The organism is Natronorubrum sulfidifaciens JCM 14089, from assembly GCF_000337735.1.
Taxonomy (GTDB): Archaea; Halobacteriota; Halobacteria; order Halobacteriales; family Natrialbaceae; genus Natronorubrum; species Natronorubrum sulfidifaciens.
Genome location: NZ_AOHX01000037.1, coordinates 1 through 54,979, shown reverse-complemented (window position 1 = coordinate 54,979; position 54,979 = coordinate 1). Strand labels below are relative to the sequence as shown.

Annotated in this window: 61 protein-coding genes, 2 tRNA genes and 1 pseudogene (1 of these 64 cut by a window edge); 41 read left to right on the top strand and 23 right to left on the bottom strand. The window is 63.1% G+C overall.

Annotated elements, in window-relative coordinates:
• From C495_RS08615 to C495_RS08600, 5 genes are all read right to left on the bottom strand, one after another.
• Nucleotides 1-622, bottom strand: the beginning of a protein-coding gene (locus C495_RS08615) for a ribosome biogenesis/translation initiation ATPase RLI (protein ID WP_008161986.1). The gene continues 1,193 nt to the left of window position 1, outside the view; 622 of the gene's 1,815 nt are visible here — the first part of the coding sequence; its start codon is at nt 620-622; its stop codon lies beyond the left edge, outside the window.
• A 1-nt stretch (nt 623) separates the two neighbouring features.
• Entirely contained in the window at nt 624-947 is a 324-nt protein-coding gene (locus tag C495_RS08610) for an EMC6-like membrane protein (RefSeq protein ID WP_008161985.1), read from the bottom strand.
• Nucleotides 948-1,082: 135 nt separating this feature from the next.
• Complete coding sequence (locus C495_RS17660) at nt 1,083-1,643, bottom strand: hypothetical protein (protein WP_152418892.1); 561 nt, start codon at nt 1,641-1,643, stop codon at nt 1,083-1,085.
• 2 nt (nt 1,644-1,645) lie between these two features.
• A complete protein-coding gene (locus C495_RS08605; protein WP_008161983.1) occupies nt 1,646-2,188 on the bottom strand; it encodes a DUF7344 domain-containing protein in 543 nt (180 codons plus the stop codon).
• A gap of 129 nt (nt 2,189-2,317) precedes the next feature.
• Complete coding sequence (locus C495_RS08600) at nt 2,318-3,151, bottom strand: bactofilin family protein (RefSeq protein WP_008161981.1); 834 nt, start codon at nt 3,149-3,151, stop codon at nt 2,318-2,320.
• A gap of 470 nt (nt 3,152-3,621) precedes the next feature.
• Between C495_RS08600 and C495_RS08595 the strand changes: the two genes are divergently transcribed.
• The 6 genes from C495_RS08595 (at nt 3,622) to C495_RS08570 (ending at nt 9,100) form a co-directional block, all read left to right on the top strand.
• Nucleotides 3,622-4,230 carry a hypothetical protein gene (locus C495_RS08595; RefSeq protein ID WP_008161979.1) on the top strand — a complete coding sequence of 203 codons (609 nt, stop codon included), beginning with the start codon at nt 3,622-3,624 and terminating at the stop codon, nt 4,228-4,230.
• Between the two features lie 62 nt (nt 4,231-4,292).
• Complete coding sequence (locus C495_RS08590) at nt 4,293-5,435, top strand: CARDB domain-containing protein (RefSeq protein WP_008161978.1); 1,143 nt, start codon at nt 4,293-4,295, stop codon at nt 5,433-5,435.
• A 106-nt stretch (nt 5,436-5,541) separates the two neighbouring features.
• Nucleotides 5,542-6,711: a signal peptidase I gene (locus C495_RS08585; RefSeq protein ID WP_008161976.1), complete on the top strand. Its 1,170-nt coding sequence runs from the start codon at nt 5,542-5,544 to the stop codon at nt 6,709-6,711.
• 153 nt (nt 6,712-6,864) lie between these two features.
• Nucleotides 6,865-8,043, top strand: coding sequence for a DUF5305 domain-containing protein (locus tag C495_RS08580; RefSeq protein ID WP_049890228.1), 1,179 nt, complete (start codon nt 6,865-6,867; stop codon nt 8,041-8,043).
• A gap of 301 nt (nt 8,044-8,344) precedes the next feature.
• Entirely contained in the window at nt 8,345-8,638 is a 294-nt protein-coding gene (locus tag C495_RS08575) for a MarR family transcriptional regulator (RefSeq protein ID WP_008161972.1), read from the top strand.
• 48 nt (nt 8,639-8,686) lie between these two features.
• Nucleotides 8,687-9,100 carry a hypothetical protein gene (locus tag C495_RS08570; RefSeq protein ID WP_049890227.1) on the top strand — a complete coding sequence of 138 codons (414 nt, stop codon included), beginning with the start codon at nt 8,687-8,689 and terminating at the stop codon, nt 9,098-9,100.
• A gap of 139 nt (nt 9,101-9,239) precedes the next feature.
• Here C495_RS08570 and C495_RS08565 read toward each other — a convergent pair whose 3' ends face one another.
• Complete coding sequence (locus tag C495_RS08565) at nt 9,240-10,154, bottom strand: NAD+ synthase (protein ID WP_008161969.1); 915 nt, start codon at nt 10,152-10,154, stop codon at nt 9,240-9,242.
• A gap of 267 nt (nt 10,155-10,421) precedes the next feature.
• Complete coding sequence (locus C495_RS08560) at nt 10,422-11,030, bottom strand: hypothetical protein (RefSeq protein WP_008161967.1); 609 nt, start codon at nt 11,028-11,030, stop codon at nt 10,422-10,424.
• A 166-nt stretch (nt 11,031-11,196) separates the two neighbouring features.
• Between C495_RS08560 and C495_RS08555 the strand changes: the two genes are divergently transcribed.
• The 4 genes from C495_RS08555 (at nt 11,197) to C495_RS08540 (ending at nt 14,964) form a co-directional block, all read left to right on the top strand.
• The gene (locus tag C495_RS08555) at nt 11,197-11,922 is read left to right on the top strand and encodes a bacteriorhodopsin (protein WP_083902468.1); all 726 of its coding nucleotides are present in this window, start codon (nt 11,197-11,199) and stop codon (nt 11,920-11,922) included.
• A 165-nt stretch (nt 11,923-12,087) separates the two neighbouring features.
• On the top strand, nt 12,088-12,963 hold the full coding sequence (locus C495_RS08550; RefSeq protein ID WP_008161963.1) for a bacteriorhodopsin: 876 nt from the start codon (nt 12,088-12,090) through the stop codon (nt 12,961-12,963).
• A gap of 167 nt (nt 12,964-13,130) precedes the next feature.
• A complete protein-coding gene (locus C495_RS08545; RefSeq protein ID WP_008161961.1) occupies nt 13,131-13,913 on the top strand; it encodes a lycopene cyclase domain-containing protein in 783 nt (260 codons plus the stop codon).
• On the top strand, nt 13,903-14,964 hold the full coding sequence (locus C495_RS08540) for a Brp/Blh family beta-carotene 15,15'-dioxygenase (protein ID WP_008161959.1): 1,062 nt from the start codon (nt 13,903-13,905) through the stop codon (nt 14,962-14,964). Before C495_RS08545 ends, C495_RS08540 begins: the two co-directional genes overlap by 11 nt.
• A gap of 180 nt (nt 14,965-15,144) precedes the next feature.
• Here C495_RS08540 and C495_RS08535 read toward each other — a convergent pair whose 3' ends face one another.
• Entirely contained in the window at nt 15,145-17,025 is a 1,881-nt protein-coding gene (locus C495_RS08535; RefSeq protein ID WP_008161957.1) for a PINc/VapC family ATPase, read from the bottom strand.
• 144 nt (nt 17,026-17,169) lie between these two features.
• On the opposite strand from C495_RS08535, the gene C495_RS08530 reads away from it, so the two are divergent.
• Both C495_RS08530 and C495_RS08525 read left to right on the top strand, forming a co-directional pair.
• A complete protein-coding gene (locus tag C495_RS08530; protein ID WP_008161956.1) occupies nt 17,170-18,804 on the top strand; it encodes a globin-coupled sensor protein in 1,635 nt (544 codons plus the stop codon).
• Nucleotides 18,805-18,865: 61 nt separating this feature from the next.
• Nucleotides 18,866-19,966, top strand: a complete 1,101-nt coding sequence (locus C495_RS08525) for a M20 family metallopeptidase (RefSeq protein WP_008161954.1) — start codon at nt 18,866-18,868, stop codon at nt 19,964-19,966.
• A gap of 28 nt (nt 19,967-19,994) precedes the next feature.
• Here the strand turns inward: C495_RS08525 and C495_RS08520 are convergent, their stop codons facing one another.
• Nucleotides 19,995-20,351, bottom strand: coding sequence for a hypothetical protein (locus C495_RS08520; protein ID WP_008161949.1), 357 nt, complete (start codon nt 20,349-20,351; stop codon nt 19,995-19,997).
• A 213-nt stretch (nt 20,352-20,564) separates the two neighbouring features.
• On the opposite strand from C495_RS08520, the gene C495_RS08515 reads away from it, so the two are divergent.
• Nucleotides 20,565-22,094: a carboxypeptidase M32 gene (locus tag C495_RS08515; RefSeq protein WP_008161948.1), complete on the top strand. Its 1,530-nt coding sequence runs from the start codon at nt 20,565-20,567 to the stop codon at nt 22,092-22,094.
• A 22-nt stretch (nt 22,095-22,116) separates the two neighbouring features.
• On the opposite strand, the gene C495_RS08510 is transcribed toward C495_RS08515, so the two are convergent.
• Nucleotides 22,117-22,305 (bottom strand): hypothetical protein, encoded by a 189-nt coding sequence (locus C495_RS08510; protein WP_008161946.1) that lies wholly within the window; start codon nt 22,303-22,305, stop codon nt 22,117-22,119.
• Nucleotides 22,306-22,451: 146 nt separating this feature from the next.
• Here C495_RS08510 and C495_RS08505 point away from each other — a divergent pair.
• Both C495_RS08505 and C495_RS08500 read left to right on the top strand, forming a co-directional pair.
• Nucleotides 22,452-23,329, top strand: a pseudogene (locus C495_RS08505) (SDR family oxidoreductase).
• A 78-nt stretch (nt 23,330-23,407) separates the two neighbouring features.
• Entirely contained in the window at nt 23,408-23,917 is a 510-nt protein-coding gene (locus C495_RS08500) for a hypothetical protein (protein ID WP_008161945.1), read from the top strand.
• 97 nt (nt 23,918-24,014) lie between these two features.
• Here the strand turns inward: C495_RS08500 and C495_RS08495 are convergent, their stop codons facing one another.
• Complete coding sequence (locus tag C495_RS08495; RefSeq protein ID WP_083902467.1) at nt 24,015-24,317, bottom strand: thioredoxin family protein; 303 nt, start codon at nt 24,315-24,317, stop codon at nt 24,015-24,017.
• A 212-nt stretch (nt 24,318-24,529) separates the two neighbouring features.
• Here C495_RS08495 and C495_RS08490 point away from each other — a divergent pair, with 212 nt between their 5' ends.
• From C495_RS08490 to hisE, 4 genes are all read left to right on the top strand, one after another.
• On the top strand, nt 24,530-24,691 hold the full coding sequence (locus C495_RS08490; RefSeq protein ID WP_008161938.1) for a preprotein translocase subunit Sec61beta: 162 nt from the start codon (nt 24,530-24,532) through the stop codon (nt 24,689-24,691).
• Between the two features lie 161 nt (nt 24,692-24,852).
• A complete protein-coding gene (gene pdxT / locus C495_RS08485) occupies nt 24,853-25,467 on the top strand; it encodes a pyridoxal 5'-phosphate synthase glutaminase subunit PdxT (RefSeq protein ID WP_008161936.1) in 615 nt (204 codons plus the stop codon).
• 110 nt (nt 25,468-25,577) lie between these two features.
• Entirely contained in the window at nt 25,578-26,045 is a 468-nt protein-coding gene (locus C495_RS08480) for a bifunctional nuclease family protein (RefSeq protein ID WP_008161935.1), read from the top strand.
• A complete protein-coding gene (gene hisE / locus C495_RS08475) occupies nt 26,046-26,330 on the top strand; it encodes a phosphoribosyl-ATP diphosphatase (protein ID WP_008161931.1) in 285 nt (94 codons plus the stop codon).
• A gap of 35 nt (nt 26,331-26,365) precedes the next feature.
• Here the strand turns inward: hisE and C495_RS08470 are convergent, their stop codons facing one another.
• A complete protein-coding gene (locus C495_RS08470; protein ID WP_008161930.1) occupies nt 26,366-26,770 on the bottom strand; it encodes a DUF5518 domain-containing protein in 405 nt (134 codons plus the stop codon).
• Between the two features lie 81 nt (nt 26,771-26,851).
• Here C495_RS08470 and C495_RS08465 point away from each other — a divergent pair, with 81 nt between their 5' ends.
• A complete protein-coding gene (locus C495_RS08465; protein WP_008161928.1) occupies nt 26,852-27,847 on the top strand; it encodes an NOG1 family protein in 996 nt (331 codons plus the stop codon).
• 52 nt (nt 27,848-27,899) lie between these two features.
• Nucleotides 27,900-28,208, top strand: coding sequence for a hypothetical protein (locus tag C495_RS08460; RefSeq protein ID WP_008161925.1), 309 nt, complete (start codon nt 27,900-27,902; stop codon nt 28,206-28,208).
• Between the two features lie 133 nt (nt 28,209-28,341).
• On the opposite strand, the gene C495_RS08455 is transcribed toward C495_RS08460, so the two are convergent.
• The gene (locus C495_RS08455; RefSeq protein ID WP_008161923.1) at nt 28,342-29,634 is read right to left on the bottom strand and encodes a TIGR00341 family protein; all 1,293 of its coding nucleotides are present in this window, start codon (nt 29,632-29,634) and stop codon (nt 28,342-28,344) included.
• Nucleotides 29,635-29,766: 132 nt separating this feature from the next.
• On the opposite strand from C495_RS08455, the gene C495_RS08450 reads away from it, so the two are divergent.
• Entirely contained in the window at nt 29,767-30,237 is a 471-nt protein-coding gene (locus tag C495_RS08450; protein WP_008161921.1) for a hypothetical protein, read from the top strand.
• A gap of 444 nt (nt 30,238-30,681) precedes the next feature.
• Nucleotides 30,682-31,299, top strand: coding sequence for a GTP-binding protein EngB (gene engB, locus C495_RS08445; RefSeq protein ID WP_008161919.1), 618 nt, complete (start codon nt 30,682-30,684; stop codon nt 31,297-31,299).
• A gap of 13 nt (nt 31,300-31,312) precedes the next feature.
• Here engB and C495_RS08440 read toward each other — a convergent pair whose 3' ends face one another.
• The 3 genes from C495_RS08440 to C495_RS08430 all read right to left on the bottom strand — a co-directional run bounded on the left by C495_RS08440 (nt 31,313) and on the right by C495_RS08430 (nt 34,419).
• Complete coding sequence (locus C495_RS08440; protein ID WP_008161917.1) at nt 31,313-31,894, bottom strand: pyridoxamine 5'-phosphate oxidase family protein; 582 nt, start codon at nt 31,892-31,894, stop codon at nt 31,313-31,315.
• A 63-nt stretch (nt 31,895-31,957) separates the two neighbouring features.
• Nucleotides 31,958-32,887 (bottom strand): D-2-hydroxyacid dehydrogenase, encoded by a 930-nt coding sequence (gene ddh / locus C495_RS08435; protein WP_008161915.1) that lies wholly within the window; start codon nt 32,885-32,887, stop codon nt 31,958-31,960.
• A 212-nt stretch (nt 32,888-33,099) separates the two neighbouring features.
• A complete protein-coding gene (locus C495_RS08430) occupies nt 33,100-34,419 on the bottom strand; it encodes an NUDIX domain-containing protein (protein WP_008161913.1) in 1,320 nt (439 codons plus the stop codon).
• A 217-nt stretch (nt 34,420-34,636) separates the two neighbouring features.
• On the opposite strand from C495_RS08430, the gene C495_RS08425 reads away from it, so the two are divergent.
• The 8 genes from C495_RS08425 to C495_RS08390 all read left to right on the top strand — a co-directional run bounded on the left by C495_RS08425 (nt 34,637) and on the right by C495_RS08390 (nt 43,682).
• Nucleotides 34,637-35,326, top strand: a complete 690-nt coding sequence (locus C495_RS08425; protein ID WP_008161911.1) for a cupredoxin domain-containing protein — start codon at nt 34,637-34,639, stop codon at nt 35,324-35,326.
• Nucleotides 35,327-35,410: 84 nt separating this feature from the next.
• Entirely contained in the window at nt 35,411-35,968 is a 558-nt protein-coding gene (locus tag C495_RS08420) for a ribbon-helix-helix protein, CopG family (RefSeq protein WP_008161909.1), read from the top strand.
• A gap of 140 nt (nt 35,969-36,108) precedes the next feature.
• On the top strand, nt 36,109-37,314 hold the full coding sequence (locus C495_RS08415; protein WP_008161907.1) for an Nramp family divalent metal transporter: 1,206 nt from the start codon (nt 36,109-36,111) through the stop codon (nt 37,312-37,314).
• Nucleotides 37,315-37,318: 4 nt separating this feature from the next.
• Entirely contained in the window at nt 37,319-39,397 is a 2,079-nt protein-coding gene (locus C495_RS08410) for a hydantoinase/oxoprolinase family protein (protein ID WP_008161905.1), read from the top strand.
• Nucleotides 39,397-41,049 (top strand): hydantoinase B/oxoprolinase family protein, encoded by a 1,653-nt coding sequence (locus C495_RS08405; RefSeq protein WP_008161903.1) that lies wholly within the window; start codon nt 39,397-39,399, stop codon nt 41,047-41,049. The genes C495_RS08410 and C495_RS08405 overlap by 1 nt, the downstream gene beginning before the upstream one ends.
• A gap of 5 nt (nt 41,050-41,054) precedes the next feature.
• Entirely contained in the window at nt 41,055-41,789 is a 735-nt protein-coding gene (locus C495_RS08400; RefSeq protein WP_049890225.1) for a maleate cis-trans isomerase family protein, read from the top strand.
• An 82-nt stretch (nt 41,790-41,871) separates the two neighbouring features.
• Nucleotides 41,872-42,642: a coenzyme F420-0:L-glutamate ligase gene (locus tag C495_RS08395; RefSeq protein WP_008161899.1), complete on the top strand. Its 771-nt coding sequence runs from the start codon at nt 41,872-41,874 to the stop codon at nt 42,640-42,642.
• 20 nt (nt 42,643-42,662) lie between these two features.
• Entirely contained in the window at nt 42,663-43,682 is a 1,020-nt protein-coding gene (locus tag C495_RS08390; protein ID WP_049890249.1) for a 5,10-methylenetetrahydromethanopterin reductase, read from the top strand.
• Nucleotides 43,683-43,702: 20 nt separating this feature from the next.
• Here C495_RS08390 and C495_RS08385 read toward each other — a convergent pair whose 3' ends face one another.
• The gene (locus C495_RS08385; RefSeq protein WP_049890224.1) at nt 43,703-43,903 is read right to left on the bottom strand and encodes a hypothetical protein; all 201 of its coding nucleotides are present in this window, start codon (nt 43,901-43,903) and stop codon (nt 43,703-43,705) included.
• Between the two features lie 202 nt (nt 43,904-44,105).
• Here C495_RS08385 and C495_RS08380 point away from each other — a divergent pair, with 202 nt between their 5' ends.
• From C495_RS08380 to yciH, 6 genes are all read left to right on the top strand, one after another.
• Nucleotides 44,106-44,336: a DUF7573 domain-containing protein gene (locus C495_RS08380; protein ID WP_008161894.1), complete on the top strand. Its 231-nt coding sequence runs from the start codon at nt 44,106-44,108 to the stop codon at nt 44,334-44,336.
• 88 nt (nt 44,337-44,424) lie between these two features.
• Nucleotides 44,425-44,619, top strand: a complete 195-nt coding sequence (locus tag C495_RS08375; protein WP_006065986.1) for a cold-shock protein — start codon at nt 44,425-44,427, stop codon at nt 44,617-44,619.
• A 147-nt stretch (nt 44,620-44,766) separates the two neighbouring features.
• Entirely contained in the window at nt 44,767-45,738 is a 972-nt protein-coding gene (locus C495_RS08370; protein ID WP_008161891.1) for an AAA family ATPase, read from the top strand.
• A gap of 2 nt (nt 45,739-45,740) precedes the next feature.
• Entirely contained in the window at nt 45,741-46,832 is a 1,092-nt protein-coding gene (locus C495_RS08365) for a DUF58 domain-containing protein (protein WP_008161889.1), read from the top strand.
• Complete coding sequence (locus C495_RS08360; RefSeq protein WP_008161887.1) at nt 46,829-49,114, top strand: transglutaminase TgpA family protein; 2,286 nt, start codon at nt 46,829-46,831, stop codon at nt 49,112-49,114. Before C495_RS08365 ends, C495_RS08360 begins: the two co-directional genes overlap by 4 nt.
• 82 nt (nt 49,115-49,196) lie before the next feature.
• On the top strand, nt 49,197-49,490 hold the full coding sequence (yciH, locus tag C495_RS08355) for a stress response translation initiation inhibitor YciH (RefSeq protein WP_006065982.1): 294 nt from the start codon (nt 49,197-49,199) through the stop codon (nt 49,488-49,490).
• A gap of 106 nt (nt 49,491-49,596) precedes the next feature.
• Here the strand turns inward: yciH and C495_RS08350 are convergent, their stop codons facing one another.
• Nucleotides 49,597-49,962 carry a rhodanese-like domain-containing protein gene (locus C495_RS08350; RefSeq protein WP_008161885.1) on the bottom strand — a complete coding sequence of 122 codons (366 nt, stop codon included), beginning with the start codon at nt 49,960-49,962 and terminating at the stop codon, nt 49,597-49,599.
• Between the two features lie 450 nt (nt 49,963-50,412).
• Between C495_RS08350 and C495_RS08345 the strand changes: the two genes are divergently transcribed.
• On the top strand, nt 50,413-50,658 hold the full coding sequence (locus tag C495_RS08345; protein WP_049890248.1) for a hypothetical protein: 246 nt from the start codon (nt 50,413-50,415) through the stop codon (nt 50,656-50,658).
• On the opposite strand, the gene C495_RS08340 is transcribed toward C495_RS08345, so the two are convergent.
• The 4 genes from C495_RS08340 to rimI all read right to left on the bottom strand — a co-directional run bounded on the left by C495_RS08340 (nt 50,659) and on the right by rimI (nt 52,733).
• The gene (locus tag C495_RS08340; protein WP_008161882.1) at nt 50,659-51,237 is read right to left on the bottom strand and encodes an NUDIX hydrolase; all 579 of its coding nucleotides are present in this window, start codon (nt 51,235-51,237) and stop codon (nt 50,659-50,661) included. It lies immediately after the preceding gene.
• A gap of 66 nt (nt 51,238-51,303) precedes the next feature.
• Nucleotides 51,304-51,714, bottom strand: coding sequence for a DUF5809 family protein (locus C495_RS08335; protein ID WP_008161880.1), 411 nt, complete (start codon nt 51,712-51,714; stop codon nt 51,304-51,306).
• 45 nt (nt 51,715-51,759) lie between these two features.
• The gene (locus C495_RS08330) at nt 51,760-52,170 is read right to left on the bottom strand and encodes a DUF5810 domain-containing protein (protein ID WP_049890247.1); all 411 of its coding nucleotides are present in this window, start codon (nt 52,168-52,170) and stop codon (nt 51,760-51,762) included.
• 77 nt (nt 52,171-52,247) lie between these two features.
• Entirely contained in the window at nt 52,248-52,733 is a 486-nt protein-coding gene (gene rimI, locus C495_RS08325; RefSeq protein ID WP_049890245.1) for a ribosomal protein S18-alanine N-acetyltransferase, read from the bottom strand.
• 521 nt (nt 52,734-53,254) lie between these two features.
• Here rimI and C495_RS18080 point away from each other — a divergent pair.
• The 3 genes from C495_RS18080 to C495_RS08305 all read left to right on the top strand — a co-directional run bounded on the left by C495_RS18080 (nt 53,255) and on the right by C495_RS08305 (nt 54,334).
• Nucleotides 53,255-53,401 (top strand): hypothetical protein, encoded by a 147-nt coding sequence (locus C495_RS18080; protein WP_008161874.1) that lies wholly within the window; start codon nt 53,255-53,257, stop codon nt 53,399-53,401.
• 53 nt (nt 53,402-53,454) lie between these two features.
• Nucleotides 53,455-54,147 carry a DUF7119 family protein gene (locus tag C495_RS08310; RefSeq protein ID WP_008161873.1) on the top strand — a complete coding sequence of 231 codons (693 nt, stop codon included), beginning with the start codon at nt 53,455-53,457 and terminating at the stop codon, nt 54,145-54,147.
• A 113-nt stretch (nt 54,148-54,260) separates the two neighbouring features.
• A tRNA-Lys gene (locus tag C495_RS08305) sits at nt 54,261-54,334 on the top strand.
• A 395-nt stretch (nt 54,335-54,729) separates the two neighbouring features.
• Here C495_RS08305 and C495_RS08300 read toward each other — a convergent pair.
• Nucleotides 54,730-54,805: transfer RNA gene (locus C495_RS08300), tRNA-Cys, on the bottom strand.
• Nucleotides 54,806-54,979 lie beyond the last annotated feature (174 nt).

Sequence of the window (54,979 nt, the reverse complement as noted above, 5' to 3'; positions counted from 1 at the left end):
CGACGAGGTACTCCAAAGCGTCACGCTCGTTCGTGCGCTCGAGCAACTCGCGGGTGTTGCCGTCGAAGCTGTTCGGAATCTGATCGACGTACTGTGGCTTTCGGGCGACGGTCACTTCGCCGTCCCGAACGTCCGCGATGTAGTCTTGCAGTTCCGTCCCCCGATAGGCTTCGAGCACTTCGTCCCAGCCGGGTGACTCGTCGTGGCGGCCCAGATTGGGCTCGAGTTCGCCCGCGAGAATGCGAACGGCGGTCGTCTTCCCGATCCCGTTTGGCCCGAGAATCCCCGTGACCTGCCCGTCCTGTGGCGCGGGGAGTCCGTACAGTGAGAACGCGTTCTCGCCGTAGCGGTGGGCTGGATCGTCCTGCAACTCCTTCGGGAGGTTGATGATCTCGATCGCATCGAACGGACACTTCTCGACGCAGATCCCGCAGGTCTCGCCGAGACAGATCTCCTCGGAGATGTGGATCTGCTCGGGTTGGCCCTCAGTGGTCTCCTCGCCGCGGAGCGTAATACACTCCTTGCCGGTCCGGTTCGGCGGGCAGTAGTTCTTACACTCGTAGCTACAGCGGTCGGGCTGACAGCGATCCAAGTCGACCACGGCGATACTGTCGTCTGCCATTCTATACTGTTACCCCCGTGGTGAGCAAGATTCCCCACGTCACGAACCACAGCGAGAACGTCATGAACGTGATGAACAGGTAGTGTTTGATGCCGAACTCGTCTTCACCGTAGATGCCGGTGAAGTCATAGAGGATAAACTGCGCGAGGATCGCCCCGGCCACGAGCATGAGCGCTCGTGTATCCCCTGCAGCGTCCGCCGGGCTGAGATCGCCCGTAATGGACATCGAGGCGAAGGCCGCGGCGACGCCGAGCAGCGCGGACAGCGCCGTCACGCTGATCGAGCGGATATGCTCGCGTCGGTCGCTGATCGATTCGGTCGACATGGCTCGATGTCCGCGTTCGGGCCTAAAAAGGCGTTCGCATTGATCGACAGCATTTGAGTCCAAAACAGGTTCTGTTGACAAACCACATTCGTGGTGTCATCCCTGTAGGGATGATCGCTATGTGTTTTTGAAATTTTAGCAGTTATCCGGCTTCCCACCTTGTCCCCATGGTGGGCCATCACATTCCTCCCCACTTTCGTCTTGGTTTTCGTCATCAGCACTTTGGTGACAGTCGTAACCAGAGTCGAACTTAAGAGAAGCATCTGTAATTGTTACTCCGTTAGCGTCTGCCTGTTCAACAGTGATGTGGATATTTGCCACCCCACTGGCACCATCTGGTGGCCCACCCACTGTTTCTTCACATACAACATCAACTGTCTTGTTATTTCCCGCTCCAATCTCGGTGGGGGTATTGGACTCGTCAAGTAGATTATTGTCTCCGGTGATATCAATACTGATGTCAGTGAAAGTCATATCCGACTCAAGATTATTGTGTAGAATCGCGACTGCAGTTCCATCTACGCCGTTGACACTATTATCCGTAGATTCCATTCCAAGGTACGCACTTGTTCCCTCGGCAGTACTCACTTGCACTCCTCGTTCAGATGCTATCGACGTGAATCCGTATACTGGCCCGGCGAGAAGCACGGCTCCCAAAATAATAAACACTACCGCGATTTTGCCAAGTGTATCCATGTTTACGGTGGTTTCTCCATTTCCCCCAATCGCATCCGTCGGCTCTGTGCGACGTGGACGACTGCCGAGACCGCAAACAGCGCGAACACCAGCGTTGCCCAGCCGAGTTCGGGGACCGTCCCCGTCGGCACCCACTCGAGCCACAACCCAGCCATCACGACCGAACCTAGCACAGCCAGCCCGAGATAGTACAGTCCCCACGGAATCGAGTTCGCCGGCACGACGTCGAGATAGACGTCTAACTCCGCGGCGTGGTCGGTCAGCGCAATCGTTCGATTGTCGAACTCGATCATGTCGGCGCGCTCGAGCGTCGGCAGGTGCGTCTGTTGTAACGACGTGTAGACGCGCTTGCGTTCGGCCGAGGTCAACTCGTCGATCTCTTTGTCGAGTTCCCACGCAGCGACGTGTTCGGCGAGGTCGCCGAGTTCGACGGGCTCGCCCTCACGTTTGCAGTAGTGGATCGCATAGCGACGACGGTGATTGCTCAGCAGATCGAAGATTTCCCCTTGATCAGGATCTGACCGAGTTGCTACCTGTGTCGCCATTTCAGTGTCTGTCTAGAACTAAGGGACTCACAACCAATAAGTATACTGTACTATCACGAACTCGTGGGAATCGTACTTAAGCACGGCACGGGATCGGTTCGACAGCCACCCAACATACGGATAACAGCGTCAACACTGGATGCCGGGCAGGTCAGTCTGATTCTCGAGGATCGTCCCGGTGACGACCGCGTTGTTTCCGACAGTGACGGTCCCGCAAGCCATGACGTCACCGTCGATTTCGGCGTTGTTCCGAATGTCGACGTTCCCGCCAGCGATGAGATCGCCGCTGACAGCGTTGTTCCGGATCGTGATGTCGCCTTGTGCGACGATGTTGCCGCCGATCTTCGCGTTGTTGTCGACCGTCACCGATCCGCCGCTGTTGATGCTGCCGCCGACATCGACGTTATTGTCGACCGTCACGTCGCCCCCGGCAGTGACATCGCCGTCTTCATCGACCGTGATCACGACCGGCTCCGCAGTACAGTCCACGGGTACGAGGGCGGCCGTCTCTCGAGTCGCGTCCACGCTCGAGCCGTCGCCCGACGCGACGAACTGTAACAGGACGCGGTAAGATCCCTCGAGCGACGTCGCGTCGGTACACGCGAGGTGAACATCGAACGTATTGGCTTCGCTGCCGGGCTGGACCGTCGCCGACAGCGTCGTCGACGTGACCGGGTCGCTGTTGTCGTCGGTAATTCGAACCACCGAGGCATCGACGGCAGTCGGATCAGCCCCGCCAAAGTTGTCCGTCACGGTGTAGACGACCGTCGACTCCGCGGGCGAGTCGATCGCCGCCGACGCCGAGCGATCCTCGAGGCCGAGATAGGCACTCGAGTCGTCGGCCGTCGCGACGCTCACACCACGGTCGGCGGCGATCGTGGCGAAGCCGAACGTCGGCCCGGCCATGACCACCACGCCGAGGAGGATGAACACGATCGCGAGACCCGTGAATGGACGTGTCATATTGGAATACTGTGTACTGTGACAACCCCGACACAGATGTTACGAATTGGCACAATTTCGCCGTCTCGAGCACCTGTATCCGTATGATAGCTACGGGTCGAGAATACATAAGTACACTGTACTGTCATGGAATATCATCTGTCAATTGCCCTCGAATCGCTGTGCGGTGAGATCGGCGTCGATTCGCTGTCTCGAGTGTCGGCGACTACCCCAGACACGACAGGTGTCGACAGTTTTCGGGTGTCTCGAGGTGTCGTGTCACTCGAGGTTGTGTGAACTGGCAGCAATCCAAATGCTCGAGACGGCCGATTTCGGGCGTTCAGGCCGGGCTTGAAGCGGATTGCGGTGTCGCTGCAGCAGGTATTATCAAGCCTGAACAGAGTCTCGATACTCAATACAAAGTGGGTGGGGTTCCAAGGGATGAGTAAGAGCCGCGTTCCGCCCCTCGCCGTTGGAGGCGACGTGGCTACATGGAGACTACAATCATGAGCATGAACCGACGAAATGTGTTAGTTGGACTGGGAACGATCGTCGCGGGCGGCGGAGCTGCGCTGGGGACGGGTGCGTTCAGTAGTGTGAGTGCGGATCGGACGGTGAGTATTCAAGTGTCTGACGACACTGACGCACTGCTCGCGATCGAAGTTAATGAAAACTATGCCGGCGACAACGACGTGGCAGAGATCGATCTGACGGAATTTACTGAGGCAGAGGGGCTGAACATCAACGCAACAACCACCTTCGATGGGATGGTGGCAATCACAAACCAGGGCACGAATAATGTCGGTATCACTGGTCTCTCTGATAGTGAAATTACGATCAGTGATGACGGAAACGACGTGACTCTCGATTTCACGGTGAACGACAACCACGCGGAAATTGATGAGAGCAATTTCGAAGATGGGGGGCCTGCCCATACAAACATTAGCGGCGAAGACCTCAGTGGAGATGATAACAACCTAGCTTCGGGAGCGGAAGAGTCAGTCGTGTACGATGTTACTATTACGACTGACGGCGATATCAGTGATGGAGAGAGTGTCAGTGAGGACATTACTATCGAGGCTAACGAAGTCGAAGCATAGATCGTCGGATTCTCCCGACGATAGGTCGGTATAGACGAGAATATCACGTATCAAAATATGGAATGCCATCCACCAAGATCCTGCTCACTGCCGCCGCAGCCTGCTTTCTCCTCGCGTTGGCAGTCCCAACAGTCGCGATCACGGTGGGTGAAGACACGGCAGCCGACGACGTCGTCCTCGAGCCAACCTCTTCCTACACCACAATCGAAGACGGCGAGCTCCGACTCGATCTCGAGAAACTCAACGACCGTGCGATCACACACGCAGATGAGGTCTTCACGATCGCTGTCAACGACAACGCCGTCGAAGACATCTGGATCGAAAACGAGGTCGACGGCCTCGAGTTCTACGCGGATGGCGACCGTTCAGCGACTGTCTCGGCGTCGAACCCACTCGAGCCAACGGCCGGCCAAACGACGAGCATCGGTGTGGCGGTCGATACGCATCTCGCCGAAAGCGGCACCGAGACGTTCACGGTTCACGTCCGGTACGAGGCCGACGAGGAGGATGACGACGAAGACGACGAGCCGACCGATGTCGAACTCGAGTCCGTCGAACTCGATGCGACGACCGTCGAGACGGGCGACTCGGTGACGGTGAACGCGACCTATCGGAACGATGCCGTGTTGCCGAGACAGCGGACGGCCACGCTGACCGTCGACGGCGTCGTCGTCGACACCACGCAGTTCGAAATCGGTCCCGGCGAGACGACCTCGGTGATCTTCGAACGGGAGCTCCAGTGGCCCGGCACGTACGAGATCGGCGTCGACGGACAGACCACCGCGGTCAGCGTCGAGGGGCCGCCGATCGACGTGCTCGATGTCTCGGTTGCCGACAGCGAACTCACCGCGGGCGAGACGACGACGGTCGAGGCGACGGTGTCGAACCCGACGGAGAGTCAAGTCGAGCGCACCCTCGAGCTTGCCGTCGACGGAATCGTCGTCGACACGCGAACGGTGACGATCGAGCCGAACTCAGAGCGGACGGTGACGTTCGACCACCGGTTCGATGAGCCGGGAACGTATTCGATCGCCGTCAGTGGCGTCGATTCGGGAACGGTCACCGTCTCGGAGGCGACGGCGACCTCGATTCAGGACCGCGAACTTTCGGCGGCGACGACGGCAGCGCTCGCCCCGCCGATGGCGGCCGGGTTCCTGTTCTTGGCGGCCGCGGCGAACCGCCGCTGGGCGTTCGTCTCGAGCTAAGACGGCGCAGCGACTCGAGGGCTCCACGGGGCGTTTAAGGTGTTCGATCCCGAATATCTGTCTGATTGAATAGTCTGGTGTTCATGAACGTCCGCAAGACGAGCCAATGACGTCGACGACGCTCCTCAAGCGAGCGCTCGGTGTCGTCGTCGCACTCGCGATCGTGTTGTTGTTGGTCGGCCAGCTACTGGGACAGCCGATTTTGCTGGGCTACGTCGCGACGGGCAGTATGGAGCCGACGATGGACGCCGGCGACGGCTTCGTCGCGATTCCGAGCGCCGTCACGGGGTCGGTCACAGACGGCGACGTGGTCGTCTTCGAGGCGCGAGAGCTTCATGGCGGCGGGCTGACGACCCATCGGGTTGTCGGGGAAACCAGTGAGGGGTACGTCACGAAAGGCGACGCCAACCCGTTTACCGATCAGGACGGCGGCGAGCCCCACGTCACGGACGGCCAGATCGTCGCCAAAGCGTGGCAGGTAAACGGCGAGGTCGTCACGATTCCCCACCTCGGGACGGCGATCATGGGCGTCCAAAACACTGCGGCGGCAGCCGCTGGGACGATCGGCTCGGTTCTCGGGCTGACAACGTCGCCCGACTCGGAGGGGATCGGCTCGCTGCTGGTCGCCGTCGGCGTTGCCCTGCTCGGCTTCGGCGTGCTCCTCGAGCGAATCGGCCCTGCACGACGCGAAAAGAAACGCTCGCGCTCTCGAGAGAACGTCCTCGCGTTCTGGACGACGCTCGGGCTCGTCTTGCTCGTGTTCGTGACGTTTGCGACCGCGGCGATGGTCGTCCCGTCGGGGACCACCGAGTACGAAGTCGTGAGTACCGAGACGCCCGAGGACAACCCGCAGATACTCGCCCCCGGCGAGACGGGCGAACTCACCCGGACGATCGACAACGCGGGCTATCTCCCCATCGTGGTCGTCCACGAAGCCAGAAGTAACAACGTTGAGACGGACCCGCCCTGGCAGACAGTCGGGCTTCGCTCGAGCGGGGAGACGACGGTCTCACTGACGGCTCCCGAGACGACCGGCGAGTACACCCGCCACGTCAGTGAGCACCGCTATCTCGCGGTGTTACCGCCGTCGCTTCTGGTCTGGCTGCACGGACTCCACCCGCTTGTCGCGATCGCCGCCGTCAACGGCGTTATCGTCGGGGTTGCTGTCACGATCGTCCTCGTCGTGTTCGGTCGCGGTGACTTGCGACTGCGGTCCGCTGGCAGGCACGTCCCGCTGTCGACTCGCCTCAAGCGAAAGCTCCGGAAGTGGCTGTGACTGTCGGGTCGAGTCGCGGTGGCCGACATCGTTATAGTGGTTGCAAAAAGTGAATGTACGCATGCGCGTCCGCCAGCCGATCCGTTGGGGCGGGTCGGGGAGAAAACGGTGGGGAGAGAACTGTGATATCCGGTCCTGAAGGGTGTTCAAACTGTGATCGATAATCCGCGTCTCGAGTTAGTGCTCGCCCAGTACGGTCGTCTGGTGGCGATCGCGCTGGTCGTCATCGGTGCCCTCGCACTCGTCGCGACGGGGTGGGCCGTCGCGAATCCGACCACGGAGACGACCACCCAGTACGGCGACGACCGCGTCGAGAGCGATGTCCAGACGAGTGCCGTCGTCGTTCGAGACGGTGAACTCTGGAGCGAGGGAGAGCGCCTCGAGAACAGCCGTGTCTACGCGCTCAACGCCACCCCGGAGTTGACGCTCGAGCCCGAGACGAGGCTGGTAAACGAAGAGACCAACACACCGATCGACGACGCGGCCGTGAGCCACGAACTGGTGTTCCGGTTCGAAGCGGTCAGAGACGGCGACCCGTTCTGGAACGAGACCCACACCGTGATCGACGAGTCGCCGGCCGTCGAGAACGGTATCGCGGCGTCGACGGCGACCATCGATGTCGAATCCTACCGCGACCGCCAGCGCCAGTTAGAGCGTGAACTGTCCGGCATCGGCTCCGTCGACCTCGAGGTAGAGTTCCGAGCCGAGTACGACACCAGCAGAACACAGGGCACACAGCAGGCGTCGACGGCGTTTCACGTAACCGACGACGCATACTGGCTTGCAGAGTCACTGGCAACGGCGGACGAACACACCTATCAGGTGGGGACGGCACAGACGACCGAATCGCGGAGTCTCGGGACCATCGCTGGGCTCTCCCTGCTGGGAACGCTCTCTATTGTGGGTGCCGCGTTCGTCGCTCGACGAGCGCCGGTCGATGAGGACGCTGCCCGGCGTGCCGTCCACGAAAAACGGTACGCCGAGTGGATTTCGCGTGGCTCCATTCCGATGTGGGTCGGCGACTACCACATCTCGCTCGACACCTTAGAGGACGTCGTCGACGTCGCGATCGACACGAACGAACGGGTCGTCAACGACCGCCAGCGCGGCCTGTTTGCCGTCGTCACCGACGACGTGGTCTACTACTACAGCGACCGTGGGCTCTGGGAAGAGACCGCCTGGCCGGAACTGAACCTCACAAAGCAGTCACAGCCGCCGGACGATACGCCGGCCTTTTCGCCAGACGAACTCGAGTTCGACGGTGAAGACGAGTTCGCGGACCCCGCCGAAGACGGGTTCGAAGACGACGAAGACGTCTGGAAACAGCTCTAGACGCCGGGCGCTGCGAGTCCGTCACCGCCGTTTCAAACCGCTTTGAGTCAGCGGTTCGATCGCCGCCGCCGAACACGGGCGGTGGCGTCGGTGAACCGCGGGCAGTGACTGCAACAGACCGTATACTCCATCTCGATCGATGCAGAATCTTCCAGTACCTGACTACCAAGTCAGGTTCCGATATGCCCACAGATACACGATCTCTCACCAATTTTCTATCCATATTCTCTTGGAATGTATCATGTCGACGTTCCCTCGTAAGGCTCAACTTTTATGCCGCTGGGACTGTTCGATCAGTAGTATGGCAGAGACCGACGGGGAGGACATCGAAGACTTGCCACCGAGCGCCAAACTCGTCTTCAAGGTTCTCGAGTACGATGGGCCGTTGACCCAGAAGCAGATCGTCGAAGAATCGATGCTGTCGGCTCGGACCGTCCGATACGCACTCGAGCGCCTCGAAGGGATCGGAATGGTCGACGAGGACATCTACTTTGCGGACGCTCGACAGAGTCTCTATCGACTCGAGGAACCGGTCGCGGCCGACGGTAACGGCGTCGACGAGTCCCCGAAAAAAGACGCCTGCTGCGCGGAGTAATCGAGCGCGAACGGCAGACTATTCTGGTGGGGGGAACAGTCTCTCGGCATGGACAAACAGACGTTACCGCGATGGGGATGGCTCCTAGTTGGCCTGTTCGCGATGGTTCTCGTTGCGAACGCCTTCAACATGGCCGTTCTCAGACCCGCAGGCGTTCCTGAAGAGTATCACGTGATTACCGTAATCACGTCGATGGCACCGGTGTTGATCTACATCGGCGTCTGGTACGACGAAGATCGACAGCCGTACTGGGAGCAAAGCCGGGAACATATCGTCGGCGATCTGGTGTTCGTCATCATCGGCGCAGCAGTCGGCTCGGCGATCGCACTCGTCGCGATCATCGACGTCGGGCTTCCGCAGTTCCTCCAGGACATCGCTGCGATGGCCGTCGGCTTCATGCTCTCGTGGGGACTGTTCTGGTGGCGGAATCCAACCCTGTACGGCCGTGAGGCCAGTCGCTGATCCGACACGGAGCCGCCACAACCCCGTTTTCGTCGCTCGAGGACGTGAGCGAGATGCTGTCTGCGAGGGCTATAGTAACAACTGAAACGGTTTACACACCGATCGCACAGCCATCGTGCGATCGGGTGTGCACTGACGTTCAGTGGCTACTATACCGGCCGGCGCTGTCGTCCCGGTCGCCGATTCCCGGCGTGGGCGGCATGGCCCGTTTGTGTTGGGTTTCGGCACACAACCACGCAAGCGAGTGTGCCGTCTCGCGGTCGATACCGACCGCGGCCGCAGCGTCACGGATCGAGTCACCGTCGTCGACGAGGCGCTGTAACAGCGGGTCGATCACGGCGTAGGGTGCACCGAGTTCACCGGCATCGGTCTGGTCCGCCCAGAACCCCGCCGTCGGCTCCTTGCTGACGATCCGACGTGGCACGCCGATCCGTGTTGCAAGCGCCCGTACCTCCGTCTTATAGAGGTCGCCGAGCGGATACGTGTCGGCCGCCCCATCGCCGTACTTCGTGAAGTAGCCCAGCAACCACTCCGAGCGGTTGGCCGTTCCGAGCACGAGTCGCTGCTCTCGGTTCGCCGTATAGTACGCACAGCACATACGCAGTCGGGCGATCACGTTCCCGACGGCGTAGTTGCGCTCGTGTGGTCGCTCACCGTTCTCCGCTTCGGTGTCGGCCTCGAGGGCGCTCACGACTGTCTCGTCGAACGCCTCGAGCAGCGGCCGAAGCTGGATCTCTGTGAACTCGATGCCCAACCCTTCCGCGATGGTCCGCGCCTCGCTGACGCCGGTGTGTTCGGCCTTGTGACAGGGCAGTCCCAGTCCGAGCACGCGGTCGCTACCGAGCGCTTCGACAGCCAACGCCGCCGTCACGGTGGAGTCGATCCCGCCACTCATCGCGACGACGGCCCCCTGTGCGCCTGCATTGTCGACGACCGTTCGGATATCGTCGACGATCAGCGAACGGATTCGCTCGAGGCCGTCGGGGTCCGTAATGAACGATCCCATCGTCGTTCCGGCATTCGAGTACCCGACCGTCTGTCTATCAGCGCCCATAGCGATCAAACACCATTGTATCCATACTCGATTCAAACATTCGTCTTGTATAAATGCCTGATCCTTAAACAGCTAGTAGATCCGTGTGATATTGATAAACAAACAGGCAGCAGATAGAGAGTTCGAGAAAGTAATCCAATAGTTTCCGTAAAAAGGTGCCACGAATGTTCTCTTCATTGTGTGAAAGAGCGCTATTCGTTCGGAGCGGCTGTCAGACCCCCTTACACACAGTTCAGTCGAGCAACGTCTCCCACCCAGTCCAGGTGTTTACGCCGCCGTCGACCGGAGATACCGACTGCAGAGGTAGACGACGGCGGAACTGATCGCCGCTGCCGTACCAACTGCGATCACAGGGACCGAGACGCCAGTCTGTTCGTACGGGTTTTGCGGCGCAGCGGTGATAACCGACTGAAACGTCTCTCCTCCCGCGTGGCCGAGCAAGAAGAATCCGACCGTGAGCAGAATAGCGAACCCACCGGTCGCCAATCCGAACATCGACGCGACGTCTTCAACGTTCAATAATGTGTGTGCCGCTGCCTCCGATAACTCCGGTTCACGGCTGCGACGCACAATCGATACCGCGATGAGACACGACGCAGTTCCAAGCTGGATCGCGCCGGCGCAGACGCCGACCCAGAGAACGAGCGGCGACGCCCACAGGGGCTCGCCTCCCGGGAAGGCTGCCCGGACCGAGGACGGATAGGTGGCTGCAATCGGCACGACAAGTGCGAGCACGAGCAACAGCCCGCTCTGATAGACGAGTTTCTGCGGAATTCGTCGTTTGATCAGCGCGTATCGCTCCACTCGAAGCCGCTCGTACGTCGACTCACCGAGGAGTGCGTCCGCAATCGGATCGTTTGGATCAGTTGAAGTCATCAGTTCGAGAGTGTGACTGGCCGCCGGTTCAGGTGGCCGAACACGGAGCGTCGAAATATACACTCCGATTTCAAACCCAGAGTCAAAACACCGGACATACACTCGCGGCTAGCTGTTATCTCCGTTAGGGCTTACTGGTATATTTTACGAAGTTCTATTCGCAAATATGACCACACTAGTTGGTCCAGAATCCCTGTGGCTGTGGATCGGAACGATTGGAATGACGCTCGGAACGCTCTACTTCATCGGTCGTGGACGCGGCGTTCGAGACCCGAAGATGCAGGAGTTTTACATCATCACGATCTTCATAACGGCGATCGCGGCGGTGATGTACTTCGCGATGGCGACAGGCTTTGGCGTCACCGAAGTGATGGTCGGCGACCAGGCGCTTACGATCTACTGGGCGCGGTACGCAGACTGGATCTTCACGACACCGCTGCTGTTGCTCGACCTCGCGCTGCTCGCCGGCGCGAACCGCAACACGATCGCGACGCTGATCGGTCTCGACGTCTTCATGATTGGAACCGGCACGATCGCGGCGTTCGCGGCGACCCCCGGCACTCGGATTGCGTGGTGGGGTATCAGCACCGGTGCCCTGCTCGTGTTGTTGTACGTCCTCGTCGGGACGCTTTCGAAGAGTGCCCGGAACCAGTCGCCAGAGGTGGCGTCGCTGTTCAGCACGCTACGTAACCTGCTCATCGTGCTGTGGCTGCTCTACCCCGTCGTCTGGATCCTCGGAACTGAAGGAACGTTCGGCATTCTCCCGCTCTACTGGGAGACGGCCGCATTCATGATCCTCGACCTCTCGGCGAAGGTCGGCTTCGGAGTGATCCTGCTCCGAAGCCGCTCCGTCCTCGAACGGGCCGTCACACCATCTGTCGCAGCTGCGTGACGACTCGGAGTTACCGCTCGAGTCCGACTGAGTGCGAGACCACGTCCCGCTCATCGCTCGTCTTTGCCTCGGCCCTCACCGCGCTGTGACCGTTCAACACCCGTAAATATCCGTCTCGGGGCGGACATCCGTTTATATGTCGTGGCGTTGAAGTAATCGACACGCATGCAGTCACTAACCGCGTTCGCGTTCGACGTGCGACATCACATCCTCCAGAATGGCCTGACCGACGCGGAACTGTTTGAGTACATTTTCGGTGGCGGCAACACGCTGCTCGCGCTGTCGTTCGTCGTCAACATCGTCCTCGCCGGACTCACCATTCTCGGCATCGTCTACCTGGGACGGTCCCTCACCGATCCGCGTTCGAAGGCGATCGCGATCGCGCTCATGTTGATTTCGGTCGTCTCGATCTCGAGTTACACCGGACTCACGTCGGGGCTGACGCTGAGTATCATCGAGATGCCGGCGGACCACCCCGCCGCGGGTTCGACGACGGCCGGCGAGGACGGCGTGTTGGTAATGTGGGGTCGATACCTCACGTGGACGTTCTCCACACCGTTCATTCTGATTGCGCTCGGGATGATCGCCGGGTCGAACTGGACGAAGATCCTGACGACCTGCGCGTTTACGATCGCGATGTGTGTCACCGGCCTGGCAGCGGCCCTGACGACGTCCTCACTGGCGCTGCGCTGGTGGTGGTTCGTGCTGAGCTCTACTTTCTTCCTCGTGATCGTGTACGTCATCCTCGTCGACTGGACCCGCGAGGCCGAACGAACCGGCACCGCGGACCTGTTCACGACACTGAAGATTCTTACCGTCGTCGGCTGGTTCGGCTATCCGATCCTCTGGGCGCTCGGCGTCGAAGGGTTCGCACTCTTAGATGTCGCGATTACCTCATGGGGATACAGCATCCTTGACATCATCACGAAGTACATCGTGACATTCGTTGCCATTTTCTACGTTGCTAACGAACCGGCGTCGATCACTGGCGGTGCGGACTACGGCTCCACCCTCTCCGAGTCCAGCCCAGCAGACGACTGACCGAACCGAGCTCGTCGACCCAGCGTCCACATCGGTACCGACACGCCGACTCGCGCCCTGATCGGGCCTAACCAGTTTGGATTCAGGGCCTTGCCGACGCCGGCCCTAGTCTGGCCACAGAACCGCCACCCTGTACAGGGGAGCCTGCGACAGACGCCAACATACTCATGACCGTCCCACTCACGTACTTCGGTGTTCATCTAGCGTTTATTCTCCCGCCGCTTTTGATTTTAGGCTGGCTCGCGTTCCGGCGCGATCAGGCCTGGTGGGGCGTTCGACCGCTCTCCGGACTCGGAATCATGATCTGCCTCGCCGTCGTCTACACGACGCCGTTTACGAATCATCTCATCCCCGGTGAGGTCTGGTGGTATGGCGAAGGTGCGGTCGTCGCGACCGTCTGGCACACGCCGATCGAAGAGTACCTCTTCTTCGTCCTCCAGCCGATACTGACCGCGTTCTGGTTGTTCCAGATCCCGGCGACCGCCGACCGATCGCTCGCAATCCCACACACACACCGGTTGATCGGCGTCGGAGGTGGTCTGTCGGTCGCCAGCATCGGCTGGCTCCTGACTGGCGGCACCTCAACGTACTATCTCGGCTGGTTGTTGCTTTGGACCGGCCCGATCCTCGCTATTCAATGGGGGTTCGGCCTTACGTACCTCTGGGCTGTCCGTCGACCGCTACTGGTTGCTATCGCCGTCCCGACGGTCTACCTCTGGATCGTCGATCGGGTCGCGATCGAACTCGGTATCTGGGTCATCTCGGACACGTACACGACTGGGTACACGCTGCTGGGACTCCCCATCGAGGAAGCGCTGTTTTTTCTCGTAACTAATATCTTCATCGTTCAGGGAATCGTCATGTATCTGTGGCTGCTCGATCGAATCCACGAAGTCCCGACGCTCTCTCGAGCGTTGACTCGGTTCAGTACGAGTTCCAATGAGCCGTGAGACGCCCCTTCGTTGCGTCGTCTCGGATGGCGAGAAGAGTCGACAGCGGGCGGCTCGCCTAAGTCTCGGCGTCGGCCTGCTCTCCCTCGCTGTCGCCGTCTCGGTAACGGCTCTCGTCGGCTCGCCACCGCTTTCGTATCAATACGTTCCGTTGGCGCTCAGCGTCGTTGTCCTCGGACTCCCTCACGGGGCCGTCGACCACCTCGTGTTGCCGCGGGCTCGAGGTGATCCCGTCACCCGTCGCTCGCTGTTGCTCGTCGGTCTTCTGTATCTGTTTGTCGGCACTGCCTACGCTGTTCTGTGGCTTCTCGCCCCCGTCCATGCGTTCGCCCTGTTTATTCTCGTCACGCTCGTCCACTGGGGCCAGGGCGACGTCTACGCTCTGCTCGCGCTCGTCCGCGCCGACCACCTCAAGACGCGGACCAGCCGATTGCTCGCCCTCGTCGTCCGAGGCGGGCTTCCGATGCTCGTCCCGCTGATCGCGTTCCCAGCGCAGTACGCCTTCGTCGCCGAGACGATCGTCGGGTTGTTCGACCCCGATGCGGTGGCAGCGCTCGAGCCGATGTTCTCGCCGGCTATCCGGACGGCCATCGCAATCGGTTTCGGTGGGCTGGTCGCGTTCGCGTTGCTCCGTGGCTTTTTCCGGACAGGGCCGGACGGCCGTGGTCCGTGGCTGGTCGATGCGACCGAAACACTCGGACTCGTCGTCTACTTCGCAGTCGTCCCACCGATCCTCGCGATCGGTCTCTACTTCTGTTTCTGGCACTCGCTCCGGCACATCATTCGGACGATGCTCGTCGACTCCGTCGCCAGCACAGCGCTCGATCGAGGGGCGATCGGGACCGCGTGGCGGCGGTTCGCCCGTGATGCGGCCCCACTGACCGTTGGCGGGCTGATCGTCCTCGTGGGCATCTGGCTCTCCGTCCCACAGACACCCGCGTCCGTCGCCGACGTCCTCGCGGTCTATCTAGTGACGATCGCGGTGTTGACGCTCCCGCACGTCGTCGTCGTCACGTTGCTTGATCGAGAACAGCGAATCTGGTCGCCATAGGGGTCAGCGCTCGCTCCCTTGAGATCTGACTCTTGTATACGTACGTTTTCGTCGGGTTCGCTCACAGTGCTCACTCATCGCTCCTCGAAAAATCTACGTCAAAGATACTGGAAGTGAGGGGTCTTCTGGGCCCTCGTTCATTTCGGCCACGAGGAAGACCATTCGCTCGCTGTGTGGGCTCTACGACGGGACAACCGTGATCGGCTCTTTGCGATCGATCGCCTGCTCTAGCTCGTCGGCAATCGCACTCCCTCGAGAGACCTGAATCTCGCCGCCGCGGCTGACCGTCGCGGTGAACAGATACTCGCCGCCGGCTTGCACTTCGACGGTTTCGCCGTGGTTGCCGTCGACGGGGACGACGACGTGTCTCGAGGTGATCTCGGGGGTGACCATCTGGCCCGCTGCCTGTCCGCCACCACCGCTTTGATTGGCTCCGCCACTGCCGCCAGCCCCGGCACCCGCGCCGTAGTTGGGGTTCTCGTCGTGGGTCCGGACGTCGATATCGATCCCCAGTCGGTTCTCGACGTCGGTGATCCGGCCGCCACCCTTGCCGATCACGCTCGAGATATCGTTCTCTTCGACGTAGACGACGGCTTTGTTCTGACTTTTGAGTTCGACATCGACGTAGCCGCGGGCGATCGAGCGGATCTCTCGTTCGATCTCGCTTTTGGCGATTCGGTCGACGCCGGACTCGGTCCCGGGGCCGCCCTCCTCGTCTTTGAGCGGGACGGTAACGACCTGTCGGTTGAAGGTGTAGATCTCGTACTCGGGCTCGTCCGTCTCGAAGTTCGTCACCTGGATCACGGGTCGAGCGAGGTCCTCCTCGGTCAGCCCGGCCGGGACTTTGACCTCCGTTTTGACGTCGTAGACCGTGTTGACTTCACCAGCTTCGATGTAGACGACGGTGTCGACGACCTGTGGAATCATCCCGAGTTCGACCCGGCCGACGAGGCGCTGGAGGGCGTCGATCGGTCGCGTCGCGTGGACGACACCGATCATCCCGACGCCGGCCAGTCGCATGTCCGCGAAGACCTCGAAGTCGTCGGTCTTGCGGACCTCGTCGTAGATGGTGTAGTCGGGTCGGACCATCAAGAGCGCATCCGCGGTTTTGGCCATCTCGCCGCCCAGTTCGGTGTACTGGGTAATCTCGGGGCCGACCTGCAGGTCCCGCGGTTTCTCCATCGTCTTGACGGCGTAATCGTGCTCGGAGATGTAGCGAGCGACTGCCTGTGCGAACGTCGACTTCCCGGCCCCTGGTGCCCCCGAGATGAGGACGCCACGCTGGCGCTCGAGCAGTCGGTCTTTCAGTTCGTCGGCCTTCTCGTAGTCTTCGATGTCGGTCTGGGCGATCGGGCGGACGGCCGTAATTTCGATCCCGTCGGCGAACGGCGGGCGGCCGATGGCGATTCGATAATCCCGAAACTGGACGATCTTCATGCCCGGTTCGGAGAGTTCGATGAACCCCTCTGGCGACTCCTTTGCGCCGTCGACGACCTCGCGGGCGTACTCGTCCATCGTCGCCTCATCGAGCCGGTCGTCGGCGATCTGTTCGTAGCGCATCTCACCGAGTTCGCCCCGCTTGGCCATCGGAACCGTATCCGTCTTGAGGTGCACGCTCATCGTCTGGTCGTCGAAGTAGTTCTCGACGGTCAGCGTCCCTACTGTGCGGACCTCCGGTGAGACGTGCTCGACGTCAAGGCCTTTCGCTTTCGCGACTTCGGCCTGGACGACGTCGCTCGTCAAGAACGTCGCCTCAAGGTCCTCAGCGAGGTCGCGGATCAGCGCGTCGATCTCGCCTTCGGCGGCGTGGCCCCGTTCGATGGCGTCGGGCCGCTCGCCGATATACTCGAGGTCGATCACGCCCTCGTCGGCGAGGTCGGCGAGTCGCTGGAGTTCCTCTAAGCCGTCCCAGCCACTGTCGATCCCGTCGTTTGCCTGCGCCTCGAGTTCCGCGACGACGGCCTCCGGCACCGAAATCGTCGCTCCCTCGAACTGCCCATCATCGATCGTCGCCGAAACGCGGCCATCGATGACCACGCTCGTATCCGGCACGACGTGCATACTGTAACTGGTCGACGGACCCCTATAAGGGTGTTCCACCGGCAACGACACGCGTGTCACGACACGACTGGGCACGGCACACGATGTCCTATACAGCGGGAACATTCGTTGGTTATTACACCATACATAGCAGAGGGATGGGTAATGGACCCTGAGCAAACGTTTGGAGAGGGGGGACTCAACCAGTTTCTGGCCGTTGACAACCTCGTAGACCGAATCGGACTCGATGACGACGAGATCGCGTGGCGAAAGCAGTTCGTCGGCTTCGACGAGGAAGACGAGGCCCGACTCGAGGATCTCGAGACGCTGTTGCGCGAGAACCAAGACGAGATTGCAGACGACTTCTACGACAAGATTCTACAGTACAAACAGACCAGAGCGGTCATCAACCGCTCGCCGAAGGACGTTCCGGCGCTGAAACAGACCCAGCGAGCGTATCTCGTCTCGCTGTCGACGGGCGACTACGACCAGTCGTTCTTTGCGAACCGGGCTCGAGTCGGCAAGCTCCACGAGATTCTCGACATGCCGTTGAAACACTACGTGGGTCAGTACGGCGTCTACTACACGCTGTTGCTCGATCGGCTCAACGAGCGCGCCCAGCAGCAGGTCGTCGACGCGATCGAGGAGTGGGTCGAAGAACAGGAATCCGAAGGCAGCGGTATCGGCGGCTTCGTCAGCGCGCTCGGTTTCGGTGGCGACGACGACGATGACGGCCTCGAGGAATCCTTCGAGGAAACCGTCAGAGACGCGGTCGACGACGGGATGATGGACGTGCTCTCGCTGTTGCGCATCATCAACCTCGACATGCAGATCGCGACCGACACGTACGTCGACTCCTACGCGAAGCGCCTCGAGGACTCGATCGAGCGCCGCCAGCGGTTGGCACAGGAAGTCGAAGAGGACGTGCAGGGGCCGATCGAAGAGTTGCACAACGCAAGCGAGGTGATCGCCGGTCGCGCTCAGACGATCAGCAGCCACACGAACGCACAGGCGAGAAACACGAATCAGGCCGCGACCGAACTCGGCGAGCTCAGCGCCGCGATCGAAGAGGTCGCCAGCGTCGCCGACGAGGTCCACTCGGAGAGCGAACGAGCCGAACAGCTCACCGCTGACGGCGTCGAGGCGGCCGACGACGCCTTGGACGAACTCGAGGCCATCGAGGACGCGACCGAAGACGTGACCAAATCCGCCGCCGACCTCGAGAGCAGAACGGAAGAGATCGACGCGGTCCTCGAGCGACTCGACGACGTCGCCGAGCGGACGACCGTACTGGCGAAAAACGCCAAGATCGAGGCGTCGCGCTCGGAGGGCGCGAACGCGGGGACGATGGGCGTGATCGCAAACGAAGTCGAGTCGTTCGCCGAGCAGACCAAACGCGACCTCGCGGCGATCGAAGACGCCGTCGAAGGCGTTCGCAAGGACGCGATGAAGACGGTCGAAACGACCGAGGAGACGGCCGAGCGAATCGACGACGGCACCGACCGGGTCCGTGAAACGATGGACTCGCTCGAGGAGATCCACGGCGCGGTCGACCAGACGGCGTCGAAGATGGAAGACATCGCGGCGGCGACCGACCAGCAGGCGCGCAACGTCGAGACGGCGGCGACGACCGTCGAGGACATCTCGCAGACGGCGACTCAGGTCGCCGACGCAACCGAATCGGTCGCTGCAGCCAGCGAAGAACAGACCGCCAGCCTCCAGAGCGTCGGCGAGACGGTCTCGAGGCTGACCGACGAGGACGACGAGGACGACCGGCCGGTGTACGAGCAGGTGCAGTAACTCCCTCGGCCGGACGTGCTCGCTCGATGGACACAACACCCACCGCGTTGTAGGAGTCGACATGACCGTCCGTGAGTTGACGCGCGAACTGGTGTCGATTCCGAGCCACGACGACGAGACGGCCGCTGGAGACGTCATCGAGGCGTGGCTTCGACGCGAGACCGACGCCGCCGTCACCCGCGATATGGCCGGGAACGTGATCGCACGGAAGGGAACTGGCGACCGGACGCTCGCGCTCGTCGGCCACCACGACGTCGTCGAGCCCGCGGCGTCGCAGGTTGAGACGGCGTCCGAGACGCCAACGGGGGACTTCGAGTACGTCGTCGAGCAGCGAGACGGTCGCCTCTACGGCCGTGGCGCGGCGGATATGAAAGGGGCAGTCGCCGCCGCAATGCTCGCGTTTCGCGACAGCGACCCGTCGCCAGCCGGGGAACTCGTTTTCGCGAGTTTCGTCGGCGAGGAAGTCGGTGGGGTCGGCGCACAACACGCCATCGAGCACGGCTTTTCTCCCGACTACGCCATCGTCGGCGAGGGATCGACGGGCTACTCGAGTCCCGGCGTGACGGACGTCGCCGTCGCCCACAAGGGCCGGCGCGGGAGTACGATCACCGCTCGCGGCACGGCCGCCCACGCGAGCGAAGTCGACGCCGGCGAGAACGCCATCTACCGCGCGGCCGACGCCGTCGACCTCGTTCGCACCCTCGAGACCCCGGCGATCGACGTGGCGGGCGAGACGCTGTCGGGCAGTCTCGCCGTCACCGAGATCGAAGGTGGGTCGGCGATGAACGTCATCCCCGACCGCTGTACGCTGACCGTCGACGAGCGAACGGTGCCGGGCGAACGCGCCGCCCTCGAGCGCGTCGAAACCCTCGAGGGCGTCACGTGGACCGTCGAGCAGGACCTGCCGCCGATGCGCTGCACGGACGAGGCGTTCGCCGAGGCGGTCCGCAAGGCGGCCGACGCCGCCCAATCGGGGACGCCGGCGCTCGTGACGAAACCACACGCAACCGACGCCGGATGGCTCGCACAGGCCGGCTGCGAGTGCGTGATCTACGGGCCGTCCGAGCCCGGCGAGGCCCACACTGACACCGAAAGCGTCTCGCTCGCGGTGCTCGAGCGGTGTCGGGAGACCTACCGACGGGTCGCGGCGTCGTGGCTATAGTTGCGAGAGTTGGAGCGAATAGCGACTCTCAGACGCCGGGGACGCCGACGGCACCGAAGCTGGTAACACCGAGCGCGGCGAGCGCGTACAGGACGATCAGGACGGTCACCCACGCGAGGATACCGATCATCGCCGCGGCAGTCCACTCGCCGGGATATCGGAAGTTGATCACCGCGATATACGCGAGTAGGGCCAGCAGCGGTCCAAGCAGCGGTATCCAGCCGACGAAGAAACCGACGAGGGCCCAGACCACCGCCCCGATTATCGCGGTGACGATTGCGTGGTCGAAGTTGCCAGCGCCGACGATAACGCGTGCGCCGACGTAGATACCTAGTGCACCGATCAACAGGCTCGCGATGAATACGATTATCGAAGCGACTACCATTGTACTAACAGACTGGTCAAGGAGCCCGAACAGTCACTTGCTTGCGTGTTCCACACCGATATTACAGAACCGCTATCCGCCTGGATTCACCACTCACGGCGTACATTATTCATCAGCTGACACAGTCATCGTTCCAATGAGTTCCTCGGTGAGACGGCACTCGAGGGTGCCGGAACCACGACGTTGATACCGCGTCTCCGCTAGGATACGCCCATGACGACCGATCAGCCCCAGAGCGACGGGGCTCCATCCGAGACCTACAGCGAGTTCGAAACGCGCGTCAAACGAATCGCGAACGTGTCGAACGCGGCCGGCATCCTCCAGTGGGATCAAGAAGTCGTAATGCCCGACGAAGGAACGCCCGCCCGCGCCCAGCAGCTCTCGACGCTGTCGTCGATCAGCCACGAACTGCTGACGGCCGACGAGACCGGGGCATTGCTCGAGGAGCTCGAATCAGCGACGCTCTCTGACGAGCAGGCCGCGGTCGTCCGCGAGGTCCGTCGACGCTACGACCGCGAGACCAGCGTTCCACAGGAACTCGTCGAGGAAATCTCCGAGACGACCGCCAACGCCCACCCCAAATGGAAACAGGCCAAGGAGAACGACGACTTCGAGGCGTTTGCGCCCACCCTCGAGAAACTGGTCGAACTCAAACGGGAGTACGCCACCCACATCGACCCCGACGCCGACCCCTACGAGGTGCTGTTTTCGGACTACGAGCCGTACATCGACCTCGAGACGGCCGAAGGGGTGCTCGAGCGCCTGCGCGACGAACTCGTCCCGCTGATCGACGCAATCGGAGACAGTGACGCCGCCCTCGAGACCGACGCCTTCGCGGGCACGTTCGAAGACGACGATCAGGAAGCGCTCGCGCGTGACGTCCTCGACTCGCTGGGGTACAACTGGAATCGCGGCCGACTGGACACCGCCCCGCATCCGTTCTCCTCCGGCACGCAGTTCGACGCGCGTGTGACGACCCGCTTCGAGGAAGACGATCTGCTCGGCTCGATTACCTCGACGATCCACGAGTTCGGGCACGCGAACTACACGCTCGGCCTACCCGACGAGGGCTATGGCACGCCGCTGGGTGAGGCTCGAGACCTCTCGGTTCACGAATCCCAATCGCGGCTCTGGGAGAACCACATCGGCCGCTCTCGGCCGTTTTGGGAGCAGTTCCTCCCGGTCGCCCGCGAACGGTTCCCGAGTCTCGAGGGCGTCACGCCCGAAGCCGCCTACGAAGCCGCAAATCAGGTCCACGACGACAACCTCATTCGCGTCGAGGCGGACGAACTCACCTACCACCTGCACATCGTGATCCGCTTCGAGATCGAGCGCGACCTGATTTCGGGCGACCTCGCGGTCGAGGACGTCCCCGAGGTCTGGAACGACAAGTACGAGGAGTATCTCGGCGTCCGGCCAGAAACCGACGCGGAGGGCTGTCTGCAGGACATCCACTGGTCCCACGGCTCCTTTGGCTACTTCCCGACGTACTCGCTTGGCTCCGTGCTCGCGGCCCAACTGTACGCGGCCGCCGAAGCCGACCTCGGCGACCTCGACAGCGACATCCGCGAGGGCAACCTCGACGACCTGAACGGCTGGCTTCGCGAACAGATCCACCAGCACGGCAAGCAGTACACGACACAAGCGCTGATCGAGCGCGCAACTGGCGAGGAACTGACCGCGGACCACTTCCTCGAGTACGTCGAGACGAAGTACGGCGAGTTGTACGACCTCGAGGCGTAAGCAGGGGTCACTTCGACGCTGACTACTGCCAGAACGCGGCGTTGCCCAAACAGTACAGGAAGGCCACCCAGCCGATGAACAGGCCGGCGATGATCACCAGAAAGTCGGCCAGTTTCGTTCCGACGAGGAAGTCGTAGCCGATCCCGATTGTCAACAAAACTAACGAGCTGCCGATCAGCAGGTGACACCGGCGTTCGGCCTCCGGATTCATGGGTCGACGTAGCACGATGTAACATAAATACCTATATCAAGGATCGATGATTTCCACGGGCGATGGAGTGTTCGTGGAGACGGTTACGGCCCGTCACAGGTTCCGGAAAGCGCGATTTTTAGGGCACAATGGCCGTGGATATGGCTATGACAGGCCGTCCACTCGAGGGACAGACAGCGATCGTCACGGGCGCAAGCACGGGTATCGGCGCGGCGACCTGACGGGCGCTCGCGGCCGAGGGTTCGAACGTCGTCCTCGCAGCCAGAAGCGAGGATCGACTGACTGCGTTATAGTAACAACTGAAACGGTTTACACACCGATCGCACAGCCATCGTGCGATCGGGTGTGCACTGACTTTCAGTGGCTACTATAGCAGCCGATCTCGAGTCGACTCACGGCGCCGAGACGCTGGTCGTGCCGACGGACGTTCGCGAGGAGGCCGCCGTCGACGCCCTGATCGACACCACCGTCGAGACGTTCGGCAGCCTCGACGTACTGGTGAACAACGCGGGGCTCTCGCGGGGCAGCGACGTCGAAGCGCTGTCGACCGACGAGTATGAGACGATGCAGGAAACGAACGTCGACGGCGTTTTCTACGCGACACGGGCGGCGATCCCCCACGTCCGCGAGCGTAACGGCCACCTGCTTTTCGTCGGGAGTTTTGCGGGCCAGTACCCCCGGTCGTTCAACCCCGTCTATGCCGTCGCCAGAACCGCCGGTTCTGGCGGGCTCACGAGATTTGCTCTCGTGAACGGCCTCGAAGTGGTGGGTCCGTGGGTTCGCGAAAAGCGTCGCCGCACAGGTGGGCGACGACGGCGTCGGCGTCTCGATTATCAACCCGGCCGAAGTCCGTTCCGAGTTCGAGACGACCGACGGGACGACCTTCGAAGAACACTTCGAGGAAGGCGAAGCCAGCGAACCCGAGGAGGTCGCCGAGGCAATCGTCTTCGCCGCTACGCGTGAGGGCTCGAGCGTGAGCGAGATCGACGTCAATCGGCGCAACAAGTTCGCAGACAGCTTCTGACGATCGCTGTTCTCCAGATAAAACGACCGTGAAGGTGCCGGGTGTGCACTCACCCGTAATGGGCGTTATCGCTCGTGTATGCGACTCTCCATTCCAGGCGTTCCTGGCGTCTACTACGACACCGATTCCGGGACGACGGCGATCGGCGTGGCACTGACGGCTGCGGGCCGCACGGCACCGAAACCGAACGGGTACGCACTGCAGGCACTGCCGTATCTCTGGTCGTTCGACGTCGACTTACGGGAAGTGCCGACCGACCACCCGATCCAGTATCTGCATCCCGAAGGTGCTCAGAGTCTCGGCGACGGTTCGCCCGAACGCGGGCTCCGGGGAGCCGGCACGGAACTCGAGGCCGTCCTCCGGTTCGTCTGGTCGGTCAATCGGGAAGTCGAGTCGGCGACGAACCAGCTGATCGGTCGCGAACAGACCACCGACGGGGTCGTTATCGAAATTCAAGACGGCAACATTGGGGTCGACGGGCAGGAACTCGAGACCGACGCGTTCGACATCGACGACGAATCCGCAACCGACACCTTCGGTGCCAGCGAGGAACCAGCAGCCGACGAGTTCGATCCAGACGAGCCGTGACGACAGTCGGTCGCGGTGCTCGCTGGAGTACGGGTGCTAGCGCTCACCGGCGAACGCGTCGATAAAAACGATACCGGCCCGAGTCTCCGTTCGTCGCTTACGCGCCGGCCGACTCGAGGGCGTCCTCGATGTCCTCACGCTGGGTGACACCGACGAACCGCTCGACGATGCCGTCGTCGTTCTCGATGACCAGCGTCGGCAGCGAGCGTACCTGATACTCGTTGGCGATATCCTGTTGTTCGTCGACGTTTACTTTCTCGACCTCGAATCGGCCCTCCCAGTCGTCCTCGAGCTCCTCGAGGATCGGGTCCTGGGTCTTGCAGGGGCCACACCAGTCAGCGTAGAAGTCCTTAAGTGTGACAGTCATACGGTCCAGTGCTAGTTGCCACGCAGCGCGCATAAGGGTTTCCCACTGCGGATCGACTGGCAGCGAGAGCGAGAGCGGGAGAGAGAGGCTGTACGGACGATATAACGGAGGTGGCGGTCGAAAACGCGCTTCGGGATTCGGTCGTCTGTCCGGTGTTCGTGTCTCAGCGTCGTCCGACAGCCATCACGACGTCACGTTGCGGACAGGGACGAAAGCTTTAGTTTCGCTTGGACGTAGTGGCCGGTATGGACAAAGGACAAAATTCCGGCGGCTTGATGTCAAGTGCCGGACTCGTTCGGTACTTCGATTCGGAGGACTCGAGAGCGATCCAGATCGACCCGAAAACGGTTATTGCGACCGGCGTCATGATCGGCGTTCTCGTACAGCTCCTGACGTTCGTCTCGTAGACGGCGGTTTCACCGCCACGGCGATCAGCAGCCGACCAGCAGCGCGGTTCTCGGTCGAACCAGTCCCACCGAACACGCTGTGAGTGGCCGTCGTGCGTTCGAATCCGACAGCGTCCGTCCCGGACGCGACCTTTTTGAACCCCTCTTCCCTAGCCCAGCGCATGTCTCTGACCGCTGGCGTCGTCGCCGTTCAGGGCGACGTCGAAGAGCACGCCGCCGCTATCGAACGGGCCGCACGGGCCCACGACCGCGAGGTCACCGTCCACGAGATCGGTGACTCGGGGCTCGCCCCCGACTGTGACCTGCTCGCGATGCCCGGCGGCGAGTCGACGACCATCTCCCGACTGCTCCACAACGAAGGGATCGCCGCCGAAATTCAGGCCCACGTCGCCGCCGGCAAACCGCTGCTTGCGACCTGTGCCGGGTTGATCGTCGCCTCGAGCGACGCGGCCGACGACCGGGTCGAGGAACTCGGCGTGCTCGACGTCACGGTCGAGCGAAACGCCTTCGGGCGGCAGAAAGACAGCTTCGAGGCTCCACTCGACGTCGCGGGCCTCGACGAGCCGTATCCGGCGGTGTTCATCCGCGCGCCAGCGATCGACGACGTGGGTGAGGCGACGGTGCTCGCCTCGTGGGACGACCGCCCGGTCGCGGTGAAACAGGGGCCGGTCGTCGGCACCGCGTTCCATCCCGAACTGACCCCCGACAGCCGCATCCACGGACTGGCCTTCTTCGAAAACGACGACGCGACGATACCGGCGCTCGAGGAGCCGTAACGACGGAACGGCTGCTGTTGGCCAGTTTGTGTGCTGGCGAATGCCCTCGATGCCTGGTGCATGCATTCGCGACCGGACGTGTTTTCTCCGTGGCACGCGAGGGAATGGATATGCAGGCTGCTATCGACGCGGTCCGTGTCGCGGGGACGCCACAGGGCCCAGTGCCAGTGGTCGTCCTCAGCGTCGACGACGAAGACGACGTGGTCCCGATCTTCATCGGGTTCGAGGAGGCGACGAGCATCGCTCGCGGCTTAGAGGCCGAAGACATCGGTCGGCCGCTGACACACGATCTGTTGCTCGACGTGATGGAAGAGCTAGGAGGCCGGGTCGATCGCGTCGTCGTCAGCGAAATCGAGGACCGTGACGATGGACAGGGCGGCACCTACATCGCGGATTTGCACGTCCAGACGCCGCGCGGAGAGACGGTCATCGATGCCCGACCGAGCGATTCGCTGGCGCTTGCGGCGCGGACAAACGTGCCGATCGAGATCACGGAGGCCGTCTTCGAGGACGGCCGAGACGACACCGAAAAGTTCGAGCAACTCGAAGACATTCGCACTATGGCGGGTGACCTGTGAATGGAGGAGACGCTCGAAGAACTGTTCGCTGTGATCGAAGACCGAAAGGAAACACTGCCTGAGGGTTCCTATACTGCCTCGCTGTTCACCCACGAGAAAGGCGAGAACGCAGTGTTAGAGAAACTCGGCGAAGAATCGACCGAACTCGTACTCGCGGCCAAAGACGACGACCACGACGAAATCGCCTACGAAGCCGCCGACATCGTCTACCATCTGCTCGTCTTGCTCTCGATGAAAGAGATGCGCCTCGAGGACCTCGAGGCGGAACTCGAGGCCCGGCGCTGACACGCATCGGCTGATTTTCAGACGGTCCGACAGTATCAGTACGGACCGCGCCGGCTGTAGTCCGGCCGGTCGGGGTTGAGGACACCGCCGACAGCGCCAGCGATCGCGCTCTCGAGTGCCATCACGAACGCGACGAGCACTGCCACGGCGAAGATGCCAATCCCCGCGACCCCGGTAAGCATGCCGCCTGCAGGGCCGGCCACCCAGCCGGCGAGTCCCACGAAGACGGCGATGAAGAGCCCGCCGATGATCCCGCCGAGTGCGCCCGCGAGCAGTCCGTGCCAAAAGCCACGGCCGAGGCCGCCGCCGGCGAGGTAGCCGGCGACGAAGCCGCCGATCAGACCTGCTGCGAGCTGGCCGACGCCCGGCAGGACGAGGCCGAACAGTCCGAGCACGGTCGCCACGAGAAAGCCGATGAGTACGGCACGCCAGTTCGTCATAGGATGTATAGGTGCCGGGCAGAAATAAGCCCTCGCCGCATAACGAACGACCTTTTAAGACCGCATCTCTTAGCAGTGGATATGATTTTCGAAGACCTTCCGACGACGCCCACGTCGGAAGAGCTGATCGACAAGGCGTTTTCGCGGGCAGCGCGAGCCGGCAAGGCCAAAGGCGGCCTCGAGGCCCAGCAGTCGATGCTCCAGACCGCGGCGAACATCATCTCGGACAACTTAGAGAACGTGGTCACGGCGTGGCCGGATTTCGCGTACGAAGACGACGTCCATCCGTTCTACTACGAACTCGCGGATGCGATCGTCGACGTCGATGAGCTCCGACAGAGCCTTTCAGAAGTGATGTGGGCCAGCCGGAAAGCCCGCGAGATCCACGAGGAGTACCAGCCAAAACTCCGCAAAACCGACGTCGATACGGCCCGAAAGCACCGAAAACAGGCCTTCGCACGGCTTGCGGACATCGTCGAGCAGATCGACGACGAACTGCTCTACATCAACAAATCCCGCAACGACCTGCGGGACCTGCCCGAGATCAACCCCGACGAGCCGACAATCGTCGTCGCCGGCTACCCCAACGTCGGCAAATCCTCGTTCGTCAACGACATTACCAACGCTCGCGGAGAGACGGCATCGTACCCCTTTACGACCAAAGGGATCGGTCTCGGCCACTTCGAACACGACCACATTCGGTATCAGATTGTCGACACGCCCGGACTGCTCGACCGACCGCCGGCAGAGCGCAACGAGATCGAGTCACAGGCCGTCAGCGCCATCGAGCACCTCGCCGACTGCATGCTCGTCATGGTCGACCCGAGCGCCGAATGCGGCTATCCGCTCGCGTCCCAACTCGAGCTTCGTGACTCGATCGCCGCCCAGTTCGAGGAGGTGCCGGTCCTCACGGTCGCGAACAAAGTTGACCGGAAAGACGTCTGGGACGAGTCGCTTGCAGACGAACTGAACGCCGACTACACGATGAGCGTCGAAACCGGCGAGGACGTCGAGACGGTGCTCGAGGCAGCCGTCGACGCGGTGGGCTACGAGCCGGAACTCCCGTTCGAGGGGTGACAGTGACGGCGACCGACCGAGATCGCACGCGACAGCCACGTTCGGAACGACGATGAAAGGCCCCGGAATCCTCTGGATGCTCCAGACCGCCGCCGGCATGTCGATGGCCGGGCCGATGTTCGTCGTGGGAATCGAGTTCCTTCGGACTGGTCGGCCCATCGCTGGCGTTGGCTTCCTCGCACTCGGCGCTGTCGCACTGTACTTCCCCACGTATCTGATCAACCGGATCGGCGGGCCACGAGCGTGGCTTCGCCGGCGGCTCGGCCGCGATGAGTCGACAGCCAACGGCGACACGGAGGCCACAGGCGAGGTCGACGATACCAGTGGACAGGCGACGCTTCTCGATCGGTTTCGGCGATAGACGGTCTCCTGGAGTTACTGCCCGCCGATCACCGACGCCGCTCCGTGGTCGGACCAGCAGACCGTCTCACGGACTCGAGAGACGGTGCAAGCAGTGTTGGACACGAGACGAGCGGGTCGACGCTGTCGACCGCTCAGCGCTCGACGAGTCCGACGGTTCTGATCTCGACGGTGACCGTCTCATCCGTGTGTTGATTGATTCGCTCGTGTAACTGATCGGCTAGCTCCGGTGGGATCTCTCCTTGTGGCCCGCCAATGGTGGCGGTCACCTGCTCCGGGCTGACGAACGGATAGTTATCGTCCATGACGACCTCGAACTCGAGGAGCTGGTACTCCGAAAACTCGTCCTCCGAGAGCGTCATCTCGACCTCACCGCGGGCGTTCTCCTCGAAGTTCGAGACGACGAACGAGGAGTAGGTAATGGCCCCCAGAAAGACCGCGAAGACGAGGACGATCACGGCCAGTCCAAGCACCCGTCGCCGAACGCGTTGTTGTGTTTTATCGAGCGAAAACAGGTTCTCCGGTCGGTAGCCGACGTACCACAACGTCAGGAGACCAGCGAGGTTCACCGAGAGAACGTTGACCAACACGAGCGCAGTCGACCCGATCGCGGCCGAGGGCTGACCCCATGCGATCGCGATCCCGGCGGCTGCGGCGGGTGGAATCAACGCCGCCGCGATCATGACGCCGACGAGCGCGACGGAGGTTCCGGTCGCGATGCTGATGATTCCTGCAACGCCGGCACCAAGCGCGATCGCAAGCGACAGTAAGTCGGGTGCGAGGCGTTCGGCAATCTCGTCGACGCCGGCGATATCGAGTCCGGGCGGGACGATGTTCATCGTCCTGACCGACCACGCGAAAATGGCCGCCGCCACGATGGCGAGGACGACGCCGATCACCTGATAGCTCACGCTGTGTCTGAACAGTTCCTCGTCGTCGATCACCGAGCCGACGCTCGCGCCGAGTGCCGGCCCGATCAGTGGCGCGATCACCATCGAGCCGACGACGACAGCCGGCGAGTCGAGCAACAGCCCCGCCGTTGCGACGACGGCACTGATGATCGTCATCACCGAGTAGACACTAAACGTCGGCGTGAGCGAGTCGGCTTCGGCCTGGAGCTCCTGTCTCGAGATCCGATCCGTCCCGACGTCGCCGTTCTCGTATTCCTCGCGCAACGCCTCGAAGCGCCGAGAGACGACCGTCTCCGCATCGACAACGACCGTGTAGGCGTCGTCGTCGATCCCCGTCTCCTGAATCTCGTCGAGGACCGGCTCGACTGCAGACGCCGGGAGCGGGAAGTAGACGACCGCAGTGTACTTCCGGTCGCTGTCCTCGTCAGTCACGACGTAATCGATCCCGCGCTCGTCGAGCGTCTCGAGAATCGTCTGGCGCTTACCCGTCGGAATCGTCAGCTGTACGAGCCGCACGTGTGCCGATGAGAACCCCCGGGGTCATAACTTGGGACGCTTTCGCCAGCTTCTCGGCACGTTCTCGGCGAACGGGCGCTGCCGACTGAATCTACCGGTTCAGTTTTGTACTGACATGTGGGTGGTTCAAACATGCGTCGACGATTCGAGCCGTGGTTCGGAGGCGGCTTGCTCGTGCTGACTGCGGGCTTTCTCGCCGTCTTCGGACACGACGCGTTCTCAGACCCGATAACAGCCGCGCTGCTCTCGGGCCTTGCCGCCGCGGCGACGCTGTCGATCATCGGCGGCACCGTCGACTCGATTCCGGTCGGCTCGCGGCGCCTCTCGTGGAACGTCTTTCTCGGCATCGCCGACATCATCCTCGCACTCGTGCTCGTTCTCTCGAGCGTTCACACCCTCCAAACCGGCGGTATCGACGCCCTGCTGTTTGCGACAGCGGCAACCGTTGGCGCAGGGTCGCTCGTCTGGATGGGGCTCCAGACCGCCCGCGGCAGCCGATACGTCGACCTCGAGGCCGAGCCGTCTCGAGCGCGACTCGTCGCGATCACCGCCCTCGCGATCGGCTCGATGGTCGTCGGGAGTCTCCTCGTGACCGTCATCTAAAGGGTACAGCGAGAGTTCCACGGGTCAGATGACCCGTGGGTGAATCGCGTACGCACCTCGTCACAGCCCACTGTTTTATTATATATTATCCCGTTGAATCAGGTAGGAACTCACCGTTAACAACCTCTCAAAATCCACGCACTGAAACATGGTAAGACGTGGTGAGACTGGTGGTGTCGAGCCCACGTAAAGGGGCTGACCTTCACGGATGCAAACGGCGTGTTCGGGTGTTACTGGTTCCACGCGAGCCATCAGGCGAGCGCGAAGGGGATTACAGTTCGATGCCGCCTTCACCACCGTTTCTGGTGGTGTTGGCCAGAGACGAACGCCACGGGTCACCCGACCCGTGGTACTTTACCGCCGTCCTTTCGAGACGACCGCTTGAGGTCCGCCAAGCCGTCCCCATTCACCGAGTATAAACCCGAGACGCGCCTATGACGGCGTATGTTCGAAACACGCCCGGGCCGCGAGGCCGAAGTCGCCCTCGTCGGTCGCTCGAACGTCGGCAAATCGACGCTGATGCGCGAGTTGACCGGCCACAGCTTCGACACCGGCGGCAGTCCCGGTGTCACCCGCGAACCGAATCACTACGACTGGGCCCCCGAGGACTTCGTCATCACCGACCTACCCGGCTTCGGCTTTATGAGCGGCGTCCACGAGGACCACCGCGAACAGATCAAGACGAACATCGTTCACTACCTCGAGGAGTACGCCGACAACATCCTCGTCGCGGTGCTCGTCGTCGACGGCAAGAGCGTCATCGACATCATCGACCGCCACTCGGGGCCGGACGAGATCCCCTACGACGTCGAGATGTTCCACTTCCTGCGGGAACTCGACATCCCCACAGTGGTCGCGGTCAACAAGATGGACAAAGTCGACGACAAAGACGAACGCCTCGACGACCTCTGTGATCGACTCGGCCTGCTCCCGCCGTGGAAACAGTGGCAGGAGACGATCGCGCCGATCACGGCCAAACGCGGCCAGATCGACCCGCTGAACGAGGCCGTCCGCGAACACCTCCACGAACAGAACCGGGACGACCTGTTCAAGTTCTTCTGATCGTCGCCACCAGTCACCTCGAGTCACGAACGCCGTCGAGTTCGTACGCGCCGGGGTACGCTGGTGGCTTTTCCCCCTGTTTGGCGCTCCAGCGCTCAACCTCGAGGCGATACACTGCCGTCCGGTCGATCGACTCTGTGGTCATCTCCTCGTAGTCCTCGCCGACGGAGAGATGCGGTGCGAACTTCGCCATGAACGTTTCGAGAACCCGGCGTTTTTCGGCACGCTCCTCGAGCAACTCGATCTCGCCGTAGGCGACCACGCTGGCGTACTCGACGGTGAAGTTCACGGGCTCGTCGGCGGGGATGTACCGCCCCATCTCACTCGTCGTGAAGCAGGCTCGAGCGCCGTCGCTGTCCTCGACGAGGTCGTGCGCTCGACCCGCTCGAGCCCCGTGGACGAAGAGTGCACCCGCCGCATCGTCGTAGACGAACAGCTGCGTTAGGAGGTGGGGTTCATTCTGGTCCTGATCGATGAGACCGAGAACGCCGGTTTCTCGCTCGGCTAAGAACTCGACGATCCACTCCGAGTCGTCGACCGCCTTGCCCTGATATCGGATAGAACTCGAGTCGACTTCGGGCCGATTTTCTTGCATATCGTTCGAAAACGCCGATGGGCGATAACTGTTATCGTAGCACACTTGGTCGCGTCGGATCGCTCAGACGACGCGGTTGTGCAGTGGCTCGCCTGCCTCGAGTCGACCGACGTTCTCGCGGACGATTCCGCCGACGTCCCGGAAGTAGTCACGCGTGAAGGCCCCGCAGTGTGGTGTGACGATGACGTCCTCGAGATCCCACAGCGGGGACTCCTCGGGCAGCGGTTCGGTCTCGAAAACATCGAGTGCCGCGCCCTCGATGGCGTCCGACTCGAGGGCGTCGATCAACGCCGGCTCGTCGACGACCGCGCCGCGGGCGACGTTGACGAAGTAGGCGTCCTCGCGCATGGCGTCGAACGCTGCGGCGTCGAACAGTCCCTCGGTGTCGTCGGTCAACGGCACGGTGACGACGACGAAGTCGGCCTCGCCGATTGCGGCGTGGAGGTCGTCGGTGGCATAAATCTCCTCGAAGCCGGGGACGGGGTCGGTCGAGCGACGGACGCCGGTTACTCGAACGCCGAGCGCGCCGAGGGTCTCGGCGACGCCGCGACCGAGGGTGCCGGTGCCGACGACACAGGCCGTCGTGCCGGGAAGCGTAAACGCCTCGTCCCACTCGGGTCGGTCCCAGCGGCGCTTTTGTTGGTTGGCGACGTGTTCGTGGAGCCGCCGGGAGAACGCAAGCAGATAGCCCGCGACGGTCTCGCCGATCGTTCGGTCGTGGATGCCCGTGCTGTTGGTCAGCGCGACGTCGTTGGCCTCGAAATCATCGAGTGGAAAGCGGTCGATTCCCGCCTGAATGGAGTGGACCCACGCACACTCGAGCATCGCCTCGTGGTAGTCGCGAGTGACGACAGCGTCGCAGGCGTCGATCCCGTCGTCGTCGACCACCTCGACGGAGACCGGAAGGTCGGCGAGGAACGTTTCGAGTTCAGACGGCGGAAACACCGCGCTGACCGAGTCGTGGACGCCGAGTCGTTCGAGTTCGAACTGCATGGCCCTCGGTACGAACGATGGGGGGTTCAAGCTTTGCCCCGTCCGTGTCGAAAATCGACAGCTATTCCGTTCGAGCACCAGCGCATGCGCTGTCGGGCTGTCAGAAGGCGGCTCGGGAAAAGGCCTCGTCACAAGGGGCTCGGAGGGGGTAACAGTTCGTCACGGCCGCCAGTCGACGGTACTCGCTCGAGGGGTTTCGGTCTGTCGCTTCGCTACCGACCGTGCCACTTCTCGAATGCCCGCAACTCGGCGACGACGTCGTCGATTCCGGCGGGTTCGAGCACCCCGCGTTCGGTCACAAAGCCGTCGATGCAGTCGGCTGGCGTCACGTCGAACGTCGGGTTCACCACGTCGAGGTCGGCGTCCCCGTCGTACACCGCCGATCGGTCGCCGGACTCGAGGTTGACGCCCTCGCGTGTCGAGACCTTGTCCGTGGCGGCGACGACCGAAACGGGCACCCCCTCGTGGGCGGCGGCGAGCGCCAGCACCCGTGTGCCGGTCTTGTTCACGACCGAGCCGTCGGGGCGGATCGTATCCGCGCCGACGACGACCCGGTCGATAGCCTCGCTCGAGAGGACGTGCGCCACGGCCGCGTCGGTGTGGACCGTCACGGGACAGTCGAAGTCGTCGGCTGCGGCCAGTTCCTCGGCGACGGCGACCCCCTCCCGTGCGGGCCGGGATTCGGCGACGAACACGCGCGCTGGATCGCCGCCGCGGATCGCCTCGAGAACGGTAGCCGACCGCGAGAGGGTTGCGACGACCCCGTCGATGTGCTCGCTCGCGGTCGCTGCGGCGTCGGCGTCGGCCGCAAGCGCACGCTCGAGCCCGGCGAGGGTTGCCTCGAGGACAGCCGGTGCGCCAGCCTCGTCGACTGCCTCGGCCATTGCCCGGTTAATCCGGTTGCGAAGGACGGCCATCGAGGGCCGAGCCTCGAGCAGCCGGCCGGCGAGTTCGGCGAGTTCGTCCCACTCGCCGTCGGGGTCGGTGCCGAACTCGGCTCGCTCGGCCGTCGAGACCGCCGCTCGATCACGAAGGACCTCGAGCGCTCGGATTGATAGATATGCCGCGCCGTGCTCGCTGTCGGCCGTGATCGAGCGAACCGTCGGAGCCACACGCTCGTACGCCGTCCACAGTTTCGGCACCGTCTCACGATCGTCGTCGGGGTCGAGGGCTACCGTCGGCGAGGCCCACTCGAAGGCGTCGTGTTCTGCGCTCAGGTCGATATCGCGCGTCTCGCAGTCGAACAGATACGGATGGACGACCCACTCGCGCTCGAGGGTGGCGTCCTCGAATCGGACAGGCTGTCCGCTCCGGGTGAGCGAGACGTCGTCGCCGGCCTCGAGGCCGGTTTCCTCGCGGATCTCGGTGCGAACCTGTGTGTCTGGATCGCCTGCTGCGAAGCCGGAGACGCCGCCCCACTGGCCGGTATAAGTGCCGACAGCGTCGCTGCGGCGGAGCAACAGTATCTCTCCACGGTTGCGGAGGAATGCGGTTACGACGTGTGCCTGCCCGTCACCACTCGAATCGTGCATACGCGACCCAACGAGTCCCGATGGGGTGGCCGTTTCGGACCACTCGAGCCATTCCGGCCGGCACAGTCTGTAAAAAACAAGCGAACATGTTCAAGGTGTATAAGTAGATAGATATTCATTAAACTGTTCGGCAATAAAGACTATTACCTTTACCCATGACCATCAATAATGTCATCAATAGTGCTTTTATGAGGTGCTATTGCAGGAATATACATCAATGACGAAGAATACAAATAAGTCCGACAACACTGGATCGAATCGACGAACGTTTCTGGCGGCGACGGCGGTCGGCAGCGCCCTCCTCGCTGGGTGTCTCAGCAGTGACGACGAGGGCGAGGCGGACAACGGTGACGATGACAGCGAGCCGACAGCCGAACTCCACGAACGGTACGGCTATCCGACGACGGAAGGCGAAGAGCCACCAGTTGAACCGGACCACGAGGTCGATCTGTTGATGGACCAACCCGAACAGGGGCCACCCGAGTTTTACTTCGAACCGGCTGGGCTCGCGGTCGAATCCGGTGACGTCGTTCAGTTCAATTTCAACTCGCCCGACCACGCGGTCACGACGTTCCACGAGGCGTTCGGTCGGAGCCACCGCGCGCCGGAAGACGCCGAGGCGCTGTCCTCGCCGATGATGGCCGTCGGCACGAGCTGGCTGGCCGAGTTTGAAGCAGCAGGCGTCTGGGACCTGTACTGCCCGCCCCACGAATCGATGGGAATGGGGATGCGAATCGTCGTCGACGAGGCAACCGGCCCGGCAACCGAACCCGCAGGCGAGATGGTGTACGAACCCGGCGAGTCGCTCCCGCCCGAAGACCAACTCGCTGCGACGTACGACAACGACGCGCTCGAGCCCGAAACCATCCTCGAGGATGGCAGCGTTACCTGGGACGACCTCAAGTAACGAAACGAACACACGGCGTGATGAATCCCCGTACAGCCGCCGCGAGTGCGTGAACTATACCCGTCTCGGCTCCTACCTACGCACATGACACAGCGTGTCACTGTATCGCTCGACGACGACTCGAGTGCGGCACTCGAGCGGCTGCTCGCCGAGACGGGCAACGGCCAAAGCGAGATCGTTCGGCAGGCGCTTGCCTTCTACGCGGCGAACTTCGAGGCCGCGAGCGGACGGCCAAGCGACAACCTAGAACAGTACTATCAGATGCTCACGTCGGGCGAGCACGTCCTCCTCGATGTCGATTTCTTACACGCCTTTCTCGAGCACTGTCATGCGGGCGGGGACCCCGACCCGGCGTTCGTCGAGGCGGCGGATCGCGTCTCTGACTATCACGCCCGCGAGTACGCAAGTCGGTTCGAGGAAGTCGGCGAACTACTCGAGTGGCTCTCCTTTTGTGGCTTTCTCGACGTCCGCTGTGAGGGAGACGGCGTCTATCACATCGTCTTTCCGTCGGAGGCGATCCGCTGGTTTATGACGCGATTTATCGAACGGAGCACGGTCGACCTGCCGACGGAGATCACGATCGATCAGGGCGTTTCGAAGGTAATCATCACTGAGAGCGAACCCGACGAACGAACGCGCTGAGCGCTCGAGTGTGGCCTTCATATCGTTTCATACGTTTTCATACGACGAACGTCCCGATTCAGCGGACGATGCGTGTGGTATGTACACCGCTTAACAACCCTTTTGTTCCTCTCGGAAAGGGGTTCATGTGGACACATATCATGGGTGTTATTGACCGGCTCAAAGCGATCGGACCGGGCGCATTGGTTGCAGCGGCGTTCGTCGGTCCGGGAACAGTGACGACGGCAAGCGTAATCGGCGCGGAGTACGCGTACCTGCTCGTATGGACGATCGCGTTCTCGATTCTGGCGACGATCGTGCTTCAGGAGATGAGTGCGCGTCTCGGATTGATCTCAAAGGAAGGACTCGGCGAAGCGTTCCGAAACGAGTTCTCGAACCCGCTGGTGAAGGGTGTGACTATCGTACTCGTCGTGAGCGCGATTGGGGTCGGAACGGCGGCGTTCCAGACGGGGAACATCGTCGGCGGTGCTGCCGGGCTGTCGACGATTACGGGTATCAGCGAGAACATCTGGGGTCCGGTGATCGGCCTGATCGCCGCCGGCCTGCTGTGGACTGGCAACTACAAGCTGATCGAACGCGTCTTCATCGGTCTCGTGGTCGTCATGGGCCTCGCGTTCCTCGTCAACGCTGCAGTCGTCCGACCGGACCTCGGCGCACTCGGCGGCGGACTCGTGCCGACGATCCCCGACGGCTCGGCGTACCTGATCGCCGGCCTCATCGGGACGACCGTCGTCGGCTACAACCTGTTCCTGCACGCGAGTACCGTCCAAGAGCGCTGGGACGGCGCGAGCGATCTTGCAGAATGTCGGACGGACACGATCGGGATGGTCATCATTGGCGGCCTCATCACGACGTCGATCGTCGTTACGGCCGCATCCGTGTTCCCCGAGGGGACTCAGATCGCCGACGTCGGCGCGATGGCCGACCAACTCGAGCCCGTCTTCGGCGGCTACGCGCTCACGTTCTTCGCGATCGGTCTCTTTGCGGCCGGCTTTACCAGCGCGATGAGCGCCCCGCTCGCGGGAGCCTACGCCACCGCAGGAGCACTCGGCTGGGAGCGGGACCTGAAATCGACGCGCTTCCGTGCGATCTGGATGACGATACTCGGCACCGGGATCGTCTTCTCGGCGCTGGATTACAATCCCGTCGAGGTGATCGTCTTCGCACAGGTCGCAAACGGACTCCTCTTGCCAATCCTGGCCGTTTTCCTCATCTACGCGATGAACAACGACGACCTGCTTGGTGAGCACACTAACACGACGCTCCAGAACGTCCTCGGCGGCATCGTGACGCTGGTCGTCGTCGGTATCGGCCTCCGAACGCTCTACGACGTTTTGATTCTCTAAGGACATGGCAGATTCAGAGACACACGACACGGCGACGGACGTATCGAACGACAGCACCGCAACGACCAGCGACGAGGCCACGCGAATCGGCGTCGACGTTGGCGGGACGTTCACCGACGTCGCGCTCTCGGTCGACGACCGACTCGTCACCGCGAAGGTCCCCTCGACCGACCCCCAGCATCTGGGCGTCCTCGAGGGCCTGTACAAAGCCTGCGAACGCGCGAACATCGACCCAAGCGAGATCGACGAGTTCGCCCACGCGATGACCGTCTCGGTCAACGCCCTCCTCGAACGCGGCGGCGCGAAGACTGCCCTCGTGACGACCGAAGGGTTCCGGGACGTGCTCGAGATCGGCCGTCAGGATCGGCCTGATCTCTACGACCTCGAGGCTGAGAAACCCGAACCCGTCGTCCCACGCGAACGACGCTTCGAGCTCAACGAGCGGACGACGCCAGCGGGCGTCGAGACCCCGGTCGACCCCGACGACGTTCGTGACCTCGCGGCGACGCTGCGCGAGCGCGACGTCGAGGCGGTCGCGATCTGTCTGCTCCATGCCTACGCCGACCCCGAGAACGAACGCATCGTCGCGGAGACGCTGCGCGAGGAACTCGAGGTCCCCGTCTCGGCTTCGAACGAAGTGCTCGCGGAGTTCCGTGAGTTCGAGCGCACGTCGACGACGGCCGTCGACGCCTACGTCCGGCCCGCGATCGACACCTATGTGGGTCGACTGGTCGAGGAAGCCGAAGACGCCGGGGTGCCGGCACCACAGATCATGCAAGCAAACGGTGGGATCGCCGACCCCGAGACGGTGCGTGAACACGCCGTCACGACGACGATGTCCGGCCCCGCTGCGGGTGTCGTGGGCGCTGCAGCGACCGTCGACGACGACGACACCGAAGGGCTCGTCACCTTCGACATGGGCGGCACCTCGAGCGACGTGAGCCTCGTTCGGGACGGACAGGCGGCCCGGACCACCGACGCCGAGATCGCCGGCCTCCCGATCCGGACGCCGATGGTCGACGTTAACACCGTCGGTGCGGGCGGCGGGTCGATTGCGTGGGTCGACGCCGGCGGCGCGCTTCGCGTCGGTCCACGGTCATCGGGTGCCGACCCCGGCCCCGCCTGCTACGGCCGCGGCGGAACCGAACCAACCGTCACGGACGCCAACGTCGTCCTGGGCTACATCGGCCCCGAGACCGCACTCGGCGGCGAGATGACCTTAGACGTCGAGGCAGCCCACGACGCCCTCGAGCGACTGGCCGAGGAAGCCGGCCTCGAGAGCGCGCTCGAGGCGGCTCGGGGCGTCTACCGCGTGGCCAACGCGACGATGACCCGGACGATCCGGTCGGTGACGGTCGAACGCGGCCACGACCCCCGCGAGTTCGCACTCGTCGCCTTCGGCGGCGCGGGCCCGATGCATGCGACGGCGCTCGCCGACTCGCTCGAGGTCGACCGCGTCGTCGTCCCGCGACCGGGTGGGGTGCTCTCGGCGTTCGGCCTACTGGCGGCTGACGAGAGCTACGACGCCGTGCGGACGGTGGGCGTCGGGCTCAAGGACGCGAAAAAGAGCCGACTCGAGGACGTCTACGACGACCTCGTCGGGGACGTGCTCGCGGACGCCTCCGACCGCGAAGCGGCACGCGTCGAACGTGCGGCCGACTGTCGGTATGCGGGTCAGAGCTTCGAGTTGACCGTCCCCGTCGACGAGTCGTTCGACCCTGAGGCGGTCGCGACGCGGTTCCACGAGGCCCACAAACAGGCCTACGGCTACGCGATGGCGGAATCGATCGAGATCGTCAACCTCCGGGCGACGGCGACCGTTCCCGGCACCGACCCCGTCGTTCGCCACGACGGCGCGGGCGACGCGCTCGTCGGCACCCGAGAGGCGCACTTCCCCGGGATCGGCACCGAGCCACGAACGGCGACCGTCTACGCGCGCGACCGCCTCGAGGCGGGCACGACGATTTCCGGGCCAGCGGTTCTCGAACAGGCCGAAAGTACGACCGTCGTCCCGCCGACCTGGGCGGGCGAGATCGAAGCGGATGGAACCCTCGTGCTGACTCGAGAGGGGGTGGACAACTGATGACGACGAATCAACCGCAACAGACCGCCGACAGTATCGACCCTGTGACCCTCGAGGTCCTGCGCAACCAACTCGAGAGCGTCGCCGAGGAGATGGGCCAGACCCTGATTCGCGGCGCGTACTCGCCGAACATCAAGGAACGCCGTGATTGCTCGACGGCGCTGTTCGACGCCGAGGGGCGAATGATCGCTCAGGCCGAACACATCCCGGTCCACCTCGGCGCGATGCCTGCGTCCGTCGACGCCGTCCGCGAGTACGACCCCAAGCCGGGCGACGTCTTCGTGCTCAACGACCCGTTCAGGGGTGGGACACACCTCCCTGACGTGACGATGGTCTCGCCGCTTGCGCCGCCCAACGGCGACGGCGAGGGCGAAATCGTCGGCTACGCCGTCTCTCGAGCCCACCACGCCGACGTCGGTGGGATGACGCCCGGAAGCATGCCCGCGGGTGCACGGGAGATTTATCAGGAGGGGCTTCGACTCCCACCAACGCGGCTCGTCGACGGCGGCGAACCCCGCGAAGACGTCCGTGCGCTGATTCTTGCGAACGTCCGCAACGCTACCGAACGCCGCGCCGACCTTCGCGCCCAGCTCGCGGCCAACGAACGCGCTGAGGATCGACTCGCCGCGCTGTTCAACGAACACGGCCGTGAGACCGTCCTCGCCGGCTTCGACGCCGTCATCGACTACTCCCACGAGCGGATCGCCGACGAGATCGACGCCCTGCCCGACGGCAGCTATCAGGCGAGCGACGTTCTCGAGGGCGACGGCATCTCCGACGACGACATCGAAATCCGCGTGACGGTGACCGTCGACGGCGCGTCGATCGACGTCGACTTTACGGGCACCGACGGCCAACTCGAGGGGAACCTGAACGCGCCGCTGGCGGTCGCCAAGAGCGCGACCTACTTCGTCGTGCGCTGTGTGACCGACCCGGAGATTCCGCCGAATCACGGCTGTTACGAACCGGTGAGCGTCCACGCACCCGAGGGCTCACTGCTGAACCCGGAGGTGCCCGCGGCGGTCGTCGGCGGCAACGTCGAGACCAGCCAGCGAGTCACGGACGTCGTCTTCACCGCGCTCGCCGAGGCCACGCCCGAGCGTGTCCCCGCCCAGAGTCAGGGGACGATGAACAACCTGACCATCGGCGGCCGGGATAGTTCCTTTACGTACTACGAGACGATCGCCGGCGGCTTCGGCGCGCGCGCGGACCGCGACGGGATGGACGGCGTGCAGGTCGGGATGACGAACACGCTCAACACGCCCATCGAGTCACTCGAGACCGAGTACCCGCTTCGCATCGATCGCTACGCGTTCCGGGCCGACAGCGGCGGTCGCGGCCAGTTCCGCGGCGGCCTCGGCCTCGAGCGCACCGTCACCGTCGAGACGGATGCGACGGTCTCGCTGCTGACCGAACGCCGTCGCCACGCGCCACGGGGTGTCGCCGGCGGCGAGAACGGTGCCACCGGGGAGAATCTGATCGACGGCGAGCCTGTCGCGGCGAAGACCACTGTCGACGTCGACGCCGGGACCACGGTGACGGTGCGAACGCCCGGCGGCGGCGGCCACGGCGACCCCGACGAGCGCGACCCCGACGCGCTCGAGGCCGACCGCGCTGCCGGCAAGCGAACCGAGTCCGACGAGGAGGCGTGACCACGATGGACCCCGACGCCGACGCGAGCGGCCGACTGGGGCTGGTTGTCCCCTCCTCGAACACGACGGCTGAACCGGAGTTTCGCCACGCCTTGCCCGACGACATCACCGTCCACGGCGCGCGAATGGCACTCGAGTCCGTGACCGTCGACGCACTCGACGCGATGAGCGACGACGCGGCGCGGGCAGCCGAGTTGCTGGGTCACGCCGACGTCGACGCGGTCGCCTACGCCTGTACCACCGGCAGCCTGCTCCACGGGCCGGGGTTCGACGCCGAACTCGAGACCCGACTGCAGGAGGCGGCCGGCGTGCCGGCGGTCGCGACGGCTCGCTCGGTCGTGCGGGCCCTCGAGGCACTCGACGCCGACCGGATCGCGGTGCTGACGCCGTACACCGCTGACCTCGACGAGAAAGAACGCGCGTTCCTCGAGGCCGCCGGGTTCGAAGTGGCGACGATCGAGGGTCGTGGAATCGAGGCGAACACCGAGATCGGCGCGTTGACACCAGCGGACGCGACCCGACAGGTGGAAACGAGCCTCGGAGACGCGGCCATCGGCGACGACGTCGACGCCGTCTTCGTCTCCTGTACGAACTACCGTTCGCTCGCCGCCGTTTCGGGCCTCGAGGCGACGCTCGAGGTGCCGGTAATCACGAGCAACGGGGCGACGCTGTGGGATGTCTGTGGGGTCGCCGGCGTCGACTGCGACGGGCCGGGTGTGCTGTTCGACCGCGAACCGTAAGCTCGGCACACGCCGTCCCGAAACAGTGACTCCATTCTCCGGTGACGGTGCGCTTTTGGCGACGCTGTGCTACCCATCGAGTATGGAACTCACCCCAGTGACGGATCTGCCCGAGATCCGTCCCGGCGACGACATCGCAGCCCTCGTCGCGGATCGGGCCGATCTCGAGGCTGGTGACGTCCTCACCGTGGCGAGCACGATCGTCTCGAAAGCCGAGGGGCGGATGGCGAATCTCGAGGAGTACCCCGTCAGCGGCCGGGCACGGGAGATTGCCGACCGACTCGAGGGGATCACCGGCGAAGAGAAAGACCCGCGGTTCGCACAGGCGGTCTTGGAGGAGAGCATGGAGTTACTGATCGACGCCCCCTTCCTGCTGACCGAGACGCGGTTCGGACACATCAGCGTCAACGCGGGCATCGATCGCTCGAACGTGCCGGACCACGATATCTTGCTCCTGCCGAAGAAGCCGACCGAGAGCGCCGAGCGGATTCGGTCGGGACTCGCGGCCCGCGGGATCGAGGACGTCGCCGTGATCGTCACCGACACCTGCGGCCGACCGTTCCGCCACGGCCAGCGCGGCGTCGCGCTCGGTTGGGCGGGGATACCCGCGAGCCGAGATTGGCGCGGCGAACTCGACCGTGACGGCCACGAACTCGGCGTCACCGTCCAGTCCGTGGTCGACGAACTCGCCTCGGCGGCGAACCTCGTCACTGGGGAGGGTGCCGGCGGGACGCCCGCGGTCGTCGTCCGCGACTGGGCGTTCGGCGACCACGCGGGCAGCGACGAACTGTTCCGATCGGTCGAAGACGACCTCGTTCGACAGGCGCTGCGGGAGTGGAGTATCGACGACTGAGCACGATTTCGACTGTACTTATGACAGACAACACGACGACCGACGAGCCGACCTGGGGTATCGAACTGACGCCGGAACATCCGCCGGAACGAATCGCCGAGCTGGCGGCACTGGCCGAAACCGAGGGCTACGACGTCGCCTTCACGAGCAGCCACTACTTCAACCGCGACCCGTTCGTGACGCTCTCGCGAATGGTCGACGCCACGGACGAGATTCGGCTCGGGCCGGGGATCGTGAACCCCTACGAGACTCACCCCGTCCGACTGGCCGCGCAGACGGCGACGATCGACGAGATCAGCGACGGCCGCGCCGTCTTCGGCGTCGGGGCCGGCGACCGCTCTTCGCTTGCCAACCTCGGCATCGAACGCGACAGCCCGCTGCGGCGCGTCCTCGAGACGTTCGACGTCGCTCGTGACCTCTGGGCGGGCGAGACCGTCACCCACGAGGGGACGTTCACCGCTCGCGACGCCTCGCTCAACCTCGAGTCCTGTGAGATTCCGACCTACGTCGGCGCACAGGGCCCACACATGCTCCGGATGAGTGCAAAACACGCCGATGGTGTTCTGATCAACGCCGCCCATCCGAAAGACCTCGAGTGGTCGGCCGGCCAACTCGAGCAGGGACTTGCGGACCGACCCGACGAGTATGGCGAGTTCGAGGCGCTCGCGTTCGCAAGCGTCAGCGTCGCTGCAGACGAAACTGAGGCGCGCGAGGCAGCCCGGCCACCCGTGGCGTTCATCGTCGGCGGCGCAGCCGACCCCGTGTTGGCACGCCACGATATCGACCGCGAGGCCGCCAGCGACGTCAGCGAGGCCCTAGAACGGGGCGACCTGAACGAGGCGTTCGGCCACGTCACCGCAGACATGATCGACGCCTTCTGTATCGCCGGCACGACCGAGACCGTCGCCGACCGCTTCGAGGCGGCACTCGAGCACGTCGATGGGATCGTCGTCGGCTCGCCGCTGGGGCCGGATCTCGAGGACGCTGTCGTCCGCGCGAGCGAGGCGCTGGAACAGGCGACAGCGCGCACAGAAGAATAACACTCCGCTGGACAGTCGAGTTAACTCGAACTCGAGGAAAAGAGGCTGCCGATCGCACCGAGCGTGAGCAACCCGAAGGCACCGAGGGTGAAAGCGACGAGAATCGTGCCGATCAGGACGAGCAGCGGCGCAAGCCCCTCACCCATCGCGACATCGGCGAAATACTCGTTCATCTCGATGATGTTATCCACGATCACGTTCATTGGTGTGACGGTATCCATGTGCGGGGGTTGTCACCGATGCTACTTGGCGATGCCGGTCCAGCGTCGTCGCAGTAACCAACGGACCCGACCGGACACTGATCGCACCGTGTGTCATGCGGGCTGGCAGACGGGATGATCGGTGACGATATCGCCACGCACACCCACCAACGCGGCTCACACGGTCGGAGCGACTATACGCTCGACGCTCGTAGACGCCACCGTGACCGACGACGCGACACTCTCGGAATTCGGTTCAGCCGCGGAGTCAGACGATCCCGTCGAGCAAACATCGACCTCGAGTGGGGACGACGCGGATGCTCGGGACGGTCCCGACAGCGGGCTCTCGACGTACGCGTGGGGAACGTATCGCTGTCAGCAGTGTGACGCTGAAACGGAGCGCGTCTGGCGTGCAGACGGACAGCTCGTCTGTCCAGCCTGCAAGCGCTGGTAAGCGCGTTTCGACGATCCAGACAGGGGGCTGCTCACGGGAAAGACACCCCCGAAGGTTTATATCTCAGTCAGGGGTTTGTACACATGCAATGGCGAAAGGTACGGTCGACTTCTTCAACGACACTGGCGGCTATGGCTTCATCGAAACTGACGACGCGGACGACGACGTGTTCTTCCACATGGAAGACGTCGGCGGTCCTGACCTCGAGGAGGGGCAGGAAGTCGAGTTCGATATCGAACAGGCCGACAAGGGCCCACGCGCGACGAACGTCACACGCCTGTAAGACGGCGACAGTGTAGTGGTATCGTTCTCCGATCGTTGTCCGAACAGCGACAGCAACGCTGTTCGACACAACACATATGTCTCAGAGTCGCTTTTGACGTACCGATGAGAGGTTCGACGGACCTCCCCTGCGATCCGTGCCCGTGCCATGACTGATTCCAACACCCACCATGCCGAGAGTCGGCCCGCGACGGAGCCACTCGATGTTGCAGCGGTCGCTGACCTCTGTGGCGATATCGAGGCGAACGTCGCCGACGTGATCGTCGGCCACGACGACGCGATCGAACACGTCGTTACTGCGATTCTCGGGCGCGGTCACGTCTTACTCGAGGACGTCCCCGGCGTCGGGAAGACGATGCTCGCGCGGTCGATCGCGACCTCCGTCGACTGTACGTTTCGCCGGATTCAGTTCACGCCCGACCTCCTCCCGGCCGATGTCACCGGTGTCAACGTCTTCAACAAGCAGACGCGTGAGTTCGAGTTCCAGCCCGGCCCCGTCTTCGGCAACATCGTACTGGGCGATGAGATCAACCGTGCGCCGCCGAAAACCCAGTCGGCGTTGCTCGAGGCCATGGAAGAACGGCAGGTGACGGCCGACGGCGAGACCCGCAACCTGCCCGATCCGTTTACCGTCATCGCGACGCAGAACGCCACCGAGCCGAACCGAACGTACGACCTCCCTTTTGCCGAACTCGACCGGTTCATGAAGAAACTCGAACTCGGCTATCCCGACCCCGAGGCGGAAGCCGAACTGCTCGGTCGGACGGTCGGCCACCATCCGATCGAGTCACTCGAGCCGGTGACCGACCGCGAGACGCTCGTCGCCGCCCGCGAGACCGTTGCCACCGTCCGCGTCGAATCGCCGGTCCGGGAGTACGCCACGCGGCTGGTCGGCGACACCCGCGACCACGCCCATATCGGCGTCAGTCCTCGGGGAACGATCGCCCTCCTGCGTGCAGCTCAGGCTCGAGCCGTCGTCAACGGCCGCGACTACGTGCTTCCTGACGACATCCAGACCGAAGCGCCCGTCGTGTTACCCCACCGGATCAGGACGACCGACCGCACCCGTGACGGCGAGACGATCGTCGCAAACGCCCTCGAGCGCGTCCCCGTCGAGTAACGATGCGGCTGACCATCCGCGGCTGGAGTCTCGTCGCTGTCGTGCTGGCCTCGATGGGGCTGTCATGGCAGTACGGCCCACGGGCGTTGAACGCCGTCGTCACACCCCTGTTGGTCGTCCTCGTTGCCGGGCTGGTCACGACCGCTCGAGCCGACCGGCCCGAGGTGAAACGCACGCCCATCGCGGAGGGGAGCGTCGGCGAGCAGCGGTCGGTCGAGATTGCCATCGAAAGCAACAGCACCGTCTCGGCGACTGTTCGTGATACTGTCGGTGACGGGCTCTCGCTGGTCGATGGCGGGGGATCAGTCACGGCCAGCGACGGCACCGATCCCGTCCTGGCGACGGTCCTCGAGGGCGACGAACGGTTCAGTTACGAGATTCGACTCGCCGAACGCGGCGAGCACCGACTCGGCCCACTCACGATCACCGTCACCGATGTCCTCGGACTCGTCGAACGGCGGTTCGAGTACGAGACGCAGCCGTCGGTGGTCGTCTATCCGCGCGTTCATGACCTCCGGGACGGTGCCGGCCAAGCGCTGTGGACACTCGCCGAGTCGATCACCGGACGAGATCGAACGGCGTTTGCACACCTACGGCAGTACCACCACGGCGACACCCTCCGGGACGTCAACTGGAACGCCACCGCCAAACGGCCCGACGACGACCTCGTCGTGACGGAGTACGCCGCCGAAGAAGACGTCGGTGCCGTGCTCATCGCCGCCGACTGTCCACCCGGCTGGGCCGACGAGCTGGCGACAGCCGTCGCAACCATTACGACAGCCCTGCTCGAGCGCCGGGTCAGCGTTGGGTTGGCCGTCCCTGGCGGCGACTACGCGCCGGGGGCCGGCGACCGCCATCGTCACGACCTCCTGTCCCAGCTTGCCGTCCTCGAGGCCGGTTCCCTCAAGGAGAGCCAGCGACGGCAGGCGGACGTCGTGGTTCGAGCCGACGAGACAGGAACACGGGTCAGTGTCGACGACCGAACGATCCCGTTCGACCGACTCACCGGCCACAACGAGGGTGAGCGAGCTGAGTACTCGACCCAGGACCACGCCGGCGGCTCCGGTGGCAGCGAGCCGGGGGTGTCCACATGAGTTCGCCATCGGACTCCCACGCCGGCGATCGAACGGTTCGTCTGGATCTCGACGCTGCGGTCGGTCCCAAGACGTTCCGGCTGCTTGCCATCGGGTGTGTGCTGGTGTTGACAGCATCGTACGTGAGCGTTCTCTATGAGGTGACACGGATCGTCGGCGGGACACGGGAGCTGCTCGCCCTCGTCGGGGCGATGTTCGTGGCGGCGACGGTGCTCGCGTGGGCGATTCGGCCGCGGACGGCGACGATCGGTGCCATCGCCGCCGGTGTGTTCGGCTTTGCGTACTACCTCGAGTACACCGGCGTCGGTGTCGGTATCGTCCGTTCGGCGGGTGGAACGATACTCGCCGACACGGCAGCGCTCGCGGCCGGGTTGCCGCTGCTTCGGATGGTCGCAGCGGATGTCTGGGTCCTCGCGTTCGTCCCCGCTCCCGTCTTCCTCTCGTGGTATCTCGCCGTTCGAGGGCGATACGCACTCAGCATCGTTCCCGGCGGCGTTGCGCTCGTCTTTCTGGTCCTAACCGGTGACGCTGGCACCGTGGAGACTCTGCTCGGAACGCTGGCCGCCATCGGCGCGGTCGCGTTCGGCGACCTCGAGCACCGGGGCGGTTCGGTCGCCCACGCGGATCTGCTCGCCGTTCTCTTTGCGCTGATCGTCGTCCTCTCGCTGTCGGCCACGTTCGTCCCCGCCGGCCCCGAGACGACGGGGCAGTTCGCCGGCAGCGACCCCGGCACGCTCGAGGGGACGATGGATTTCGCCTCCGAACAGTCCGGTATCGGCGGCCCAGTTGACCTCTCGCCGGAAGTACGCTTTACCGTCGAGTCCGAACAGGAGTCATACTGGCGAACGGGTATCTACGACCGCTACACCGGTGATGGCTGGATCAGAACCGGCGAGAACATCGCGTACGACGGCCGTATTCAGGGTCCACCGGGCGAGTACGACCGGGTTCGACAGGTTGTCACCGCCGAAACCGCTCTCGGCGTACTGCCAACGGCACCCCAGCCACTCGCGCTCGAGGGCGAGTTCACCCAGCACGCCGAGGTCTCCCGACACGGGCAGGTCCATCCCGAATCGCCGATTCTCGAGGGCGATCAGTACGCCGTCGAGAGCGCGGTCGTCGATCCCAGCCCGGACCAGCTCCGGGCTGCAGGCACGGACTACCCCGACGCGATCACCGACGACTTCGACTACCTGCAGACGCCCGCGGGTTCCTCGAGCGAGTTCGAGGCACGCGCCGCGGAGATTACCGCCGACGCCGACACACCGTACGACAAAGCGGTCGCAATCGAACGCCATCTCCGCTCGTCGAAAGGGTACTCGCTCGATGTCGAGCGACCCGACGGCGACGTCGCTGAGGCGTTTTTGTTCGAGATGGATGCAGGCTACTGTGTCTACTTCGCGACGACGATGGTCCAGTTGCTTCGGACCGAAGACATCCCGGCGCGCTACGTCACCGGCTACACGAGCGGCCAGCAGGTCGCCGACGACGAATACGTCGTCCGTGGCACGGACGCCCACGCGTGGGTCGAGGTCTACTTCCCCGACCACGGCTGGGTCGCGTTCGAGCCGACACCCGGTGACTCCCGCGATGCCGTCCACAGTGACCGTGTCGAACAGGCCCGCGAGGACGGCAGCGAAAACGTCGACACCGAGACGAGCGCCGACGAACCCGTCTCGGAGATAAACGAGACCGACACCGATGTGTCAGAGCCGGACGAAAACGACGAACCATCCGCCGACAGCGGGACCGACGCCGAAAACGAGACGGAGCCAGCGGACGCCGAACCGGACGACACCGAGCCCGGACCGACGGCCGACTCGAGCGACGACGACACTGACGGGTTCTGGACCCAGCTCCGAGAGCGACTGACCGTCTCTCGAGACACCGCCGCACTCGGGCTCGTTACCCTCGTCGGACTGGTCGCCGGTGCCTATCGAACCGGCGTGACCGACCGGACACGTCGGGAACTCGGCCTCTACTGGCAACGGCCTCGAGGCGACCCCGACCGAGACGTCGAACGCGCATACCGGCGGCTCGAGTACGTGCTCGCTCGAGAGTCCCGGCCGCGCGAACGGTCGGAGTCGGCCCGACAGTATCTAGACGCACTCGCTTCGGACTCGGACGCCACGATCGACCCGCGAGCGAGAACGGTTGTCAAGCGGTACGAACAGGCCGTATACGGTGGCGGCATCGATCGAGAAACCGCCGACGAAACCGTCGCAGTCGTCGACGACCTCACTCGAGCGACGATACCCGTCGTCGGTCGCAGACACCGGTAGGTAATGTCTCACATAAAGAACCGGGCGACGGCGTACGGGTCCCGATAGTGTTTAATATGGCCGTTTCGTAGCACCGAACGTAATGTCGGAAGTCTGCTCGACGTGCGGGCTGCCCGAGGAACTTTGCGTCTGCGAAGACGTAGCCAAGGGACAACAGCAACTCAATATCCGCATTGACGAGCGCAGATACGGAAAAGAGGTAACGATCGTCGAAGGATTCGATCCGAAGGACGTCGATTTGGATAGTCTCTCGTCGGATCTCAAGTCCAAGTTCGCCTGTGGTGGGACCGTCGAAGACGACCACATCGAACTCCAGGGCAATCACACCGGCCGCATCGAAGATTTCCTTCGGGATCGCGGCTTCAACGTCGCCTGATGCCCGCGATGATCTGAGACGACTTCCGAACCGCACGGCCGTCTCGCGTATCGCTTCTTCACCGACCCGCCGTTTTCACCACCCACAAGCGATAGCGCCGGCCAGTTCAGAACGGTGATTCGGGGTTCGCGGAGTCGTCGGCCTCGGCTTCCTCGCCGATGAGTCCGAACTGCATACCGTACTTATCGAGTCCGCCTGCCATACTCTCGACGCGGGCGTCTGCTGTCCCTTCGTAGGAACTGATGAGTCGAGCCGCCTGTACGCTCGACTTTCCGTGCGGGCAGACAGTCACGATGTGGGCTTCGCCCTCGAGTTCTTCGATCCGCCTCGAGAGTTCGTGAAACGGCACGTTCTCGCTGTTGGGAATCCGACTGTGTGCAAAGCTTCGCGGATCACGGATATCGACGATACAGACGTCGGCATCGTCCTCGAGAAGTTCGTGGACCTCGTTGGGAGAGATTTCGCCGTCCATCACATCCGGCTTGGGACGCCGGCAGAATAAGACCACGGGTCGAGTCCGGCCGATCTTCAACGAGTGCTATAGTAACAACTGAAACAATTTATACACTGATCGCACTGTCCGCGGGTCTCGCTCGAGTCCTCGCTCACGGATCGTTTCTCCCCGTTCGCATTTCCGCCGGTCTCGCTCACGTCGTTCGCTCACGGGCCGTTCCTCCCCGTTCGCATTTCCGCCGGTCTCGCTCACGTCGTTCGCTTCGACCCGCGCACGCTTCGACCCGCGCACGCTCCGAACCGCGCACGCACCAAACCGCGCTCCCGTCGTGCGAGCAGGTGTGCAGTGATGTTCAGTGACTACTATAGTCCGACAGTATGGATCTCGATGGGAAAAAGCGTCAGGCGGTGCTGACAGTCCAGCAGATCGCAGCTCCCGGTTATGTATGTCCGTGTCGTCTGGTACCGTATGAACAACGAATCACTGCGCTTCGAACTCCTGTTCGCCGGCCAACTCATCGGCTCGATCATCCTCGTGGGTGGGCTGTTTCTGGGCGGCCTCACTACGCTGACGTTCATCGGCGGCGCGATCATCCTGTGTTGTATCGTCGGGCTGGCATACATGGCAGTTGTCGACGAACCGTCTGATCGACCGGTTGGGACGCCCGGATACCGTGGCCGTCTCCGGTCGATGCTGGGCCGCGGCTCGAAGTAATCAGATCAGGCCGTCTTCTTTCGCCAACAGCAACGATGTCAGCGTCGAGTCGTTGGCTGGTTGCTCACGAGCGCGTTCGATTGCCGTCTCTATCGGCACCGTTTTCACCTCGAGGAACTCGTTGTTGTCGAGTTCCCGTTCGCCGGGTTCGAGCCCCTCGGCGTAGACGACCCCTCGATCGTGTCGGAGCACGCCGGTTGCGACCGCATACTCCTGTAAGAGCGCCGTACTCGTGGGTTTGAACCCGGTCTCTTCCTCGAGTTCGCGGGCTGCAGCATGCGTGTAGGATTCGCCGTCTTCGACGATGCCGGCCGGGAGTTCGAGATGCGTTTCGCGGATCGTCGGCCGATACTGCTCGACGAACAGCAACTGATCGCCGCTGGTTTCGCCGTTGGTCACAGACTCGAGAACGCTGGCATCGATTCGGGCAACCACCACGACCGCCGGTGGCAGCGATGCCCAGTAGTAGCGCTTCTCGCTGCCGTCGGGTTGCTCGAGCAGGTCGTAGCCACCGTCGTACCACGGCGTCTCGTACTCAGTGACTTCCTCGCGGAGGGCCCACTCGTCGGGTGTCGTCATTAGCGAGGACTGTTGGTCTCGAGGCCGTAATAGCTGCCGTTTCTTCGGTTTCGAACCCGACTCACCTCAAACGAGCTCTCGATACAGGCGTCCGAACGCCTGCCGTCGAAGGGTTGCAACGGCCGCCTCCTCCTCGTTCTGGAACGTCGCGGCGACGGCTTCGTCCTCGGGTCCGGCATGCCAAACCACGCGATCGACGCTCTCGTGGCCGACCACCGTGACCTCGCCGTCGTAAGACGCCTCCCAGTCGTCGAACGCCTCGCGGCTCCCGACGTGGACACGGAGCAGACTCGCAAACAGCGCGTCCCGTGCAGTTTCGACGACCTCGCCCGTGACGCGGTCGTTGTACTCCTCGCGGTCGAACTCCATGGCCTTTGCAACCTCGCGGACAACGGTCTGTGCCGCGGGCCCAACGTCTTCGTACTGTTCGCGTGCCTCCTCGACCGACGCCGGCGCAACCGTCCCAACAGTGTGCATACGTCGACGTGCTCGGAGGAACCAGTTACCAGTTACGCGTTTGGCTCACTCTTTCGAGTCGCCCGTCGAACTGTCGTCCAGCGCCTGCTCGTCGCCGTCGGCTTCCATCCGTCGCGTCAACTCCCGGGCCTCCTGTAAGACCCCTTCGGCCTCGGCGGACAACGACCCGCGACCGGACTGGCGGCGCTGCCGGGCGAGTCCGTCCTCGAGTGCGTCCGGACGGCCGTGAGAATGCCCGTGGCCCGACGCGTCGAACTCGGGCGTCTCGATTTCGGGCGCGTGCTGGCTCACAGTCTCGCCTAACTCCTCAGGCGTGGCCTCGGCCCAGTCGGGTGCATGCTCCTCGAGCCACTCGCTGTGATCACGGCGACCGAGCGAGGCAGTAATCGCGAGGTGATTTGCGAGGTGGACGGCGTCGGCCTGTTCGCTCTCACAGACGGGGCAAGCGTATCCCATACGCACGGGTACGACTGCCGGCGATAAAACGGCCACGTCCGACGCCGCACAGCCACCGTCCACACCGAGTCGGCTCGTCACTCGAGTTTTCGAAGCATCACGATCGCGTCCTCGCCATCCTCGTAGTAGCCGGGAACGACCCGCAGCGGTTCGAAGCCGAACTCGCGATACAGGCGCTTTGCATCGTCGTTCGAGCGTCGAACCTCGAGTTTCACCGAGTCGGCACCGTGGGCCGCGAGCACGGCGAGTGCATGCGTGAGAAGCGCCGTGCCGACACCCGTCTCGCGGTGGTCCGGGTGGACAGCGACGTCCTTGACGTGTCCGAGTTGCCGCCCGAAGTTCTGTGTCATATCCGCGACGATGTAGCCGACGACGTTCGTCGGTTCCTCGAGTGCAACGAGAAATCCCGGTTCACCGAGAAAGCGCTCGAACGCGTCGTGCGGCCACGGCTGGGTGAACGACTCGTTCTCGATGCGGACGACCGCAAGCAGGTCAGCCCGCCTCGCGGCTCGGATCGAGAACTCATCACCGCCGATACCGCTTCCGGGTGCCTGCGTTGTCACGCCCGAGCGTACGGCCTCGAGCGATAAAAGAAGTAGCGACGTCCGACCGAACGGGGCCACACTCGAGTCTTCGGACTCGACTGGCTCGATGGACCGTTCCGGTTATCGACCTCTTTTGAAGCATATAGAGGCAAGTATTGCAACAGACGCTACACGACTACCCCGAACAGTTGTCGGCCACGACAGCCCGAACGTGGCCGGATTCCCGTAGCAGCCGTCCGTAGTGGCCACGTGAACTCGACTGGACACTATCGAACCAACCACGGCCCCATCGCGTGAGTTCGAGCAACCAGCCCCCTTCGACGAAGCCCGACCCGCCCGCTTCGTCGGCTGATCGGATCGCCAGTTGACAGCTGGACGACAACACACGGTCGTCAACTTATCGCCACTCGAGTTCACAGCAGCCGACCTCGACCACGCTTCGTGTCAGTGATAGCGGCAGCACTGACCCCTAGGCCCAAGCACGGGTATCCTTTGCAGCCGAAGCCGTACTTATACATCCGCCGTTCAAAGGGGTATTCATGCCTGATGCGGCAGAATACAAACCGACATCGACTGACCACGAACCAGATTCCGAGAAGCGGGATGACGCTCACCTCTCCGACATCGAAGAGGGGGCTGGGTGCACAGAAATCTGGGAACACCTCGCCGAAAAACGCGGCGAATAACCCGTTCGTACAGGTAGCGACACTTTTGCCCTCGAAACTCATACTGACTCTCAATGACCGACAATCGACCCGGTAACCACCGCCGCCGTCGTGACGATGGTCGATCGATCCCGACGGACCGGGAATCACCAGTTGGTGCGCCAGTTATCCGGGGCGACGAATCGGTTACCGGGACTCGCGCCCGCGAAGCCGTCCAGTTCGATCCCACCGACCCCGATAGCCTCGCAGATGCCGCCGAAACCGTTCGTCAGTTCGCCGCCGGCGCAACCAACGATGATCACCTCTATATGCTTCGTGGCGCTGCTGCCTGTGCCGCCCTCGTTCGCGGCGAAGGCTCATACAAGGCCGCAGCAGAACGAGCCGGTGGCGACACGACCGTCTCGTTCATCCGAAAGTGGGCTCGCGTCCACGATCTTCCCCGATCGGTCCGAAAACAGGTCGCACTCGGCCGTATCGCGCCGACGGCCGCAAAACACATCGCCCGCGTCGGCGGTGAAGCACGGCTCCTGCTTGCGTGGGCAACCCTCGACGGCGAACTAACCGTCCGCGAAGTTCGCAGCGTCGCAAGCGCCATCAACGACGACGTTCCAATCGAACACGCACTCGCCGACCACAACGTCAGACTCGGCCACCTCGAGGTGACGCTCTCACCGACGACCTACCGGGACCTTCGTCGCCGTGCCGCCATCGATGGCGTCGACCCCGGGACCATCGTCAGTGACGCCCTCGAGCAGTACTTCGAGTGACGAGTTCATCGCTGGGGGAACAGCATTCCGCCGCTTGCTCGATCATCAAGACACCTGGGGTATCGACGAAGAAAGAAACGTTTAACCACACCACTACTCAACTACTGAGTACAGGGCCGGTAGCTCAGTCTGGCAGAGCGTCTGGCTTTTAACCAGACGGTCGCGTGTTCAAATCGCGCCCGGCCCGCTTTTGCTCCGAACAATTACTCGAAGAGCAAAGCGGCTAGCGCGTGATTTGAATCGCAGGGAGGTCGAGCACAGCGGAGCGAGCACGTCAGATCGTGTGTTCAAATCGCGCCCGACCCGCGTCTCATCGCAAACAAATTCGTGAGTCAAGCGTATTGAAACTGAGACGGACAGATAGGACGCCGATCCGTAAGCAACAGCCACCGGAACTGATTGGGGGTTTCGAATCGCAGGCCAATTACGCACACGGAATTATCGTAGCCACTGGCCGTCAGTGCACCCTGCTTGCACAGCTGTTGTGCGAGCGGTATGTAACCCGTCTCAGTTCAGTTGTTATTGTAGGCTCAAAGAATTGACTGAACAACAGATATCAACACTGTCCAGTTATCGTTAAAAAGCCAAGGGCCGGATTTGAACCGGCGGTGGGCGGCTCTGCAGGCCGCTGCGTTCGGCCGGACTCTGCCACCTTGGCGCATCTCAGTCTTGTTGTTGCGTTCGTTTAAGCATAGCGGTACGGCACGAACGTTGGGACAATGTGCCGTACTGAAATACGAAAACCCCCAGCGAGCCATAGCCGTGGCTCACTGAGGGTGAAGTATGAATGAAGGCGGCGAAACGGATTTCCCAGAGGCTCGCGCACTCCAGT

Coding starts and splice junctions, on each gene's coding strand:
- C495_RS08610 (WP_008161985.1), bottom strand. CDS start 947: ATGTCGACCGAATCGATCAGCGACCGACGCGAGCATATCCGCTCGATC.
- C495_RS17660 (WP_152418892.1), bottom strand. CDS start 1,643: ATGGATACACTTGGCAAAATCGCGGTAGTGTTTATTATTTTGGGAGCC.
- C495_RS08605 (WP_008161983.1), bottom strand. CDS start 2,188: ATGGCGACACAGGTAGCAACTCGGTCAGATCCTGATCAAGGGGAAATC.
- C495_RS08600 (WP_008161981.1), bottom strand. CDS start 3,151: ATGACACGTCCATTCACGGGTCTCGCGATCGTGTTCATCCTCCTCGGC.
- C495_RS08595 (WP_008161979.1), top strand. CDS start 3,622: ATGGAGACTACAATCATGAGCATGAACCGACGAAATGTGTTAGTTGGA.
- C495_RS08590 (WP_008161978.1), top strand. CDS start 4,293: ATGCCATCCACCAAGATCCTGCTCACTGCCGCCGCAGCCTGCTTTCTC.
- C495_RS08585 (WP_008161976.1), top strand. CDS start 5,542: ATGACGTCGACGACGCTCCTCAAGCGAGCGCTCGGTGTCGTCGTCGCA.
- C495_RS08575 (WP_008161972.1), top strand. CDS start 8,345: ATGGCAGAGACCGACGGGGAGGACATCGAAGACTTGCCACCGAGCGCC.
- C495_RS08570 (WP_049890227.1), top strand. CDS start 8,687: ATGGACAAACAGACGTTACCGCGATGGGGATGGCTCCTAGTTGGCCTG.
- C495_RS08565 (WP_008161969.1), bottom strand. CDS start 10,154: ATGGGCGCTGATAGACAGACGGTCGGGTACTCGAATGCCGGAACGACG.
- C495_RS08560 (WP_008161967.1), bottom strand. CDS start 11,030: ATGACTTCAACTGATCCAAACGATCCGATTGCGGACGCACTCCTCGGT.
- C495_RS08555 (WP_083902468.1), top strand. CDS start 11,197: ATGACCACACTAGTTGGTCCAGAATCCCTGTGGCTGTGGATCGGAACG.
- C495_RS08550 (WP_008161963.1), top strand. CDS start 12,088: ATGCAGTCACTAACCGCGTTCGCGTTCGACGTGCGACATCACATCCTC.
- C495_RS08545 (WP_008161961.1), top strand. CDS start 13,131: ATGACCGTCCCACTCACGTACTTCGGTGTTCATCTAGCGTTTATTCTC.
- C495_RS08540 (WP_008161959.1), top strand. CDS start 13,903: ATGAGCCGTGAGACGCCCCTTCGTTGCGTCGTCTCGGATGGCGAGAAG.
- C495_RS08535 (WP_008161957.1), bottom strand. CDS start 17,025: ATGCACGTCGTGCCGGATACGAGCGTGGTCATCGATGGCCGCGTTTCG.
- C495_RS08530 (WP_008161956.1), top strand. CDS start 17,170: ATGGACCCTGAGCAAACGTTTGGAGAGGGGGGACTCAACCAGTTTCTG.
- C495_RS08525 (WP_008161954.1), top strand. CDS start 18,866: ATGACCGTCCGTGAGTTGACGCGCGAACTGGTGTCGATTCCGAGCCAC.
- C495_RS08520 (WP_008161949.1), bottom strand. CDS start 20,351: ATGGTAGTCGCTTCGATAATCGTATTCATCGCGAGCCTGTTGATCGGT.
- C495_RS08515 (WP_008161948.1), top strand. CDS start 20,565: ATGACGACCGATCAGCCCCAGAGCGACGGGGCTCCATCCGAGACCTAC.
- C495_RS08510 (WP_008161946.1), bottom strand. CDS start 22,305: ATGAATCCGGAGGCCGAACGCCGGTGTCACCTGCTGATCGGCAGCTCG.
- C495_RS08500 (WP_008161945.1), top strand. CDS start 23,408: ATGCGACTCTCCATTCCAGGCGTTCCTGGCGTCTACTACGACACCGAT.
- C495_RS08495 (WP_083902467.1), bottom strand. CDS start 24,317: ATGCGCGCTGCGTGGCAACTAGCACTGGACCGTATGACTGTCACACTT.
- C495_RS08490 (WP_008161938.1), top strand. CDS start 24,530: ATGGACAAAGGACAAAATTCCGGCGGCTTGATGTCAAGTGCCGGACTC.
- pdxT (WP_008161936.1), top strand. CDS start 24,853: ATGTCTCTGACCGCTGGCGTCGTCGCCGTTCAGGGCGACGTCGAAGAG.
- C495_RS08480 (WP_008161935.1), top strand. CDS start 25,578: ATGCAGGCTGCTATCGACGCGGTCCGTGTCGCGGGGACGCCACAGGGC.
- hisE (WP_008161931.1), top strand. CDS start 26,046: ATGGAGGAGACGCTCGAAGAACTGTTCGCTGTGATCGAAGACCGAAAG.
- C495_RS08470 (WP_008161930.1), bottom strand. CDS start 26,770: ATGACGAACTGGCGTGCCGTACTCATCGGCTTTCTCGTGGCGACCGTG.
- C495_RS08465 (WP_008161928.1), top strand. CDS start 26,852: ATGATTTTCGAAGACCTTCCGACGACGCCCACGTCGGAAGAGCTGATC.
- C495_RS08460 (WP_008161925.1), top strand. CDS start 27,900: ATGAAAGGCCCCGGAATCCTCTGGATGCTCCAGACCGCCGCCGGCATG.
- C495_RS08450 (WP_008161921.1), top strand. CDS start 29,767: ATGCGTCGACGATTCGAGCCGTGGTTCGGAGGCGGCTTGCTCGTGCTG.
- engB (WP_008161919.1), top strand. CDS start 30,682: ATGTTCGAAACACGCCCGGGCCGCGAGGCCGAAGTCGCCCTCGTCGGT.
- C495_RS08440 (WP_008161917.1), bottom strand. CDS start 31,894: ATGCAAGAAAATCGGCCCGAAGTCGACTCGAGTTCTATCCGATATCAG.
- ddh (WP_008161915.1), bottom strand. CDS start 32,887: ATGCAGTTCGAACTCGAACGACTCGGCGTCCACGACTCGGTCAGCGCG.
- C495_RS08430 (WP_008161913.1), bottom strand. CDS start 34,419: ATGCACGATTCGAGTGGTGACGGGCAGGCACACGTCGTAACCGCATTC.
- C495_RS08425 (WP_008161911.1), top strand. CDS start 34,637: ATGACGAAGAATACAAATAAGTCCGACAACACTGGATCGAATCGACGA.
- C495_RS08420 (WP_008161909.1), top strand. CDS start 35,411: ATGACACAGCGTGTCACTGTATCGCTCGACGACGACTCGAGTGCGGCA.
- C495_RS08415 (WP_008161907.1), top strand. CDS start 36,109: ATGGGTGTTATTGACCGGCTCAAAGCGATCGGACCGGGCGCATTGGTT.
- C495_RS08410 (WP_008161905.1), top strand. CDS start 37,319: ATGGCAGATTCAGAGACACACGACACGGCGACGGACGTATCGAACGAC.
- C495_RS08405 (WP_008161903.1), top strand. CDS start 39,397: ATGACGACGAATCAACCGCAACAGACCGCCGACAGTATCGACCCTGTG.
- C495_RS08400 (WP_049890225.1), top strand. CDS start 41,055: ATGGACCCCGACGCCGACGCGAGCGGCCGACTGGGGCTGGTTGTCCCC.
- C495_RS08395 (WP_008161899.1), top strand. CDS start 41,872: ATGGAACTCACCCCAGTGACGGATCTGCCCGAGATCCGTCCCGGCGAC.
- C495_RS08390 (WP_049890249.1), top strand. CDS start 42,663: ATGACAGACAACACGACGACCGACGAGCCGACCTGGGGTATCGAACTG.
- C495_RS08385 (WP_049890224.1), bottom strand. CDS start 43,903: ATGGATACCGTCACACCAATGAACGTGATCGTGGATAACATCATCGAG.
- C495_RS08375 (WP_006065986.1), top strand. CDS start 44,425: ATGGCGAAAGGTACGGTCGACTTCTTCAACGACACTGGCGGCTATGGC.
- C495_RS08370 (WP_008161891.1), top strand. CDS start 44,767: ATGACTGATTCCAACACCCACCATGCCGAGAGTCGGCCCGCGACGGAG.
- C495_RS08365 (WP_008161889.1), top strand. CDS start 45,741: ATGCGGCTGACCATCCGCGGCTGGAGTCTCGTCGCTGTCGTGCTGGCC.
- C495_RS08360 (WP_008161887.1), top strand. CDS start 46,829: ATGAGTTCGCCATCGGACTCCCACGCCGGCGATCGAACGGTTCGTCTG.
- yciH (WP_006065982.1), top strand. CDS start 49,197: ATGTCGGAAGTCTGCTCGACGTGCGGGCTGCCCGAGGAACTTTGCGTC.
- C495_RS08350 (WP_008161885.1), bottom strand. CDS start 49,962: ATGGACGGCGAAATCTCTCCCAACGAGGTCCACGAACTTCTCGAGGAC.
- C495_RS08345 (WP_049890248.1), top strand. CDS start 50,413: ATGAACAACGAATCACTGCGCTTCGAACTCCTGTTCGCCGGCCAACTC.
- C495_RS08340 (WP_008161882.1), bottom strand. CDS start 51,237: ATGACGACACCCGACGAGTGGGCCCTCCGCGAGGAAGTCACTGAGTAC.
- C495_RS08335 (WP_008161880.1), bottom strand. CDS start 51,714: ATGCACACTGTTGGGACGGTTGCGCCGGCGTCGGTCGAGGAGGCACGC.
- C495_RS08330 (WP_049890247.1), bottom strand. CDS start 52,170: ATGGGATACGCTTGCCCCGTCTGTGAGAGCGAACAGGCCGACGCCGTC.
- C495_RS18080 (WP_008161874.1), top strand. CDS start 53,255: ATGCCTGATGCGGCAGAATACAAACCGACATCGACTGACCACGAACCA.
- C495_RS08310 (WP_008161873.1), top strand. CDS start 53,455: ATGACCGACAATCGACCCGGTAACCACCGCCGCCGTCGTGACGATGGT.